55 protein-coding genes (2 of these 55 running past the window's edge) are annotated in these 56,850 nt (G+C 61.9%); 28 read left to right on the top strand and 27 right to left on the bottom strand.

Annotated elements, in window-relative coordinates; genetic code table 11:
* The 3 genes from HNQ39_RS07060 to HNQ39_RS07050 form a co-directional block, all read right to left on the bottom strand.
* Positions 1-718 carry the 5' portion of a metallophosphoesterase gene (locus HNQ39_RS07060; protein ID WP_184193239.1) on the bottom strand. Its footprint begins 155 nt before the window's first position, so 718 of the gene's 873 nt are visible here — the first part of the coding sequence; its start codon is at positions 716-718; its stop codon lies beyond the left edge, outside the window.
* A gap of 63 nt (positions 719-781) precedes the next feature.
* The gene (locus tag HNQ39_RS07055) at positions 782-1,873 is read right to left on the bottom strand and encodes a hypothetical protein (RefSeq protein ID WP_184193238.1); all 1,092 of its coding nucleotides are present in this window, start codon (positions 1,871-1,873) and stop codon (positions 782-784) included.
* A gap of 90 nt (positions 1,874-1,963) precedes the next feature.
* Positions 1,964-2,404: a hypothetical protein gene (locus HNQ39_RS07050; RefSeq protein WP_184193237.1), complete on the bottom strand. Its 441-nt coding sequence runs from the start codon at positions 2,402-2,404 to the stop codon at positions 1,964-1,966.
* Positions 2,405-2,507: 103 nt separating this feature from the next.
* Between HNQ39_RS07050 and HNQ39_RS07045 the strand changes: the two genes are divergently transcribed.
* The 7 genes from HNQ39_RS07045 to HNQ39_RS07015 all read left to right on the top strand — a co-directional run bounded on the left by HNQ39_RS07045 (position 2,508) and on the right by HNQ39_RS07015 (position 10,695).
* On the top strand, positions 2,508-3,395 hold the full coding sequence (locus HNQ39_RS07045) for a S1C family serine protease (RefSeq protein WP_184193236.1): 888 nt from the start codon (positions 2,508-2,510) through the stop codon (positions 3,393-3,395).
* Between the two features lie 9 nt (positions 3,396-3,404).
* Positions 3,405-4,016 carry a LuxR C-terminal-related transcriptional regulator gene (locus HNQ39_RS07040; protein ID WP_184193235.1) on the top strand — a complete coding sequence of 204 codons (612 nt, stop codon included), beginning with the start codon at positions 3,405-3,407 and terminating at the stop codon, positions 4,014-4,016.
* A gap of 119 nt (positions 4,017-4,135) precedes the next feature.
* The gene (locus tag HNQ39_RS07035) at positions 4,136-4,708 is read left to right on the top strand and encodes an RNA polymerase sigma factor (protein ID WP_184193234.1); all 573 of its coding nucleotides are present in this window, start codon (positions 4,136-4,138) and stop codon (positions 4,706-4,708) included.
* Positions 4,709-4,715: 7 nt separating this feature from the next.
* Positions 4,716-6,494, top strand: a complete 1,779-nt coding sequence (locus HNQ39_RS07030; protein WP_184193233.1) for a LolA family protein — start codon at positions 4,716-4,718, stop codon at positions 6,492-6,494.
* Positions 6,495-6,542: 48 nt separating this feature from the next.
* Positions 6,543-7,298, top strand: a complete 756-nt coding sequence (locus HNQ39_RS07025) for a glycosyltransferase family 2 protein (RefSeq protein ID WP_184193232.1) — start codon at positions 6,543-6,545, stop codon at positions 7,296-7,298.
* A gap of 103 nt (positions 7,299-7,401) precedes the next feature.
* A complete protein-coding gene (locus tag HNQ39_RS07020; protein WP_184193231.1) occupies positions 7,402-10,038 on the top strand; it encodes a bifunctional diguanylate cyclase/phosphodiesterase in 2,637 nt (878 codons plus the stop codon).
* Positions 10,039-10,071: 33 nt separating this feature from the next.
* The gene (locus HNQ39_RS07015; protein ID WP_184193230.1) at positions 10,072-10,695 is read left to right on the top strand and encodes a hypothetical protein; all 624 of its coding nucleotides are present in this window, start codon (positions 10,072-10,074) and stop codon (positions 10,693-10,695) included.
* 60 nt (positions 10,696-10,755) lie between these two features.
* On the opposite strand, the gene HNQ39_RS07010 is transcribed toward HNQ39_RS07015, so the two are convergent.
* The 4 genes from HNQ39_RS07010 to lipB form a co-directional block, all read right to left on the bottom strand.
* Positions 10,756-12,303, bottom strand: a complete 1,548-nt coding sequence (locus tag HNQ39_RS07010; RefSeq protein ID WP_184193229.1) for an ammonium transporter — start codon at positions 12,301-12,303, stop codon at positions 10,756-10,758.
* Positions 12,304-12,483: 180 nt separating this feature from the next.
* The gene (locus tag HNQ39_RS07005; protein ID WP_184193531.1) at positions 12,484-12,822 is read right to left on the bottom strand and encodes a P-II family nitrogen regulator; all 339 of its coding nucleotides are present in this window, start codon (positions 12,820-12,822) and stop codon (positions 12,484-12,486) included.
* A gap of 147 nt (positions 12,823-12,969) precedes the next feature.
* Positions 12,970-14,067, bottom strand: a complete 1,098-nt coding sequence (locus tag HNQ39_RS07000) for an outer membrane beta-barrel protein (RefSeq protein WP_184193228.1) — start codon at positions 14,065-14,067, stop codon at positions 12,970-12,972.
* A gap of 147 nt (positions 14,068-14,214) precedes the next feature.
* Positions 14,215-14,862, bottom strand: coding sequence for a lipoyl(octanoyl) transferase LipB (lipB, locus tag HNQ39_RS06995; RefSeq protein ID WP_184193227.1), 648 nt, complete (start codon positions 14,860-14,862; stop codon positions 14,215-14,217).
* Positions 14,863-14,902: 40 nt separating this feature from the next.
* Between lipB and HNQ39_RS06990 the strand changes: the two genes are divergently transcribed.
* The gene (locus tag HNQ39_RS06990) at positions 14,903-15,532 is read left to right on the top strand and encodes a hypothetical protein (RefSeq protein WP_184193226.1); all 630 of its coding nucleotides are present in this window, start codon (positions 14,903-14,905) and stop codon (positions 15,530-15,532) included.
* Positions 15,533-15,734: 202 nt separating this feature from the next.
* Here HNQ39_RS06990 and HNQ39_RS06985 read toward each other — a convergent pair whose 3' ends face one another.
* From HNQ39_RS06985 to HNQ39_RS06975, 3 genes are read right to left on the bottom strand one after another with little or no spacing between them, the layout of a single operon-like run.
* The gene (locus HNQ39_RS06985) at positions 15,735-16,616 is read right to left on the bottom strand and encodes a ParB/RepB/Spo0J family partition protein (RefSeq protein WP_184193225.1); all 882 of its coding nucleotides are present in this window, start codon (positions 16,614-16,616) and stop codon (positions 15,735-15,737) included.
* Positions 16,617-16,652: 36 nt separating this feature from the next.
* Entirely contained in the window at positions 16,653-17,045 is a 393-nt protein-coding gene (locus tag HNQ39_RS06980; RefSeq protein ID WP_184193224.1) for a ribosomal maturation YjgA family protein, read from the bottom strand.
* Positions 17,029-17,592, bottom strand: a complete 564-nt coding sequence (locus HNQ39_RS06975; protein ID WP_184193223.1) for a hypothetical protein — start codon at positions 17,590-17,592, stop codon at positions 17,029-17,031. Before HNQ39_RS06975 ends, HNQ39_RS06980 begins: the two co-directional genes overlap by 17 nt.
* A gap of 36 nt (positions 17,593-17,628) precedes the next feature.
* Between HNQ39_RS06975 and HNQ39_RS06970 the strand changes: the two genes are divergently transcribed.
* Positions 17,629-18,957: an aldehyde dehydrogenase family protein gene (locus HNQ39_RS06970; RefSeq protein ID WP_184193222.1), complete on the top strand. Its 1,329-nt coding sequence runs from the start codon at positions 17,629-17,631 to the stop codon at positions 18,955-18,957.
* Here the strand turns inward: HNQ39_RS06970 and hpt are convergent.
* Positions 18,954-19,511, bottom strand: a complete 558-nt coding sequence (gene hpt / locus HNQ39_RS06965) for a hypoxanthine phosphoribosyltransferase (RefSeq protein ID WP_184193221.1) — start codon at positions 19,509-19,511, stop codon at positions 18,954-18,956. The two genes, HNQ39_RS06970 and hpt, sit on opposite strands and share 4 nt — an antisense overlap.
* Positions 19,512-19,518: 7 nt before the next feature.
* Positions 19,519-20,502, bottom strand: a complete 984-nt coding sequence (locus tag HNQ39_RS06960; RefSeq protein WP_184193220.1) for a TolB-like translocation protein — start codon at positions 20,500-20,502, stop codon at positions 19,519-19,521.
* A 53-nt stretch (positions 20,503-20,555) separates the two neighbouring features.
* Here HNQ39_RS06960 and HNQ39_RS06955 point away from each other — a divergent pair, with 53 nt between their 5' ends.
* The 11 genes from HNQ39_RS06955 to HNQ39_RS06905 all read left to right on the top strand — a co-directional run bounded on the left by HNQ39_RS06955 (position 20,556) and on the right by HNQ39_RS06905 (position 28,020).
* Positions 20,556-21,335, top strand: coding sequence for a phytanoyl-CoA dioxygenase family protein (locus HNQ39_RS06955; RefSeq protein ID WP_184193219.1), 780 nt, complete (start codon positions 20,556-20,558; stop codon positions 21,333-21,335).
* Positions 21,332-21,925, top strand: coding sequence for an imidazoleglycerol-phosphate dehydratase HisB (gene hisB / locus HNQ39_RS06950; protein WP_184193218.1), 594 nt, complete (start codon positions 21,332-21,334; stop codon positions 21,923-21,925). The genes HNQ39_RS06955 and hisB overlap by 4 nt, the downstream gene beginning before the upstream one ends.
* Complete coding sequence (hisH, locus tag HNQ39_RS06945; RefSeq protein ID WP_184193217.1) at positions 21,926-22,531, top strand: imidazole glycerol phosphate synthase subunit HisH; 606 nt, start codon at positions 21,926-21,928, stop codon at positions 22,529-22,531. It begins immediately after the preceding gene.
* Positions 22,532-22,650: 119 nt separating this feature from the next.
* Positions 22,651-23,073, top strand: a complete 423-nt coding sequence (locus HNQ39_RS06940) for a hypothetical protein (protein ID WP_184193216.1) — start codon at positions 22,651-22,653, stop codon at positions 23,071-23,073.
* Positions 23,064-23,795: a 1-(5-phosphoribosyl)-5-[(5-phosphoribosylamino)methylideneamino]imidazole-4-carboxamide isomerase gene (hisA, locus tag HNQ39_RS06935; RefSeq protein WP_184193215.1), complete on the top strand. Its 732-nt coding sequence runs from the start codon at positions 23,064-23,066 to the stop codon at positions 23,793-23,795. Before HNQ39_RS06940 ends, hisA begins: the two co-directional genes overlap by 10 nt.
* Before the next feature lie 4 nt (positions 23,796-23,799).
* Entirely contained in the window at positions 23,800-24,117 is a 318-nt protein-coding gene (locus tag HNQ39_RS06930) for a hypothetical protein (protein ID WP_184193214.1), read from the top strand.
* 1 nt (position 24,118) lies between these two features.
* Positions 24,119-24,445, top strand: a complete 327-nt coding sequence (locus HNQ39_RS06925) for a hypothetical protein (protein WP_184193213.1) — start codon at positions 24,119-24,121, stop codon at positions 24,443-24,445.
* Positions 24,446-24,448: 3 nt separating this feature from the next.
* Entirely contained in the window at positions 24,449-25,285 is an 837-nt protein-coding gene (locus tag HNQ39_RS06920) for a hypothetical protein (RefSeq protein WP_184193212.1), read from the top strand.
* Between the two features lie 4 nt (positions 25,286-25,289).
* The gene (locus tag HNQ39_RS06915) at positions 25,290-26,444 is read left to right on the top strand and encodes an exo-beta-N-acetylmuramidase NamZ family protein (RefSeq protein ID WP_184193211.1); all 1,155 of its coding nucleotides are present in this window, start codon (positions 25,290-25,292) and stop codon (positions 26,442-26,444) included.
* Positions 26,445-26,446: 2 nt separating this feature from the next.
* Positions 26,447-27,289: a vWA domain-containing protein gene (locus HNQ39_RS06910; protein WP_184193210.1), complete on the top strand. Its 843-nt coding sequence runs from the start codon at positions 26,447-26,449 to the stop codon at positions 27,287-27,289.
* Entirely contained in the window at positions 27,283-28,020 is a 738-nt protein-coding gene (locus HNQ39_RS06905) for a PP2C family serine/threonine-protein phosphatase (protein WP_184193209.1), read from the top strand. Before HNQ39_RS06910 ends, HNQ39_RS06905 begins: the two co-directional genes overlap by 7 nt.
* Here HNQ39_RS06905 and HNQ39_RS06900 read toward each other — a convergent pair.
* From HNQ39_RS06900 to HNQ39_RS06880, 5 genes are all read right to left on the bottom strand, one after another.
* Complete coding sequence (locus HNQ39_RS06900; RefSeq protein ID WP_184193208.1) at positions 27,908-28,903, bottom strand: NAD-dependent epimerase/dehydratase family protein; 996 nt, start codon at positions 28,901-28,903, stop codon at positions 27,908-27,910. The two genes, HNQ39_RS06905 and HNQ39_RS06900, sit on opposite strands and share 113 nt — an antisense overlap.
* Positions 28,904-28,961: 58 nt before the next feature.
* Complete coding sequence (locus HNQ39_RS06895) at positions 28,962-31,982, bottom strand: beta propeller repeat protein (protein WP_184193207.1); 3,021 nt, start codon at positions 31,980-31,982, stop codon at positions 28,962-28,964.
* A gap of 227 nt (positions 31,983-32,209) precedes the next feature.
* Positions 32,210-34,168, bottom strand: coding sequence for an outer membrane protein assembly factor BamB family protein (locus HNQ39_RS30510; protein ID WP_184193206.1), 1,959 nt, complete (start codon positions 34,166-34,168; stop codon positions 32,210-32,212).
* A 31-nt stretch (positions 34,169-34,199) separates the two neighbouring features.
* The gene (locus tag HNQ39_RS06885) at positions 34,200-35,894 is read right to left on the bottom strand and encodes a hypothetical protein (protein WP_184193205.1); all 1,695 of its coding nucleotides are present in this window, start codon (positions 35,892-35,894) and stop codon (positions 34,200-34,202) included.
* A 292-nt stretch (positions 35,895-36,186) separates the two neighbouring features.
* A complete protein-coding gene (locus HNQ39_RS06880) occupies positions 36,187-37,347 on the bottom strand; it encodes an acyl-CoA reductase (protein ID WP_184193204.1) in 1,161 nt (386 codons plus the stop codon).
* 24 nt (positions 37,348-37,371) lie between these two features.
* Between HNQ39_RS06880 and HNQ39_RS06875 the strand changes: the two genes are divergently transcribed.
* Positions 37,372-39,075 (top strand): AAA family ATPase, encoded by a 1,704-nt coding sequence (locus HNQ39_RS06875; RefSeq protein ID WP_184193203.1) that lies wholly within the window; start codon positions 37,372-37,374, stop codon positions 39,073-39,075.
* A 167-nt stretch (positions 39,076-39,242) separates the two neighbouring features.
* On the top strand, positions 39,243-39,554 hold the full coding sequence (locus tag HNQ39_RS06870) for a hypothetical protein (protein ID WP_184193202.1): 312 nt from the start codon (positions 39,243-39,245) through the stop codon (positions 39,552-39,554).
* Here HNQ39_RS06870 and HNQ39_RS06865 read toward each other — a convergent pair.
* The 6 genes from HNQ39_RS06865 to HNQ39_RS06840 all read right to left on the bottom strand — a co-directional run bounded on the left by HNQ39_RS06865 (position 39,551) and on the right by HNQ39_RS06840 (position 46,254).
* Positions 39,551-40,648 (bottom strand): phosphotransferase, encoded by a 1,098-nt coding sequence (locus tag HNQ39_RS06865; protein WP_184193201.1) that lies wholly within the window; start codon positions 40,646-40,648, stop codon positions 39,551-39,553. The genes HNQ39_RS06870 and HNQ39_RS06865 overlap by 4 nt on opposite strands.
* Positions 40,645-41,073: a hypothetical protein gene (locus HNQ39_RS06860; protein ID WP_184193200.1), complete on the bottom strand. Its 429-nt coding sequence runs from the start codon at positions 41,071-41,073 to the stop codon at positions 40,645-40,647. Before HNQ39_RS06860 ends, HNQ39_RS06865 begins: the two co-directional genes overlap by 4 nt.
* A 22-nt stretch (positions 41,074-41,095) precedes the next feature.
* Entirely contained in the window at positions 41,096-42,715 is a 1,620-nt protein-coding gene (locus HNQ39_RS06855; RefSeq protein ID WP_184193199.1) for a serine hydrolase, read from the bottom strand.
* Between the two features lie 229 nt (positions 42,716-42,944).
* Positions 42,945-44,018, bottom strand: a complete 1,074-nt coding sequence (locus HNQ39_RS06850) for an RNA polymerase sigma factor (protein WP_184193198.1) — start codon at positions 44,016-44,018, stop codon at positions 42,945-42,947.
* Between the two features lie 89 nt (positions 44,019-44,107).
* Positions 44,108-45,526: a F0F1 ATP synthase subunit beta gene (atpD, locus tag HNQ39_RS06845; protein ID WP_184193197.1), complete on the bottom strand. Its 1,419-nt coding sequence runs from the start codon at positions 45,524-45,526 to the stop codon at positions 44,108-44,110.
* Positions 45,527-45,714: 188 nt separating this feature from the next.
* On the bottom strand, positions 45,715-46,254 hold the full coding sequence (locus HNQ39_RS06840; protein WP_184193196.1) for a hypothetical protein: 540 nt from the start codon (positions 46,252-46,254) through the stop codon (positions 45,715-45,717).
* Between the two features lie 539 nt (positions 46,255-46,793).
* On the opposite strand from HNQ39_RS06840, the gene HNQ39_RS06835 reads away from it, so the two are divergent.
* The 3 genes from HNQ39_RS06835 to HNQ39_RS06825 all read left to right on the top strand — a co-directional run bounded on the left by HNQ39_RS06835 (position 46,794) and on the right by HNQ39_RS06825 (position 52,159).
* On the top strand, positions 46,794-48,164 hold the full coding sequence (locus tag HNQ39_RS06835) for an anaerobic sulfatase maturase (RefSeq protein WP_184193195.1): 1,371 nt from the start codon (positions 46,794-46,796) through the stop codon (positions 48,162-48,164).
* A gap of 141 nt (positions 48,165-48,305) precedes the next feature.
* Entirely contained in the window at positions 48,306-50,660 is a 2,355-nt protein-coding gene (locus HNQ39_RS06830) for a DUF1592 domain-containing protein (protein ID WP_184193194.1), read from the top strand.
* Between the two features lie 131 nt (positions 50,661-50,791).
* Positions 50,792-52,159, top strand: a complete 1,368-nt coding sequence (locus tag HNQ39_RS06825; RefSeq protein WP_184193193.1) for a DUF1552 domain-containing protein — start codon at positions 50,792-50,794, stop codon at positions 52,157-52,159.
* Between the two features lie 51 nt (positions 52,160-52,210).
* Here the strand turns inward: HNQ39_RS06825 and HNQ39_RS06820 are convergent, their stop codons facing one another.
* The 3 genes from HNQ39_RS06820 to nudC form a co-directional block, all read right to left on the bottom strand.
* Entirely contained in the window at positions 52,211-52,645 is a 435-nt protein-coding gene (locus HNQ39_RS06820) for a hypothetical protein (RefSeq protein WP_184193192.1), read from the bottom strand.
* A 226-nt stretch (positions 52,646-52,871) separates the two neighbouring features.
* On the bottom strand, positions 52,872-53,624 hold the full coding sequence (locus HNQ39_RS06815; protein ID WP_184193191.1) for a phytanoyl-CoA dioxygenase family protein: 753 nt from the start codon (positions 53,622-53,624) through the stop codon (positions 52,872-52,874).
* Positions 53,625-54,443, bottom strand: coding sequence for an NAD(+) diphosphatase (nudC, locus tag HNQ39_RS06810; RefSeq protein ID WP_184193190.1), 819 nt, complete (start codon positions 54,441-54,443; stop codon positions 53,625-53,627).
* A gap of 22 nt (positions 54,444-54,465) precedes the next feature.
* Between nudC and HNQ39_RS06805 the strand changes: the two genes are divergently transcribed.
* Genes HNQ39_RS06805 through HNQ39_RS06795 form a run of 3 tightly spaced genes read left to right on the top strand, consistent with a single transcriptional unit; the run spans position 54,466 to position 56,230 of the window.
* Complete coding sequence (locus HNQ39_RS06805) at positions 54,466-55,341, top strand: carboxymuconolactone decarboxylase family protein (RefSeq protein ID WP_184193189.1); 876 nt, start codon at positions 54,466-54,468, stop codon at positions 55,339-55,341.
* 1 nt (position 55,342) lies between these two features.
* Positions 55,343-55,912: a carboxymuconolactone decarboxylase family protein gene (locus HNQ39_RS06800; protein WP_184193188.1), complete on the top strand. Its 570-nt coding sequence runs from the start codon at positions 55,343-55,345 to the stop codon at positions 55,910-55,912.
* Entirely contained in the window at positions 55,913-56,230 is a 318-nt protein-coding gene (locus tag HNQ39_RS06795) for a carboxymuconolactone decarboxylase family protein (RefSeq protein WP_184193187.1), read from the top strand.
* A 179-nt stretch (positions 56,231-56,409) separates the two neighbouring features.
* On the opposite strand, the gene HNQ39_RS06790 is transcribed toward HNQ39_RS06795, so the two are convergent.
* Positions 56,410-56,850, bottom strand: the 3' end of a protein-coding gene (locus HNQ39_RS06790) for a PDZ domain-containing protein (RefSeq protein WP_184193186.1). Its footprint extends 645 nt past the window's final position; 441 of the gene's 1,086 nt are visible here — the last part of the coding sequence; its start codon lies beyond the right edge, outside the window; it ends in the stop codon at positions 56,410-56,412.

Below are 56,850 nucleotides of genomic sequence, written 5' to 3'. Positions count from 1 at the left end.
GGAGGCGCAGCGGACCGACTCCGGGCAGGACGAGCTGGCCGCCGTGGGTGTGCCCGGAGAGCATCAGGGACGCCCCCGCCTCCGCCGCAAACGAGGCGCGGTCGGGCTCGTGCCAGAGGAGAATCCGCGGGGTATCGTCTTGCGGCAGCGCGCCCAGCACGCCTTGGACATTCGTGGGACGGGAGATCACCGAGCGGAGCCCCACCAGCCAGAGAAAGTCGTTCTCCCGTGCAAGTGCCACGCTCTCGTCGAGGAGAGGCGTGATTCCGGCCCTCCGCCAGAGCGCGCGCGGGGGATCGTCGGGCGGGGCGGGAAAGTCGTGGTTGCCAAAGGCGGCAAAGGCTCCCCAGCGAGCGCTTCGTGCCAGCGGCTCTAAGGCTTGAACGCACGCCGCCATATCGGTGGCGTAGTCACCCTCGCGGTCACAGATGTAGTCCCCCACCAGCAGCACGAGGTCGGGCTTTGCGGCCTGGGCGAGCGCCAGAGCCGGGGCGAGCTGGGAGGCGGGAAAGCTCGGGCAGACATGCAGGTCCCCTAAGACCACGGCGCGGAGACCATCGAAGGCGAAGGGGAGGCTTGGGAGGGAGACCGTCACTTCCTCAACGACAGGCTGGAGTGCCTGCGCTCTCCCGTGGGCCGCGACCGCCGCGGTGCTCCCCGCAAGAGTGCTCCCGGTCAGGAGCCAGCGCCGCAGGAGCGCACGTCGGGAGGAAGTCATAGAGACAGTATCGGCAAAAAAGCCCCTCGCCGCCAGGAGCAGCGAGGGGCTTGGTGTGGGAGGCTAGCGCGCGGAGGAAGTGCTAACCTCGGACTTGACGCTCCCATCGCCGGCGAGGGTCAGGGGCATGGGGACGCCGCCGCCACCACCGTAGTAGATCCCCCAGCGGTTGAAGGTCTCGACCGTCCCATCGGCGTAGCGGATGGTCACGTTGCCCTGGCTGTCCCAGGTGATGGTCGCGGGCAAGCCCGCCTCGGGGCCCTTGACCGTCCCCCGGCCACTGCCATCGCTGTTGTGGGTGAAGATCGCCTCGTAGCCATCCGACGTGCTCATGCGGGTGCCGCCCGAGCCATTGCTACGCCACGAGCCCGCGGACTCGTTCCAGACCGCGCCATCGGCAGACTCGCTACGGTTGAACCACGACGAGCCCCCGGTGCCCCAGTTGCTCGCGCCCTTGTCTTTCCAGCCATCGGCGTAGACATTCTCGTACTTCGAGCTCCCGGAGGACCACCCGGCGTTGGTGACGTTCTCCGACGAGCCGTACGCGCCCTTGAGGAAGCCTGCGGTGAAGGTGTAGCTGGACTTCCAGACCTGGGGGAATGTCTCCCAGTCGGTCGGCCAGGTGCTCAGGATCTCCCCGGCGGGCTTGGTGAGCGCCTCGTCCTCAAAGAGGGCCGTCTTGATCTGGCCGTCTTTCTGGGTCACCTTCGCCCAGAGACCTAGGTAGTAGTCGTAGTAGGTGTAGTCCTGCGCCTCGCCCCACCACGGCCACGGTGCCAGTGTCATGCCTGCCGGGTCGCCCTCGGCGCGCGTCACCTTCTTGGCACGCGAGCCGGGGCCGCTCTGCATCATGTTCTTCAAAAACGCCCCTAGCTGCGGTACATCGCCATTGGCATAGCCTGCAGCGCTACTGGGTGGCGGTGCAGAGCCGGCCGCGCTGAGCGCTGCGCTATCCCGCACGGTCCCGACACCATCCACCGCACCAAACATCGTCCCCCCGGAGAAGAGCTTGCGGACCACACTGCCCACACGCTCCTGGGTCGCCCGTGTCACGGTGCCTGTTGTGGAGACGCTTCCGCCCCCCCCACAGCCTGCCATTAAGAGCAGCCCTGCGCCGCCCAGCAAAGAAAACATGCCTCGTCGATTCAGTTTCATACGTATCCTCGCACGTCTAATTTCTAATAGTGAAAGCGTACCCCGCTCCGATACTCTTAGAGTAATTTTATCCGATTTTCCTTCAAAACTTCAGGGCGATTTTAATCCACGGCTGGCGAGCCAGGCGTAGAGCCCAGCAAAGCCTATCAGCCCCGCCGCGATCATCAGCCCCTCCCAAGGAACGCCTCCGTAGCTCCCACTGCCCTGCAGGAGCGAGACGAGAATAAAGCCCCCCATCACCAGGAGCCCAAGTGCGGCAAGGCTATGCAGAATCGCCCCGAGCCGCCGCGCCTGCGCCACGGTAGCGATCCCCCCGCCCAAGCACGACGCCGCGACCAGCCCCAAGTTGAAGATAATCAAGACCCCATCCCGCGGCTCTCCCGGCCTGAGGTTGCCCCGGTTCTGGACAATCGTAAGGATAAAGAGCCCCGCCAGAACCAGGTCTAAAAACACCGCTACCCCTGCCAGGGCATCAAAAGGCGGACGTTGCGGACGTCGTTGTGGGACTGGCTGTTGCTGCTGTTGCGACATGGCTCAGGATACCCGATTCTCCCCGGAGCGAACCAGAGGAGCAGGGCGGGCTCCTACTCCGATGACCGGGGCAGGGACACTTTGAGCGACGTATCCTAAGCCCATGAGCAACGAACTTACCTCTTTTTCGGACTCCCTCGCGGCGCTGGTTCGCACGGCGGGAGCCTCGGTTGTCCGTGTCGACGATGGCACGCGCCTCACCGCAAGCGGCCTGATCTGGGAGCCCGGGGTGATCGTCACCACGAGCCATGGGACCGAGCGCGACGATGAGCTTTTTGTGATTACCCACGATGGCACGCGCCTCCCGGCTCAGCTGATCGGCCGCGACCCTGAGACGGACCTGGCAGCCCTGCGTGTCGGAGCGGAGCTCAGCCCCATCGCCCGCCCCGCCGAGAGCTTTGAGCCACAGCTCGGTCAGCTCGCGCTGGCGGTCTCACGGCCGGGCGACTACGGCTTGGTAGCGACCCTCGGCCTGGTGGCATCGGTGCAGCCCACGCAGACCGCCGGAACTCCTGAGTACATCGTCAGCACGGATGCCGATCTCTATCCGGGAAGCTCGGGCGGGGCGCTTCTTGCCACCGATGGCACGCTGATCGGCCTGCTCAACCGGGGCTTTGGGCGCGGGCTGGGGGTGGCTCTAGGGACCCCACTCGTGGCCCGCGTTGTTGCCTCGCTCCTGCAGCACGGCCGCGTGCCCCGTGGGTACCTAGGTGTCAAGATGCAGCATGTCGCCCTCCCCGACTCGCTCCGGGTGACCCACTCGCTGGCACAGGAGAGCGGCCTGCTGGTGATCCATGTCGAGCCCGGAAGCGCGGCGGAGCAGGCCGGGGTGCTGATGGGCGACACGCTGATTAGCCTCGACGGTGCCCCGCTCGACGATGTCGCAGGAATCCGTGAGCGCCTCGCCGCAGGGCGGGCCTTCACGCTCGATGTGCTCCGTGGCGGGCAGCGCCACACCTTCTCTGGAACCGCCGCCGCCTCCCCGGCGTAGATAAGGCATATGAAGAAAATCTGCACGCTGATTGTTGCGCCGTATGCCCCGGTTCGCGCCGGGCTGGCGGCCTTGCTACGCGAGACCGAGGCGATCTGCGTGCAGGGAGAGCTCCCGAGTAACACCGAGACCCTCGCCCGGATGCTCCCTGGCCTGACGCCCGATGCGATCCTCTACGACGGCGATGGCTTAGAGGCGCTCTTGGCGACCATCGAGCGCATGCCCGAGCCTCCTGCGCTGGTTGTCTTAGGCGAGCAGCCGAACCGCGACCTGCCGCTCCTCCAGGCGGCAGAGGCGCTCCCCGGCTGGGGCTACCTGAGCCGCGACTCCGAGGCCCACACCCTGATGCTCGCCCTCCAGTCGGCGGCGGCGGGCCTCGTGGTGCAAGAGGCACAGGCCCACACAACGCCCGCTCCGGTCGACGATGTCCTGACCCACCGTGAGCTGGAGGTGCTGGCGCTCATGGCCCAAGGGCTCCCCAATAAGCTGATCGCCCATAAGCTAGGGGTGACCCTCCACACCGCCAAGTTCCATGTCGCGCAGATCCTCGCCAAGCTGGGAGCCGCCAGCCGCACCGAGGCCGTCACCCTCGGAGCCCGCCGCGGCCTGATTGCACTCTAGCCCTGCCTGCGTCGCGCAGAAAAAAAAGTCTATCCCCCCCGATAGTTTTCCACGTCATCGGCGTAATTTGTGAGTGAGGACGTCCCCAATCCCACACGCAGCAGGTTACGATGATTACGATGACACTTTGGCGCAAGCCCCCCGCAGAGACGCTTTCCACGAGCCGCACACAGCCGTGGACCGCGGATGCCCTGCACGAGCGCTACCTTGAGGATGTCTTTGGCTATATCTCCCGGCGGCTCCCGATCCGCGCCGAGGCCGAGGACATCACGGCGGAGACCTTCGCAGCAGCGTTTTCGTCGCTGCACACCCTCCGTCCCCACACCGATCCCTTTCCCTGGCTCCTGGGAATCGCACGGCGCAAGCTGATCGACCGAGCCCGCAAGCAAAAGCGCCAGCCCGCTCTGAGCTCTCTGGACATTGAAGACGGCGACTGGGCCGAGGAGGGGGCCGACCCCGCGGAGAAGCTCCTGGCGGCCGAGCGACGACAGGCGGTCTGGAGCCTGGTCGATGGCCTCAAGCCCGAGCAAAAAGAGGTGCTCCTGCTCCAGCACCTCGAGGGCCTGAGTATCGCCCAGATCGCCACCGTGCTGGGAAAGTCCCCCGCAGCCATCAACTCTCTCTTGCAGCGTGCCCGAGCCACCTTGCTCACCCGTGGCGCTGCCTACTTTCTTTTCCTTGAGGCGGAGTAATACGACCATGAACGAAAACACGAAGACCACCCCCAACGCCCTCACCGAGTCCTACCCCGCCCAGCGCGTCTCCGACGATCTCCGCCTGCGGGTCAAGCGCCTCGCCGCCCAGCACGACGACAAGGCTGGCCTGCGGGCACAGAGCCAGCGCAAGCGCCGCTTGATCCTTAGCTACGGCGGGGCAGTCGCCGCCGTGGGAGCGGGCCTCTTTCTCCAGCCCAAGTTCGCCGCCGCTGCGGTCCTTGGCCGGATCGAGCACGCTCTCGACGGTGTCCGCACGTTCCATGAAGTGGCCTGGGAGCAAGGCAGCAACACCGAGCGCTGGTGGAAAGTGGGAGAGGTCTCCCGCACCGAGACCCCAAGCTCGACTGTAGTGATTCGCGATGGCAAGCACTACCAGTGGCTCCGCGAGAGCAACAAGGTGATCGTCCAGCCGGCGAAGCCTCTCAACAACTCGCTCAGCCGAAGCGGGTTCACCATCACCTCCCTGATCCACGACCTCAAGCGTAGCGGCTGGACGGGTAGCCTAGAGACTCTCAGCGATACCACAGAGAACGGCAAGACCTTCCAGCGCTTCCAGGTGACCATGAAGAGCTGGGAAGGCACGATGCGGGTCGTCTTGGTGGTCGATCCGGCCACGCAGCTCCCCAAGCGCTACGAAGGGTTTGTCCAGCGCGACGGAGACTGGGAGCCTTTCAATCGGATCGAGCTAGAGTACAACCAGCCCGAGAGCCCCACACTCTTCTCCGGCGAGTTCCCCGGAGCACGTGTCCTCGACCTGGAGAAAGAGAAGGTACTCTGGCAAGAGAAGCTGGAGCACACGATCGCGGAGGTGAAGCTCGGGGAGCGCACGATCCAGGTGCGCGATATCCGGGTCAACCCACAGGGTGCTGTCTTTGTTCTCTACACCGCCGGGAAGACCTTTAAGGACTACGCCTGGAAGCCGTCGGGGGCCTGGGGAACCGCCGAGCTCCCCCGAGACTGGCAGGTTCAGCTTGTCGGGGGGGGCTACAAGTGCCAGGACATCTACAACCGCCAGCTCCTCACCAAAGAGTGGAGCCTCAAGAACCTGGGAGCGCAGCCCGTTCTTCGCAGTGGTGAGGTACTCCAGGGCACGTGGTTCATTCCCACTGCCGCCCGGCCCACTGCCTCCAAGAGTGTCACGCTACGCTTTGCCGCCGCTCCCACCAACCTGCACGGGCCTGCCCTGGAGCGCGAGGGGCGGCGGGTGATGCTGGCACAGGAGACCCTCCTCCCGGACTACCGCCAGGCCAGCGTCACCCTCACGCCTACCCCACAGAGCGACTTTGTCCCGGACTACTGGCCCATCCTGGTCAAGATGCCCCTCAGCGCCGACTTCGAGGGTAAGGAGCTGCGCCAGCGCTTCGAGAGTGCACGCTCCACCGAGCTCATGCGCCACCGAGCCACCCTGCCCGAGGCGCTAGAAGCCATTCAGGCCGAAGAGGCAGCGACCCGCACACCAGACCATAACTTCTTGCTCAAGAAAACCCAGGTTCTTGGGCTCCTGGGACGGCGCGCCGAGGCGGAGAAAGCGCTGCAACAAGCCCTGACCGCCCACGCCGATCAGAGCCGCCACTTCCCCAAGCAGTATGAGGGGGACTACTTCTTCTGGGAGCAGGTCTGCACCGCCTGGTACGCAATCGGGGACGAAGCCAAGGCCGTTGAGGCGCGGGAGAAGGCACTCGCTCTCGCCCGCCCCTCGTTCCCAGGCCGTGTTACCTGGCACCAAGAGCATCCCAATGACCTGAGACCGAAGCTGGACTAGGCTAGCCCTTGGGAACAAAATGAGCCGGGGAGCGGTATCCTAGGTACAATGGTCACCGATGCCCTGGCTCCCACTCTTCCGACGGAGCGCTCACGCCCTGTGAGCGCTCCGACGTACTTGCTCTCGGTCGCGATTCCGGTCTACAACGAGAAGAACACGCTCCTGCAGATCCTGGAGCGCATCCGCGCTGTCCCGGTGCCGATGGAGATTCTTCTGGTCGATGACGGTAGCACCGATGGCACCCGTGAGCTCCTGAAAAATGAGGTCGAGGGGGTCTGGGACAATGTCCGCGTCCTTTACCACCCTCAAAACCGAGGCAAGGGCGCGGCGATTGTCACGGCGATCGGGGCGGCGGCGGGAGACTACCTCGTGGTCCAGGACGCCGACCTGGAGTACAACCCAGAAGACTACCCACGCCTGCTGGCTCCCCTGCTCTCCGGCGAGGCGCAAGTGGTCTATGGCTCGCGCTTCGCAGGGAAGGTCGAGAACATGCAGCCCGCCAACCGCCTCGCCAACTTCCTGCTGACCACCACCGCCAATCTCCTCTTTCCCCGTGCCCGTCTCACCGATGAGGCGACCTGCTACAAGATGTTTCGGATGGATGTCCTGCGGCAGTTTACGCTCCACTCCCAGCGCTTTGACTTCTGCCCCGAGGTCACCGCCAAGGTCCTCAAGCGTGGCATCAAGATCCACGAGCTCCCGATTGCGTACCGGGCACGCACCCTCGCCCAGGGAAAGAAGATCCGCCCCACAGACTTCCTTCAAGCAATGTTAACCCTGCTAAAATACCGGTTCTTCGAATAAAGTTTAAAGAGCCGGGCGTGTCCTTCCGAAAATCAAGAAGAGGATGCGTTCGTTACAAACTAAAGTTGCGTTACTACTAGGAATCTGTTTTCTTTGTTGCTTTTTGGGTCTCTATTCCTGGCAGGCACAACAACAGCACGATCTTGAACGCGCCACACAGATCCTAAAGTCTGAGGAGCGTCACCGCGCTCAGGGGCTCCTCCAGCTCATGGACAACTCGCTCAAAAACTTTAGCGAGAAGGAGAGCCTCCAGACCGAGCTGGTCACTTACCTCAAACACCCCACCGCGACCATGGGGGATAGCCTGCTGGGGACGGCCTTTGAAAAAACGGACCTGGATGCGGTCTGGGCCTTTGATGACCAAGGACAGGTTATCTACCAGCGTGTCAAGTACAGCCAGACCGCAACGTCTCCCCTGACCCCCACACAGCTCCGTGCCCGGCTCAGCATGACCCGCCTCGCGCACTTCTTTGTCGAGACCCCTGAGGGTGTCCTCGAGCTGCGGGGGGCAACAATCCACCCCACCGACGATGTGATCCGTGCCAGCCCGATTGGAGGGTTTCTTCTCGTCGGGCGCCTCTGGAATGAGGCGACCTGCCAGCAGTTTGCGAAGCTCACGGGTGCAGAGGTGAGCCTCTCTCCCACAGAGCACCCACCCCTCCCCGGTCTAGACAAGGGCAAGGCCAACCTCGAGATCCCGCTTCGTAGCGACGATGAGATTGTCGCGCATCTCCACTTGAAGTTTCCCATGCCTCTGCTCACGATGCAGCAAGAGGCACTCCGGGCAACCCCTCTCTGGCTCTTTGGCTTCAGCTCCGCGCTCATCTTAGTCCTCACTATCGCCCTCTACCACTGGGTCAGTGCGCCGCTGAAGCTCTTAACCAGCTGTCTTCGTGCCGATACCAGCTCCCCCATTGAGAGCTTTCAGCCCGATACCCAGGAGGTCTATGAGCTGGCGGGGATGGTGCGGGAGTTCTTCTGGCAGCGGCAGATCATCCAGCAAGACCGTGACCTCCTGGAGCGGCGAGTGGGAGAGCGCACTGTCGAGCTCCACAGTGCCATGAGCTCCATGTCGGAGATGCAGGCACGGCTACAGGCTGTCCTTGCCAACCTCCCGGTGGTGGTCTTCGCCCTCGATGAGAAAGCCAACGTGACCTTCTTTGAAGGGCGCGGGATGCAGAGTATCGGTATTAAGTCCAGCAAGGTTGTCGGGCGCTCGGTCTTTCGGCGCTTCCACTTCCGCGAGGAATCGGAGCACGGACGCCGCCTGCTCGATGTCCTCTCGGGAGAGGAGCGCGCCTGGACCATGCCCATTGGGCCGCGGTACTTCGATGTCCAGTGTAGCCCCCTGCGCGATTCGGAACAAAATATCCTAGGCGTTATTGGAGTTGCCCTGGATGTCACAGACCGAGTGCGCTTCGAAGACCGCCTGCTCCACCAAGCACAGCACGATGCCCTCACTGGCCTGCCCAACCGCCGGCTCTTTCAGGACCGCCTGGAGCAAGCCCTCGCCCGTGGCCGCCGCGATGGTCGCCAAGTCGCCGTGTTGTTCCTGGATCTAGATAACTTTAAGCTGGTCAACGATACCCTGGGCCACGAAGCGGGCGATATCCTACTCAAGCAGATCACCAAGCGCATTACAGGGGTTCTCGGGCCTCATCGCCTGCTCGCCCGCCTTGGAGGCGATGAGTTCACGATCCTTGTGGAGCACTTCTCCACTCCTCAGGTCGTCGAGCAGCTCGCCGAGCGCATCCGTGTGGAGATGGAGGAGAGCTTCCAGCTAGAGGGCCAGGAGGTCTTTGGACGTGCCAGTATCGGTGTGGTCTACAGCACTCCCAACTCGTCGGTGGGTGAGATGCTCCGCAAGGCCGATATCGCCATGTACCGCTCCAAAGAAGAGGGCAAGGGGCGCCACACGACCTTTGACGAGAGCATGAACCAGCATATCCAAGAGCGCCTCGCCCTGGAGTCCGACCTGCGCCATGCCCTCAGCAACGACGAGCTCACGCTCTGCTATCAGCCCATTGTCTCGCTGGTGGATGGCCGGCTGGTGGGAGTCGAGGCCCTGGCACGCTGGCACCACCCCCGCCTTGGGCCGATCGCGCCGACACGCTTTGTCAATATCGCCGAGGAGGCAGGACTCTCTATCAGCCTCGACTACTGGGTCCTGCGTACCGCCAGCAAGCAGATGGGCATCTGGAACCAGCAGCTCGCCACCCCCTTGAGCGTCAGTGTCAATATCTCCACCCGCCAGTTCCAGCGCACCGACCTCGATAAAGCCGTCCAGATGATCCTCTCGGAGAGCCAGCTGAGTGCCAAGCACCTCACCCTGGAGATCACGGAGGGTGTGATGATGCAGGACCCCCACGGCGCAGCCAGCATCCTCCAGCGCCTGAAGGCCCTCGGCGTGCAGATCGCGGTCGATGACTTTGGAACCGGGTACTCGTCGATGGCCTACCTGAGTAACCTCCCCTTGGATACCTTGAAGATCGACCGCTCGTTTATCTCCCACATGATCGAGCATAAAGAGAATGCTGCGATTGTCGAGGCCATTATCCACCTGGCCCGCGCCCTCTCGTTGAAGGTGACCAGTGAGGGAGTTGAGACCGCGGAGCAGGCCGCCGCGCTGCGCGACTTGAACTGCCAGCAGGCACAAGGCTACCTCTTTGCGCGCCCGCTCACCGTGCTTCAGATGGAGCAGCTCTTCCAGCAGCAAGCGAGCCACAGACGGGCAGCGTAGGCTAGTATTCTCCCAGTCATGCTACAATGCGGCATGAATGCACTGTTTTTTGCCCTCTGCCTGCTGGCTCCTCAGCAGGCCCCTGCGGTGCCAACCGATACCGCCAAGAAAGCCCTTGCCGTCCAAGAGCATATCGCGGATCTGAGCCTGCTCCAGTCGCTGACACCGCTCAAGCTCACCGCGCCGCAGATCGAGAAGCTCCTCCCGATCCTGAAGAAGGCACGCGAGCGCGCGGTCGAGCTCAACCGGCAGGACGACGAAGCACTGGTGGGACTTACCGGTGAGGTGGCCAAGGCTCGTGCGCAGGCGATTGCCGAGGGCACCTTCCCCGAGACGATTGAGAAGCGTATCGGGGAGACCCAGCGCCTCGCGGCCTCCCGGCGCCTTGAGACCACCCGTAAGACAGTCGCCGAGGTTCTGGAGTCGCTCCGTGAGATCCTCACTCCGACCCAAAAAGACGAGATTGAGCAGCAGAGTGAGAAGTTCTTTGGGGGCAAGCGCGTTCCCAAGGAGTACGGCAAAGAGCCCAGCAAGGCTCCCAAGTCGGTGGTTCAGGACCTGGCCATCTCCGCCTACATCGAGCGCGTGCTCCTCTTCGACCGCTCGATCACCTTGCTGGAGCTGATCAAGGCTGCCGCCAGCAAGTCGGCAAACTAAGCGGGCATAAAAAAATCGGGGCCAGGAGCTCAGTAGCTCCCGGCCCCGATTTTTTGTTGTCTAGTGGGTCGACTCTGCGGGGTGCAGAGAAGAAGCCATGGTCGGTGCGCCATGGCCACCGGAGAAGGTCACTTCCGCGCCGCCGTTCCCGTGGACATAGCCCGTCTCCCCGTGCTGGGTGAGGTCCAGGCCCGCTTCCTCTTCGTTGGCGCTAACCGCGATCCCCTTGAAGATGGCCTTCAGGATCAGGGTAATCACCACCGTCCCCACGACACCGAGCAGGATCGCCATGCCAATACTCGCAAACTGAGCCTTCATCAGCGCCCCACGGTCGTCGGGCACCAGGGAGTTGACGGCCTTATCGGCGAAGATACCGGTCGCGACCGCTCCCCACACACCGCCCATTCCATGAACCGCAAAGACATCCAGGGTATCGTCGTAGGCCTTCAGCTTGTTCTTGAGCTGGATCATGCCATAGGAGATAAAGGGGACAACCGCGCCGATAATGAGCGCCGATGTCGGAGAGACAAAGCCCGAGGCGGGGGTGATCGCAACCAGGCCCGCAACCGCCCCCGAGGCAAAGCCCAAGGCGGTGGGCTGCTTGACGTGCACCCACTCCAGCAGAACCCAGACAAGCCCGGCGGTGGCGGCGGCGATATGGGTCACCATGAAGGCGCTTCCCGCAAGGCCATTGGCAGCGCCCGCGGAGCCCGCGTTGAAGCCAAACCAGCCAAACCAGAGGATACCGGTGCCGATCAGGGTCATGGGCAGGTTGTGGGGACGGGTGTCCTCGTGCGACGAGAGCCGGCGTTTGCCCAGCAGGAATACCAGAACAAGAGCGGAGAACCCGGAGGTCATGTGGATGACGGTTCCTCCGGCGAAGTCCAGTGCCCCCATCTTAAAGAGCATACCGCCCGCTCCCCAGACCATGTGGGCCATCGGGGCGTAGACCAGCAGGCTCCAGACCGCGATAAAGACGCAGTAGGCGGAGAACTTCATGCGCTCGACAATCGCGCCAGAGATGAGGGCTGGGGTGATCACCGCAAACATCATCTGGAACGCCATGAAGACCTGGTGCGGGATCGTCATCGCGGTCCCGTTCCAGGTGAAGGTTGTCTGTCCGACTCCCTTGAGCATGACGAAGTCCGGGCCACCGAGGAATCCTGCGGTCGCTCCACTTCCGGGTGCAAAGGCCAGCGAGTAGCCCACCACCACCCAGACCACGGTGACGATCGCCATGGCGATAAAGCTCTGCATCAGGACATTGAGGACGTTCTTCGCCCGTGCCATCCCTGCGTAGAAGAGAGCAAGACCCGGTGTCATAAAGAGCACGAGGGCGGAGGCTCCCAGCACCCAAGCAGTATCTCCCGCAGAAAGATCAGGGGCTTTCTCATTGAGAACCTTCCCTTTGTCGTCCTTCATGCTCCCATCGTACTTGGTGATAAAGTCCGGGTTGGTAATTCCATTGGGATCACCAGTAACGGTCGCTGCTGCCGGAGCAGGCGCGGGTGTCGCTTCTTGGGCATGCACCACAGCCCCGAGGGGAAGCAGTGCAAGACATGCGCCCAGGAGGACTGCCAGTCTCTTGATTGGAGGGATTAACCGCATAGAGCTATCCTTTACTGCCGCAGGGAGTAGGACCCAAGGTCCAGCGGCTATCGGGTAAGTAAATACACGGTCATTTTAAGAAAACAATGTTTCAATAGTGTTTCTAAAACTTTAGGGCTCAAAACACAAACAGCCGCGCAGGATCTGCGCGGCTGTTTGTTCAGCAGGAGACGTGAGGGATCAGACGGCCTCGCCGCCACGCTCTCCTGTACGAATTCGGATGGCATCCAGTACCGGTGAGAGGAAGATCTTCCCATCGCCGATCTCACCCGTTCGTGCTGCGGTCGCGATGGCCTCGACAATGCGATCCACGTCGGCCTCCGCCACCACGATCTCCAGTTTCAGCTTCTGGATCAGGTTGACGGTGTACTCTGCACCACGGTAGTGCTGTGTGTAGCCCTTCTGCTTGCCCGCACCGCGCACCTCGGTGACGGTCATTCCGGTCACGCCGAAATCATCTAGAGCGGCTTTGACTTCATCCAGCCGCTGAGGCCGAATTACTGCTTCGATTCTTACCAGTCCTGCCACGATCGGTAGCTCCTGTTACTCTTTGGGTTTACAAATGACAGAGCGGCCGGGGCTGACGCAGAGTCTGCACAGACCCGACCGCTACTTCATGTGTATTCTACGGTCGAAATTGTTTCTGTCGTGTTTCCACCACAGAGACTATAGCTTGAAGACCTGTGCGAAGGTGACGCTGGTCTGGTCCTTCTTGATGGTTCCTGCCTTCTCCCCAGGGAAGAACGCCGCTCCCGCGTTGTCCGCACGGAACTCAAGAACCGTCCGTGCCCCCGGGAACGCTCCCTTGAGCTCGTAGGACGCCGTGATCGAGGTCATGGTCGGCTTACGGGTTGGGTCGGTGACGTAGCTAGGCAGGATGCCGGAGGTGGCATTGTTCTGCGTCAGGTACTCCGCACGGATCCCAAGGACGTTGGCGTTGCTCATGGTCTTGGTCAGGTAGCCCGTGATGCCCGTGGCGTTGTAGGTGCGGTTTGCCGCATCCTTGCCCGAGCGCAGGGTCGCGTCCACCACGATCGAGGTGCTCTCGCTCAGGGTGTTGGTATAGACCAAGTTGGCCACGTTGGTTGCCCGGTTGATCGGAGTGGCCGCCGTACCCAGGTTCTCACGAGCGAACATGGTGTTGAGCGAGAGGCTGGAGGACTTACCAGAGCGCTTGATCTGGAACCCGGCCGCCAGGTCGCGGCTCGCACCGGCCTTGACACCGTCAAAGCGATTGGCAATAACCCCGGTCAGCGAGGTGGTCTCGCCCATCGGAACCGTCGCGCGAAGCCCCGCATTGACGAAGGGCTGGAGGTACTGGTACTGGAAGGACTTGGAGAAGAAGTTATTGCTCCCCATGTCCGGGGTCTCGTAGCCCACATGGGAGAGGAACTGGCCGTAGTCCAGCGTCATGGCCTTGCTGCCGATGTTGCGCTTGGTGGTACCGTAGGCCTCTAGGATATTGTCCGTACCGTAGGCGGCGTTAAACGCCTCCTGGACACGCCCGGTAATCAGGCGAAGGACAAAGCCCGCCTTGTCATCGGCCGCAGCACGCGAGATGCTGAGCTCACCCAGGTTGACCGTAAACTGGCCGTCGGTGCTGTTAAAAAGATACGTGTTGTTGCGTGTGTTAGGCTTGTTGAAGTTGTACGTGTAGTTCGCCTCCAACTGCCCACCTACTGTCACACCATCTGCTGCAAGAGCCGAGGGTGCAAGTGCTGCGACGCCAAAAGCGGCGAGCGCAAACTGCAAACGAGTTCGCATGAGAAACGAAGCCTCCATAATTGTCTGAATGGTTCCCTCAGTGCCACAGTACGCCCCCTCCTAAGGGTCGGCGTACCAGCGCCATTGCGGACCACCCTGTTAGAGTTCGAAAACCCGCATAAGGGTACATGAATTTTAGGCGTTTTGTCAAACGAACTTTAGGTACTGGCACAAATACCGTGAAACCGCTTCCCCAACTTCCTCAAGCGAGAGCTCCGTCCCTGCCAGCTCGCTCAGGCTCACCACCCGCTTACCGGCCTGCCCACAAGGCACAATGGTCTCAAATCCCGCCTGAACACGGCTGTCCACATTGAGCCCAAAGCCATGGTGGGTCACCCAGCGCTGCACCCGAACCCCAATCGCCGCCAGGTACCCCGTGCCATCTTCCGTCCAGACCCCCGCGTGAAAGTCCACCCGCCCAACAGCCACCCCAAAGTCCGCTGCCGCGCGAATGATCGCCTCCTCGAGAGTCCAGACATACTTGTGGAGATCACGCCTCCCCTCCCCCAGATGGACAATCGGATAGCCCGTGAGCTGCCCCGGCCCGTGGTAGGTGACGTCCCCGCCGCGGTCGGTCGCCACCAGCTCGATCCCCCGCGCGGCGTACTCTGCCTCACTCAGCAGACGGAACTCCGGTTTGGCGGTCTTGCCGTAGGTGACCACGGAGGCGTGCTCCACCAAGAGAAGCCCATCTGGTACCTCGTCGGCGATCCGCATCGCCACCCGCGCCCGCTGCCGCTCCCAGCCCTCGTGGTAGCCGATTAAGCCCTCGGAAAGTAAATTGATTATCTCCAAAACTAGCCTCTTGGGGTAGTGTACTCGTCGGAGCAAGAAAATGCCGCGACGAAAAAGGCCATCGCCGATCTATCTGGCCTGGGAAAAGATTGTCTTTGGGGAAGACAAGTACTCCCCCAAATCCCAACAGGCTTGGGCTGCGCTCTGGCAGCAACATGCTGAAGGGGATGTACTTGCCGAAACCGCCATCGCCGATGTGGAGCGGCTCGCCTCCCTGGGCTATGATCTGGCCGCCAAGCAGGGGGACTGGCAGGTTGCAAAAGAGCGGATTGAGCGCTACTTCCAACATCCGAACTGGCAGAACGACGAGCCAATCGGTCAGCTCAATGCCCAAACATACCTATCGCGCGCACTCTGGGAGTGCCACGAGGAAAACTCAGCACTACAGCTCTGGGTAAGATTGATACGGCAACCAGGGAAAGATCAGAAGCTTGCTTGCTTGCTAGTGCTTCAGCAACTGTTGGGAATCTGCCAAAGCCATCCCAGCACAACCCCTACCCGAACTTTATTTAGTGCCGTGGTTCGTGAGGTATTTGAGAAACTGACCGAGACAAAGCTACCCCCTGTAGAGATTCCTAAAGAGGGTATTTGGGCAGGATTCACCTACGGCGAGCTGGCCGCCCTGCTGGACAGGGCACGGACGGCCAGAACAAACACGGAATCGCACTAGCCCACACCCAGCCCGGCACGGGCTTTGCGGCCGAAGGCCATTGCAGACGCCGGTTTATGTATGTTGCGAATTTAATCCGTGAGTGCGTTCAGAGGCATTTCTGACAGGCAGCCGCCCTCAGAATTCCTCGACAAAAAGAGGGCAGTCAACTCACCTTCGAAACTGACGGATTAATTACGCAACATACATCAACCGGCGGCAACTAGCGCTGGGCCGCCTTGACCTCGGCGAGTTTTTCGTCGATGGCCTTGCGCGCTGCGGTGAGCTTCTCCTCGATAAAGGGCAGGTCCGCCGCCGAGGCACGCTCCAGCTTGAGTTCTTCCAGCATCGCGGGAATCTTCTCCACAATCTTGGCCATGCCGCGCCCCGCGCTAAACGTGGTCTCATCGCGCTTGCCCAGCAGGCTCGGGAGCTCCAGAACCGGCGCGGCCAGGATCTCATCGGCGAGAGCGGGGCTCTCCCGGATCGCCTTGGTCAGCTTACCGGTATCGTCGGCGGAGAGCTTCTCGCCCTTGATCTTCTCGACCAAGTGGGCCTGCAAATCCGGCTGGTCGTTGAGCTGGCGCAGGAACCGCCCGTGCTTCTCGGTGAGGTTGCCGTCGGCGGGGCGGTTGGGCGAGGCGACGATCTGCTCGGAGATGGCCTCAGGGAGCTCCAGAAGGTCCAGCAGGTAGCCCACGGTCCGCTCGGAGATTCCCAGGCGCTGCCCGAGCTCTTTATGGGTCGCCCCCAGGGTGTCTTTGAGCTGGGTCAGGGCCTTGGCCTTGTCCAGCGGCGTCAAGTCCTCGCGCTGGAGGTTCTCCACCAGCTGCTCGGCCATCTTCTCGGGGGTCTCATCGGCGAGGCTCCGCACGATACACGCTAGCTCCGTGAGCCCCGCCTGCCGCGATGCCCGCCAGCGGCGCTCTCCCGTGACAATCCGGTAGGCATCGACTCCCTCCAGCGCCACCACGGTGATCGGGTTCAGGAGCCCATGCTGGCGGATCGAGTCGGCGAGCCCCGCCAGCGCTGCCTCGTCCAGCACCTTTCGAGGCTGGTCGGGGTCTTCAATAATCTTCTCAATCGAAACAAACTTCAGTTCCACGTGTCTTCTCTCCGGCAATCAGATGTTCGCCTGGCATTATACCCGATGCTTGAGCCACCGATCGAGCAGACAGCCCCCCGCAATCCCCGCCGCGTAGCAGCCCAAGTCACCAAACGAAAAGCTCCCCCCGATCGCCAGCGCCCCGAGCGTGCTGTGCCGAAGCGCCTCCAGCCACGGCGTGTGCCAGAGCTGGCTCACCTCCACCAAGACCGCGATCCCCAGCGCCAACGCCGCCCGCCGTGCCAGAGGCCAGCGGGGAAAGGCCACGCCCACCAGCGCCAAGACCAGCAAGGCCCAGAGCGCATCGCCCAAGGCCGAGCCAAGTGCTTCGTCGTGGCGCTTGAGCGGCCGGGTCGCCAGCCCCAGAGGGACACAGGCCAGCGCCAGCGTCCCCCAGCGTGCCCGTGCCGTGCTAGAAGCGGAGCCCAACACCCAGCTCCAGCCCGGAGAGGTTCAGCCCATGCAGCGCACCCACCGAGCGCCAGCGCGCCTCGGCAAAGGCCCCCATCCCCACCGCGGTTCCGATATAGACACTGCCGTAGGGCGCGACGCTCCCCGTGTTAAGCCCATCTGCCTCACTGCGCAGGTTGGCGTAGGCCCCGCCCAGGCTCACACCCGCGTAGGGCATGAAGGTCGGCAGGCGGAGCTTCTCTCCCTCAACGGGCTTGAGGGAGTAGAGCGGCCACTGGTACTGCGCCCCCAGCAAGGCCATGAACGCACGGTTGTTGAACGCCCCGACCTGCTTGGCCTGGGTCATCAAGGTGGTGTCAGACATCAGCATCGGGATCGGCGGGGGGATGACTGGCCCCAGCCCCGGCGAGAAGCTAAACCAGTTGCCCCCAAAGCGCGTACGCACCGCCGCACTGGCAGGCAGGTAGGTGCCCGCATTGAGGCCGTACATCGGGACATGAGGGAGCTTCGGTCGAGGCTCTTCTGTCTGCGCCAGAGCCAGAAGCGCAAGGATTAAAGTCGGCATGGCCTACTATAAGCCACAAAATGATATTCTGAGGGCATGAAATTCACCACACTGGCCGAGGCCGACGCTGCTCTCACGGCCGCAGTTGCTTGCTTTGACCAGACCCGCAAGCTCTCGTCCGCCGAGCGCCACGCCATCCTTACGGCGATCTCCGCGGGCCTGCAAGACCAGCGCGAGGCCTTTGCCCAGCTCCTCTGCGCCGAGGCAAAGAAGCCGATCCGCGATGCCCGTGTCGAGGTGGACCGCGCCGCGCTGACCTTCTCGCTGGCCGCCGACGAAGCCCGGCGCTTTGGGGGCGAGCTTCTTCCCCTCGATCTGAGCGCGGCGGCAGTCGGGCGCATGGGGCTGGTGCGTCGGTTCCCGCTCGGCCCCATCGCTGCTGTCACGCCGTTCAATTTCCCGCTCAACCTCGTCGCCCATAAAGTCGCCCCAGCGATTGCGGTCGGAGCGCCCGTGGTTCTCAAACCTGCAGAGAAGACTCCCCAGACCGCCCTCAAGCTCCAGGAGCTGGTCCATGCCTGCGGCTGGCCCGAGGCCGCCTTTGCCGTGCTCACGCCCGAGACGCCCCAGGAGATCGGGCACTTGCTCGCCGACGATCCCCGGCTCCCGGTCTTCTCCTTTACGGGCTCGGACACGGTTGGGTGGGCGCTCAAGCAGCGCGCCACTAAAAAACGGGTGATCCTGGAGCTGGGAGGCAACGCCGCGGTTCTGGTCGATCACGCCTCCAAGGTCGAGCATGCCGTGGGCCGCTGTGTCGTGGGCGGCTTTGCCTACTCGGGGCAGGTCTGTATCTCAGTGCAGCGCATTTTTGTGGTCGAGAACTACTTTGAGGCCTTCTGTGCAGACCTCGTGGCGCGCGTCCGTGCCCTCAAGCTGGGCGATCCCGCCGACGAGACCACGGACTTGGGGCCGATGATCACCGAAGACGCCGCGATCCGGGTGGAGCAGTGGGTGGAGCAGGCGAAGGCGGCGGGAGCTCGGGTACTCCTCCAGGGGCCGCGTGATGGGGCGCTCCTGGCCCCCAGCATCCTCACCGCTGTCCCGACAGACCAGCCCTTGGTGCGCGATGAGGTCTTCGGCCCGGTGGTGATTGTCGAGCCTGTCGCCAGCTTCGATGAGGGAATCGCACGCATCAACGCCAGCCGCTTCGGCCTGCAAGCGGGGGTATTCACCTACGACATGCGCCGCGTCCTCCAAGCCCACCAGGAGCTAGAAGTCGGCGGCGTGATTATCAACGATGTGCCTACGTTCCGCAGCGACGCCATGCCCTATGGCGGCGAGGGCGACTCGGGAGTCGGGCGTGAGGGCATTCGCTGGACCATGGACGAGTACACCAGCCCGCGGGTGCTGGTGCTCTCGGCCTAGCCGCCGCCGTAGATCACGGGCTTGAGCGTGCCGATGTAGGGAAGCGAGCGGTAGCGGCCCAGATAGTCCATCCCGTAGCCGACCACGTACTCCTCCTCCACCGCAAAGCCGCAGTAGTCGGGCTCCAGGTTGATCCCCAGCGCACGGCGGCGCACGGGCTTATCCAGGAGGGTGCAGACCCGCAGCGACGCGCACTTTCGGGCGCTGAGCATGTCCAGCAAGTACGAGAGGCGGCGCGACATGGCGGGATTCAAGACATCCTCGACCACCACCACATGGCGGCTCTCCACGGGCTCATCGAGGTCCTTGAGGATCTTCACCACGCCGCTCGCCTTGCTCCCCGTGCCGTAGGTGCTCACGGAGACAAAATCAAAAGCGAGGGGGATATTGATCCGCCGCACAAGGTCGGCCATGAACAGGGTCGAGCCCGTCAGCACTCCCACCAGCAAGAGGTCCTTGCCCTCATAGTCGCGCGCGAGCTGTGCGCCCAGGGTGCTCACCCGTGCCGCGATCTCTTCTTCGGTAATCCGAATGGTCTCAATGTCTGGATGCATGTCTTCCTCAGTCCGCTACAAGGTCAAACCAGTCCACATCGCTCAGCACCACCTTGGGGGTCGTGCTCCCGACAGGAAGCTCGTAGAGGTCGTACGCCGTCTTATCGGCAGTCGTGGGGCGGGGCGAGAGGAACAAGACCGTCTTGTTGTCCTCACTAAACCGGGGGCGGGCGACCTCGCCGCTCACCAAGCGCCGGGTCTGCAGGCCCGGCCCCTCCGCCAGCCAGAGGCCACGGGGCAGGGAGGCAAAGACCACTTTCTTGCCATCGGGTGAGAGCGCGGGCCAGAGCGCGGCCCCATAGACCGGTGTCCCGCCGAGCGGTGGCACGGGGGTCCAGGCAGTGCCCACCGCAAGATTGCAGACTACCAGCGGTGCCGAGCCCGCCTCGCGCCCTAGCGAGACCGCCGCCAGATAGGTCGAGCGCGCATCCGGCTGGGTCACCGCCGCCAGTGACTTCCAGCGCCCGTCGGCATCCACCAGAGCCGTCCCCGCCTGCGCATCCACCGAGAGCGTCGTCACCCCCGGAGCAGCCCCCACGCGCGTGCACCCCAGATAGAGCGTCCGACCATCCGCACTCCAGGAGAGCGAGACCAGGCTCCAGTCATTGAGGGTGGTCGCCTCGCCGCCTGCGACACTCGCGCCGATCTCGGTGATCCCGCGCCCTTGACGGTCTTTCAGGGAATCGGTGCTAAAGAGCTTCTTCTGCCGTCGCCCGGTGATATCGCTTAAAAAAACGGTGACGGGCCGGGTCGCGAGGTTCCCCTCCGTCTCGGTGCTGGAGGTCTTGGTCCAGACAATCCGGCGCCCGTCGGGCGAGGCCGCCCAGAGTGTCCCGGTGGCTCCGCCGAGCTCAAGCACCTTCCGCGACTCTTTCCCATCACGGCTGGCGCTGTAGAGTGCCCCGCCCCGCTGGAAAATAAACCGCTCGGCATGCGCCGCGCCGGTCAGCACAAGCGCCAGACCCATGGCAACCAGACTTTGCACCTTCATTTCGCCCCCCAGTGTACCGTATTTTGGCCCCCAATAAAGGTATAATTTCGCCTATGATGCTCACCGACGACCAGCTTGCCGCCTTCCACGACCAGGGTTTTCTGATCCTCCCCAGCTTCTTCAACGACGACGAGATGGCGGGCTACAAGGCGGACATGGACCAGATCCAGGCCCTGCGCGAGGCCAAAGAGCCCGTGCCCTACCTCTGCCAGCTCCCTCACCTCGGTCCCCTGATTGTCCACCCTAAGACCCTCGCGATGGTCGAGCAGGTGATGGGGCCCGGCTTTGCCTTCCACCACCTGCACGCCAGCCGCCAAGGCCCCGGCACCCCCGGCGCGAACTGGCACCAGGACTACGAGCAGGAGCCCCAGGTCAACCGGAGCCACATCATGGTCCATGTGTTCTACTACTTCAACGGCCTCAACGGCGAGGTTGGGGACCTGGTGGTGCTGCCGCGGACCCAGAACACGGTGATCGCCAACGGAGCGCTGGGGCACCTGGGCCAGCAAGTGCTCCCCGGCGAGGTGGTTGTCGATGATCTTCCGCCCGGCTCGGCGGTGCTTGTCTACTCCGCGCTCTGGCACGCCCGCCGCGCCAAGCCCGGCGGCGAGGACCGCGTCCGCTACTTCGCCGATGCGTCGTACTGCCAAGCGGGAGTGAAGTGGCCGTCGTATCACAATGCCCAGTGGCGCGAGATCCTCGCCGCCGCCCGGGAGAACCTGGGCCACGAGACACTCTTCGCCGACGACCACTTCTTCGATGTGCGGGCCGGCAAGGCGGCGTGGCGCGAGCGGCAGGGCAGTTTAGTGCTTGATATACTGCCTACTGTATGAGTGCTCCACGAACCGCCTCCCTCTCCCGCCAGACCTCCGAGACCGATATCACGCTCTCGCTCGACCTCGACGGCGATGGCTCCAGCCAGCTCGCCACGGGAGTGGGATTCTTTGACCACATGCTCACCCATGTCGCGCGGCATGGGCTGCTCAATCTGCAGATCACAGCAAAGGGCGACTACCATATCGACGACCACCACACGGTCGAGGATGTCGGAATCTGCCTAGGCCAGGCGCTGAAGGCAGCCGTCGGCGATAAGAAGGGCATGACCCGCTACGGCGATGCGACCGTCCCCATGGACGAGTCCCTGGTGCTGTGCGCGCTCGACTTCTCCGGGCGCGGCGGCGCACATATCGCCCTCGAGTTCCCCGACACCCGTATCGGCACCTTCGCGGTCGAGCTGGTCGAGGAGTTCTTCCACGCCGTCGCCCGTGAGGCGGGGCTAAATCTTCACATCCGGCTGATTGTCGGCAAGAACGCCCACCATATCGCCGAGGCTACGTTTAAGGCCTTCGGGCGGGCGCTGCGCCAAGCGGTCGCGCTGGATAGCCGTGTCACTGGCATTCCCTCGACCAAGGGCGTGCTCTAGATGATCGCGCTGATCGACTACGGTGTGGGCAACCTGCGCTCGGTGGAGAAGGCGTTCGAGTCGCTCGGCCACGCCATCAAGGTCACCAGCGATCCCGCCGAGATCGCCGCCGCCGACAAAGTGATCTTGCCCGGTGTGGGTGCGTTTGGTGCGGCGGAGAAGACCCTGCGTGCACGTGGCCTGGAGCAAGTCGCCCTCGATGCCGCGCACTCGGGCAAGCCCTTTCTGGGAATCTGTGTCGGGATGCAGCTCCTCTTCGACACCAGCGAGGAGATGGGCGAGCACCCCGGCCTCGGCCTCATCCCTGGCCGCGTCCAGCGCTTCCCGGACTCTCCCGGCATCAAGATCCCACAGATCGGCTGGAACGCGCTGAGCTTTCCCAAGGCGAGCCCGCTCATGGCCGGCCTAGAGCCCGGCGCGATGGTCTACTTTGTCCACAGCTTCTACTGCGCCCCCGAAGACCCAAGCGTCGTTGCCGCCCAGACCGAGTTCACGCTGACCTACTGCTCTGCGGTCTCCGTCGGCAATATCTTCGGTGTCCAGTTCCACCCCGAGAAGTCCGGCAAGGTGGGACTGCAAATTCTCGACAACTTCGCGCGGCTTTAAATCCGCCGCTGGGTGCGGGCTGAGGAACAGATTCAGTAGCCCGGCATGGGCTTTGCGGCGGAGGAACGACGCCATTGCAGACGCCGGTTTCAACCGGCGGTCTTGAGAGGAGGTTTGAGATGCAATTACAGCAAGCGGAGAGGTCGTTGCCAGAGACGACTCTGAAGCGTTTCTTTTGGCTCGCGCTGTTTATTTTCGCTCAGGCTCTCCTCCTCGCCTCGTTCTTTTCTCCTCTTCAACAGTCCGCACGGATACTGGCTTGCGATATGGTCAACATTGTGGTGGGAATTCTGATGTACTGGCTAACCCCAAAGTGGAAGCTGCATTATAGGATTTTTGCCTATGTCGGAGTGATGACGCTCCTGTTTCTACTCATGGAACGTTTCATAGCAGCGGGGAACTTCGTGCCGGGAATGGGGCGCATGTCGGCTAGATTCTTGCTGCCCTTGCTGATGGTGATTATTATCTGGCCGCTGGCATCACTGCGGGACAAGAACTCACAGCGGGATAAAAAATGCGACAAGGAAATCGAATGGGACTAGAGATAATTCCCGCCATTGATCTATTTGGCGGGCAGGCGGTTCGTCTGCGAAAAGGCGATTTTGGGACGAGCGAGAAAGTGGCCGACGATCCTATCGCGACCGCGCGGGGGTTTGAGCAAGCCGGCGCGACACGGCTACATATCGTCGATCTAGACGGTGCCAAGACCGGGGAGGCGACCAACCATCCGGTGATTAAGGCGATTCTAGCGGCGGTGAGCATCCCCGTGCAGGTGGGCGGGGGGCTGCGGACGCCGGAGAAAGTTGGGGCGATGCTGGCGCTTGGGGCGAGCCGGGCGATTGTCGGGACGAGCGCGGCGGGCAACCCAGAGGCGATCGCGGCGATCCTGGCGCAGTACGGCGAGCAGGTGATTGTCGGGGCCGATGCCAGCGACGGTTTTGTCGCGACCCATGGCTGGAAAGAGACCAGCGGCGAGCGCGTCGAAGACTTCTGCAAGCGCATGGCGGCGCTGGGCGGGCGGCGCTTTCTCTTCACCGATATCGCCCGCGATGGCATGCTCGAAGGGGTCAATGTCGAGGCAACCGCAGCCCTCGCTGAGGCAGTCGGGCTACCCGTGATCGCATCGGGCGGTGTGGCCGGAATCGCCGATATTGAGAAGCTCACTGCCGTGCAACAAAGCGGCGTAGAAGCTGTCATAGTCGGCAAAGCGCTCTACGCGGGACGGCTATCGCTCGCCGATGCCCTGCGGGTAGCACGAGGATAGACCTATGGGACCAGGCGAGACATTTGCGTTTATTTTTTTCACCATCTTCGGCTTTGCAGGATTCAATGCCATGCTCAAGCACCGCCTAAAGATGGCGGAGATAAAGATGCGTGGCATCCAGTCAAACGATGCCTCAACCCAGGCTGCAATTGAAGAGCTCCGCAACGAGGTGCGCCAGCTCCGCGACACGACCATGCGCTACGACATGTCCTTCGACGCCGCCCTCACCCGTATGGAGGAGCGTGTCGACCGCATCGAGACACGCACCTACACCACCACCGCCGCCAACGACCCGCTGGCACGCCTGAGAACGGAGCAGTAGCATGGAAGCCTTCATGATCCTGGGGGTCATCTTCGTGGGGCTTGTCTCCATTATTGGGGTCCTTGCCTGGCACAAGCAGGAGCTGGAGAAGATCCGTGCGCGCAAGGGGGGCGAGGGTACGGTGCAGCTCAGCGATGAGCTCCGCGCGGAGCTCAATGCGCTCAAGGAGCAGGTTCTGGCCCTCCGTGACACGACCACGAAGTTCGATCTCTCCTTCGATGCCGCGCTAGACAGCATGGAGGCGCGGGTCAAGCGGGTCGAGGAGCGCCAGCTCACGCAAGGCTATCAGACAAGCGACGATGCCCAGAAGCTGACCGTGGGGCGCTAGGCCATGCAGGAAACCAAACCCCTCCCCAAGCGCAAGTGGGTTCCCAGCGGTCTGATTCGCAGTAAAGAGCTGAGCGAGCTCAGTGGCTTGGCGGCGAGCCGCCGCTACCCCGGCATCTTCTGGGGCCACAACGACAGTGGCGACTCGTCGCGCTTCTTCGCCCTCCGCGCCGATGGCTCTGTGGTAGCGGAGATCGAGGTGCGCGATGCCAAGAACCACGACTGGGAAGATATCGCCCTTGATGGCAAGACACTCTATATCGCCGATATGGGCAACAACGACAACAAGCGCGATAACCTCTGTGTCTACAAGCTCGACGAGCCCAATCCCAGCAGAGGCGACCAGAAAGTCGATGCCACCAAGCTGCGTGTCGCCTACCCCGACCAGAGCGAGTTCCCCCCCAAGAAAGAGGCCTGGCGCTTCGACTGCGAGGCCGCCTTTGTCTTTCGAGGCAAGCTCCATGTCCTGACCAAGCAGCGTGCCGCAGGGATGCGCTTTCTCCCGCTCGATAACACCACGCTCTACCGCCTCGACCAGGAGGACACAGAGAAGGTGAATGTCCTCACCAAGCTGGATAGCCGCACCCAGCTCGGGGGCTGGGTAACCGCCGCCGATCTCTCGCCCGATGGCAAGACCCTCGCTGTCCTCACGCACCTAGTGGCATCGGTCTGGCTCTTTGATGTCCGCGGTGCGACCGACAAGCTCCTGACCAAGCCGCTCCAGCGGATCCTCCTCGACGATGCCAAGCAGTGCGAGGCGCTGTGCTTCAGCGACAACCAGACCTTGCTCCTGGGCAACGAGCAGCGCGAGCTGTTCTCGCTCTCGCTTGCGGTACGATAGGGGCATGAAGACCGGACTCGATGTACTGGCAGCGGAGGGATTCGCGCGGCTGAAGGGCAAGAAAGTTGGGCTGGTGACCCACCCACCCGCCGCGCTCGCCGATGGAACACCCGCGATTGAGGCGCTCCGTGCGGGCGGTGTCAAAGTGGCGGCGCTCTTCGGCCCCGAGCATGGTGTCCGCGGTGATGTCCCCGCGGGCAAGTGGATCGCCTCCTACACCGACTCCAAGACGGGTCTGCCGGTCTACTCCCTCTACGGCAAGACCAAGGTCCCCACCCCCGAGATGCTGAAAGGGCTAGAGCTCCTGGTCTTTGAGCTACAGGATATCGGCTGCCGGAGCTACACCTACCTCTCGACCCTGGGCTGTGTCCTCGAAGGCGCGGCCAAAGTCGGGCTCCCGGTGCTGGTGCTAGACCGCCCCAACCCGCTTGGCTTGGCACGAGTCGAGGGCGGCCCCGTCCAAAAGGGGTTCACGTCGTTTGTGAGCAAGTACCCCCTTGCCTACCGACACGGCATGACCCTCGGTGAGGTAGGGAAGATGCTCATCGGCAAGGGCTGGCTTGCAGGTGGTGCCCAACCCACGCTCAGCGTGCTTGCCTGCCAAGGCCTCAGCCGCACGGATTCTGGCTGGGACGCGCGCCGCTGGATCCCGACATCGCCCAATATCCCGACGCTCCGTGCTGCCCGGCTCTACGCCGCCACGGGGATTCTCGGGGAGCTAGACTGTATCGCGATCGGGGTGGGCACCGACGATCCCTTTGGCTATGTTGGCAGTCCCACTCTCAGCGCAACCAAGCTCGCCAAGGCGCTGGAGAAACATGCGGTGGCGGGTTTTGCGTACACCGCGGCGAGCTTTACACCGTCACGCGGGCTTTTCACCGGCCAGAAGTGCCAAGGAGTGCGCCTGATCCCCCAAAAAGGCCCCGAGAGCGAGTGGACACGCCCCAACTTCGCCCTCCTCGCCGCCCTCCGCGATGCGGGAGTCGTCCGGCCATTCTCGCCGGGGGAACCCACCCAGATGTTCGACTACTCCTGCGGCACCGATGCCGTGCGACGTGCATTTAACCGTGGTGCCGGTTCCGCCGAGCTCTGGGCGGAGTTTCAGCAAGGTGCCGTGAACTTTGAGAAGGAAAGAGCCCCCTTTTTGGTGTATACCTAGTCATGAGCCGCTACACGAACTCTGATATAACCCGCTACACGCCCTCGTGTTTTTGCTTCATCCTTGACCAGTCCTCATCGATGGCCGAGCCCTTTGGGGAGCGCGATGGCCAAGCGCCTGTCACAAAAGCCGAGGCAGTCGCGATGGCACTCAACAACCTGCTCCGCAACCTCATTCTCTCCTGCTCCAAGTCCGATGGGGTACGCAACTACTTTGAGATCGCCGTGATCGGCTACGGCGAGGAGGTCGCTCCCGCCTGGCAAGGTGCGCTCCGCGGCCGTGAGCTCGTCCCTATTGCCGAGGTCGCCCAGCATGTTCTTCGCCTGGAGGAGCGCGTGGTCGCCATGGCAGGGGGCAATGCTGAGACTATCAAGGCCCCTATCTGGCTCACACCGCAGGCCAAGGGCTCGACCACGATGTGTGCCGCCCTGCACTACGCCCACGAGGTTCTCTCCTACTGGGTTGGGCGTAATCCCGCATCGCATCCCCCGGTTATCGTCCACATCACCGATGGAGAGGCAACCGATGGAGAACCTGGCCCCTACCTCGACGCGCTGGCAAACCTGGGCACTGGCAATGGCCGCGCGACGCTCTTTAATGTCCATCTCTCCAGCCGCCGGGTAGCGCAGCCGCTCTCCTTCCCCGACAAGCCCACCGAGCTCCCCGACCGCTATGCCCGCCTCCTCTTCGACAAGGCGAGCTACCTGACCCCGTACATGCGCACGGTCGCCTGGGAGAATGGCCTGCCCCTCACCGACGATGCACGCGCCTTTGTTCTCAACGCCGATCCGAGCCTGCTCGTCCTAGCGTTGGAGATTGGCACACGCCCCGGTAAGCTGTGGTAAGAGCCTTTACGCTCGCCAAGGACCCGCTTGCCCCTGAGGCCAATGAGGATGCACTACTCTGGGCCGAGGGGCGGCTCGCTCTCGCGGATGGTGCCTCGTCGGATGCGTTCTCGGGGCTCTGGGCACAGGCGTTGTGCCAGGCGTTTCTCACCGACGGTACCCTGGAGCGCGATGTAGCGGCGACTGCCTGGAGAGCCATGATTCCCAGCCCAGTCCCGTGGTTCCTCGCCGACAAGCTTCGCCACGCTACCCATTCCAGCTTTCTAGGTCTTGAGTGGGATCCCACAACTCTCCGAGTGCAAGTGATTGGGGATGCCTGTGTCTTTGTGATCCGGGACGATCTCTTGGTCTTTGCGTTCCCCTACACACGCGCCGAGGACTTTTCGACCTACCCCGCGCTCCTGCCTACCCAAGGGCCACTGCCCGAGCTTTGTCACACAGAGTTTGCTCTCCAGTCAGGCGATACCATCCTCGCCGCCACAGATGCCCTTGCCGCCTGGCTGCTGCACGAGCGGGAGCATCAGCCCTGGGGCTCTCTCCTCGCCCTCCAGAACGCTGGCGACTTCCAGCGGTTTATCATGGCACTCCGCACCGCCCGGCGGCTCGCCCTGGACGACACTACCCTTGCCGTAGTTGCTCCAAGTACCAGGGAATCGTCAGGCGCAGTCCCTCATGAAGCGAGCGGGGAGAGTAGTGCGGCATCAGCTCCCGAAGACGCTCTAGACGGTTAAACTGCGAGCCCGGCTCGAAGACTCCCACCACTCCCGGCTGCACCTCGGGGGGCGGCCCAACGATACCAAAGTCCTCCGCAAGCACCTGCTGAACCGTCTGGATCACCGAGGCCGCAGCATGGCGATGCGGCGAGCCAATGTTAAAGGCAACCCGCGCCAGCTTGCCATCGATACGCTGAAGAGGAGCATTGCCGCGGCTCTGTGCGTCTGCGGCAAGGGCTAGCAAGCCCGCAAGAGCATCGTCGAGGAAGACATACTCTCGTAGCGACTCCCCTGCTTTGCCGGCCGTGATCCGCGGAGCCACCCCCTCCACCGTCCGACGGATCGTCCCAGGGACAATGCGGCTCCAGTGCAGGTCACCGGGGCCATAGACATTTGCCAGGCGTGCCACACGGATCGCAGGAGTCTCGTAGAGCCCCGCATAGAGACGAGCAACCTGATCCTGCTGTGCTTTCGAGAGCTCATAGAGGCCCCCATTGGCGAAAGCCGTCGAGTCTTCGTCGTCGTAGGGAGGCACCGCCAGTGCGCCGTACTGCTTATCCGACGATGCCACAACAACCTGGGGAATCTCCAGGCGTCGGCTTGCCTCCAAGAGATTCCAGGTGCCCGCGACATTCGCCTCCAACATTCCCCGTGCCCCCTCAGGTCCCCCCGCGTGTTGTAGGACGGAGACAGCAGCGAGGTGGAAGATCTGCTCGGGCAGCTCTCTCTCAAGCAGGGCCAGTGTGCTGGAAAAGTCGGTGAGATCAAGCGTGGCGTAGGGGATGCCTGCGTGGCGGGGCGCAGAGCGAGCGACTCCGAGGACGGCGTACCCCTGTTCAAGGAGACGCTCCGCGAGGGCGTGGGCTAGAAATCCGGAGACTCCGGTAATGAGTATCTTCATAGGAATCAAGAAAAAAGCCCCCCACGGGAATCTCCCGTGGGGGGCCACCACACAACGACTAGGGCAGACGAACTGTCACATCGTTGACGGCGTTTACCGTGCTACTGGCAAGCTGGTAGCGGAAGGTAAAGCGCAGCGTCCCGAGGGTGCCAGAGCGTCCCGTCGTATTCGCAAACAGAACCGTCCCCCTGCCCTCTTGTAGTAGGGAGAGCTGGTTGGGTGTCAGGTTCACAGGCAGGGCGCTTGTCGTATTGGAGAGTGTCCCGGTACTCGGGATAAACTGTGCTCCGACAATGGACACGCCACTGAGCTGTCGCTGATTGAGGTTCTGAACACGGATCGTACAGCTGATCGAGGCTCCACGGGTCAGGTTCGGGGTCACCTTGAAGGGTGAGGGAACCGCCTGGTCGAAGACATTGATCGGCATGCGCCACATTCCACGACCGTAGGTAGCGATATTGAGGAAGCCGGTTCCCCGGATCGCACGCATCGCATTGACAGGTACAACGGGCAGACCAAGGTTGGTTCCCGCGTTGAACCAGGTAGAACCACCATCACGCGTGATAAACACACCGATATCGTTTCCGACAAAGAACGTGTTAGACGGATCGTTCGGGTGGAACTCGATACAGCGCGGCGGCAGGGTTGTCAGCGCAGTCGGGGTTCCCTGAATACCAGAGACCGGGATGAACTGCGGCAGGATCTGCGGATTGGACCAGACGTTGTTGGTGTTACGGCAGCGCCATAGGCGGACACCGTTGTTAGCAGCAACCGGAGAGTTATCCGTCGTTCCCACAAGGATATCGTAGGGGTTAGACGGGTTCACCTTCACCGTGGAGATACGAATCTGTCCATCCGCTACATTCTGGAAGATAGCTCCCGGCGGGAAGCTCCGCACATCGCCTGTGCCCGGATTGTAGATGTCCAGACGCTTCCACTGGGCATTGGCGGGGTCACGGTAGCCCCGGCCCGTGGCCCTGAACTTCAGCATCCAAAGCTTGCCCAGAAGCCGTGGCGTCGCGAAGTCGATACCTGCGGTTGACACGTAGACAATGCTCGGATCGCTCGGAGAGGGCGCAATGCCGGTAATGGTCTCAAAGCCCTGACCTGAGTCGGGGCAGAGATTGGTGCCTCCCAGGCGTGGATCCCAAGCCGTGTTCGGATCCCAGGTAGGATCGTTCCATCTGCCCGCAGCCTTGTCCGAGTCGAAGCGCCAGAGGTTATTTGTCGCAACGTACAAGTAGTTTGGAGCCGCGGGGCTCAGCGCCATACGGGAGATAAACGGAAGCTCATCTGCTCCCCAGTCGGGCGAGATGCCTGTACGGCTAGCCCAGCTATCACCGGTTCCGATGATATTATCGAACTGGGACGAGGTGTACTGAATCGCGGTGTTCACCGGGTTGATCGCGGAACCAAAGCCATCGCCGGCTCCCACGTTGTCCCAGTGCTGGACATCCCCTAGTGCCGCAGGTGAGGAGTTGTCCTGCGTTCCACCAAGCATCCAATCAGGATTGCTTGGGTGCCAGTCAGCATCGTAGAACTGTGAGACACCAAGCGTTCGGTTGAGTGCATAGCCACCTACAAACGTCCAAGTGCCTACATTCGGGTCAAAAGTGAGCCCGTAGACCCCTCCGTCGTTGGTGATCAGGCTCTTGAGCGGATTGGCGGGATTGAACGCCATTCCGTGCTGGTCGCTGTGAGTCTGCACCGCCGCAGGAGATACATACGACTGCCCAACATCGGTCCAGTTACTCCCTCCGAGGGTCGCCGCGAGGGTGATTCCTCCTAGGAAGAGCTGGTCGATATCCTGTCCGGGAACCGGAATGGTTCCACAGTCCAAGTGCCGGTCATAGAAGAACTGGCTGTAGTTGTACCCCGGCTGCCCTACCTCAGCGCCGTCGGGGAAGTTCCCCGTGACGTCCACCCAGGTATTGGCTGCACCTGCCTGATTGCTCTTAAGGATACGTCCATCCGTCTGGCCCGTGCTTGCATCGACGTAGTAGACCACATTGGGATCGTTGGGCGATGCCGCAACCTCAACCTCGGAGTTAAAGGAGTTCTGTCCCGGAATTCCCAGAGTCAGGTTGGTCCAGGTTGCCCCACGATCTGAGCTACGGAAGACCGAGGTCCCTGCCGTCAGATCGGCTGCACGCGAGACATAGAGGAAACGGGTTCCCGTCCCTGGGTCCGGAGCGGCAATAGAGATCTTGGTAAAGTCCCCCGTCGCAATGGGCGGATTTAGCTTTGCCCAGTTTATTCCAGAATCGGTAGACTTATAAACACCGGTTCGGGCCGCAGTCCCCCCACCGGTTGTCATGTAGACAACATTAGGCAGGTCGGGATCACACAATATCTGGCTGACATAGGTTCCTTGAATCGCAGCTGCCACACGCACCCAAGTCGCGCCACCATCGGTGGAGCGCATCACACCACGGCTTGCGGCATCACCACCAGGGTAGTCTCCCAAGCCAACCAGAACAACTCCGGTGGCTGTCACCGCAATTCCTGAGGTTTGGAGCTGGTCAAAAGTGGAGTCCGAGAGCTGCTGCCAGTCCTGTCCACCATTGGTCGTCTTCCAGACACCACCACCCGCGGAGGCGATGTAGGCGGTGTTACCTGTAGGGTCGGTCGGATCGTAGGCGACATCGTTCACACGCCCCGAGGCACGTGACTGGGCAGGTCCAAAGTAGATCAGCTGAGGAGCAGGCTTAAGATCACGTGGTCCCACAAACTCCCACTGAGTTAGCTGTGCAGGCACACCCGGCCAAGCGCTTCCCATCGCGGTAATGTTACCGCCGGACGCAGGCGCAGAGCCCTTGCCACTGCCACCGAAGCTATTTGGACGCGTTCCACCGCCACCGGAGCCACCCGTGGATCCCCAGGACGACATCTTCCGCATCTGGTCCAGAGCATTGTTTAGACGGGCAAAGTTCCCCTCGGGAGTCCCCGTTCCGTACAAGCGCTCACGCCACAGCTTACTCTCCAGGAACTCAGGCCCCTCACCCACATTAGGGTTGGTTCCGACACGCTCCTTGTTCTCACGCAGTTTCTCTTCGGTCAGCTCAATGCTCCGCTGCATCGCCACGGTATTGGCAAAAGGCCGCCCCCCTGACTTTGCGAAGTCGCGTCCCAGACTTCCGTATAGTCCCTGCCTGGCCCCTGCATAGACAAAAACGCCTCCCCCGATTAGGAAAGTCGTCGCTAAAAGGCCAGTTAGAAAAGGACGGCTACTAGATTCATATGATGCCATTTTTAAGTCCCTTTCAGGGCTGGCTCTCTTCCAAGAAGCCAGCCCTAAACATCTCTCTACCGAATCGCAAACACGAGACCGTTGTGATTACCAATATAGACCGTACCATCTTTACCAATTGCAGGTGAAGACTCGATCATTCCGGTCGTATCAAAGCTCCAGCGCAGTGATCCTGTGGAGGTGAGGGCAAGCACATCGCCTCCCCAGGTCCCCACAAACACTGTCCCATCCCGTCCAATGGATGGCGAGGAGGACATGGGCTCTAGGCCAGGATCTCCAACTGCAGGGTACTGCCAGTTAATCGCCCCCGTTGCCGGGTTGAGCGCATAGACACGGCTGTTATCTGCCCCCGATGAGAAGTCACAGGTGGAGACATAGAGCTGTGTCGCCGCGCCACCAGCATCACTTGCCAGCGCCAGCGTGGAGAAGATCGGCACGGCAAAGTCACGTGGAGCCCACCGCTGCACACCCGCAGAGGTAAAGGCAAACACCCTCCCTGCGGTCGAAGCGATGTAGACATTCCCTGCTGTATCCACAACGGGAGAGGAAGCAAAAATATCCGATCCCAGTGTCACCGGCCAGCCGGGAATAGCAGTTCCAGTGGTGGCGTTACGAGCGTAGATTCTTCCGTCCTGGCAGCCAAAGTAAACCCGGGAGTTATCCGGAGAGAAGGCAGCACAGTTGACGATTCCATCGGGCGCTACAAAGCTCCACTTGACAGCTAGCGTACGTGAGTCAAGACAGTAGAATGTCTTACCCGGTAGGCTCTCCCCAACATAGATAGAGCCATCCGGCCCAATTGTCGGTGAGGACGAGATCGGCCCACCAAAAGCCGCACTAGAGGCAAGAAGCGTCCCCGTCTCTGCATCCAGCGCATAGACCTTACGATCATCGGAGCCGACATAGAGGACACCATCGTTTGTCAGAGCAGGCGACGAGTCGACGGGCCCGTTTGTCTCATAGCGCCAGACCTCATTTCCCGTCTTGCCATCGATACCATAGACCGTGCTGTCCTGGCTTCCTGCAAAGACCATGAAGTCCCCGGTTGTCGCATCAACCTCAGAGATCGCAGGTGAGGTAAGTAGGATCTTATTGCCCGTGAGGAAGCCCCACTTCACCTGCCCCTGGTTTGCAACACCCGTCGCCCACGTTCCCACTTGTCCCGTGTTCTGAAGGTCCCCATGGAACTTACCCCAGCCCGCCGCCAGAAGCGTCGAGTCCGAGACGCGCACAATCGAAGGCCGCCCCACGCTGGTAATCCCCGACTCCGTCTCCGTCGCCGAGATACGTGTGGTTCCAAAAGCCGCAGCAGTGACGACAATCGACTGCCCCGTTGTCGAGGAGAGAGTCGCGACACTGCTGTCAGTCGTTACCCACTGGATCTTCCCTGGTGTCGTCAAGACCACCAGGTCGTTAGCGTCGTATGCCGTCGCGGTCAGGGTCCGGGTTCGCCCAATTCGTAGCGGGAACCCAATCTCCGGTGTCGTCTCCAGACGAACAATAGTACTGTCCATCGTAAAGCCAACGGACTGGGAGGTGTGGTCCTGAGCAGGGTTGGTCGGGTTCAGCCAGAGGCTAGCAAAACCCGTTCCTCGTGCCTGGGGCACGTCCGCCGGATTGGCATCGCCTGTGGTATTGGGATAGGCAACCGCGGTAATCGTGTACTGCTCCGCTGCTGCCGCAGAGCGCCCCACCTCGAGATCTCCCGCCGTGACCGTTGCCACGGCGGTAGTTCCAGAGCCGGAGATATCCGCAGGCCGCACTAAGACCTTGGGGAAGCCAGCGACACTGACCCCTGCAGCGTTCTTAATATCCACCACGATACTGTTGGAGGCATCGGGGATAAGACGAGTCGGCTTTCGTGCGGGCCAAGCAACCGTGATCTGAAGACGTCCCACATTACTGACGGGAAGAGCACTGACCCCTCCGCCAAAAGGACGTCCCAGTCCGCCGCCACAGCCTGTCAAGGGAGCCACTACGCCCAGCGCAAGGAGAGTAGCAAGTGCCCCTGGCACTATTCTGTTTCTAACAAATCGTGTCATGGCTTTAGTCAATCTTAATGTCCAACGAACCGGCAACGATCTCGATATTGATCACCTTTGTCGCGCTGGGGTCGTAGTTGCTGGTCGCAATAATCCGTGCCCGGCCCGTCCCCGGCTTGGAGGCCGGTGCCGTGTAGCGTGCTGTTGTCGTGCTGGTGCTGACGATGTCACCGTAGATGCCACCCGTGTTGGGCTCTCCCGCCGGTCCTGTCAGAGTCCACGTGACGGAGCCATCTCGCCCGGGGGCGATATTGGTCACGTTCACCGCAAAGTTCTGCACCTTGCCAACGGAGATACGGAACGGGTCCGCCAGCGGGCTTGGGTTGGTCACCACAACCGAGACTTTGGACTTCACTGTGATGGTCACAACCCCAATCACGGTGGTGTCGTAGTTGCTGATCGCACGCACCGTGATAGTCGCATCGCGCTTTGGTGCAGTGTAGGTCGCCTTATTGGCATTCGTCGTGTCCACCACCAGCGAGCCAACCGGGTTGGTGCCGTCCTTGACGAGCTCCCACTTAACCTCGCGGCGGGAATCCGCAGCGGGGATCAGGGACGAGAGGTTGTTCACCACCGCTGTCAGGGAGACCGACTCTTCCCAGGAAAGGCTCACCGGCGAAGGAGTGATCACCACATCGGTGGTTGCACTCACCTTGATAGGGATGGTGAAGGTCTTGCTCGTGTCGTACTTGCTGGTCGCAATCAGGGTGATGTTGCGCACTTCTTTCGCGACCACCTTAGGAGCAAGGTAGCGCACCGTGGTTCCCGTAATGTTCGTCAGGGTTCCGTTCTGCGTGCCCGCTCCCCCCTGGATCGACCAGGTGACATCGCTATCCCCAACAGGCGCGTTGGTCACCACTGCGGTGAGATCAAGCGGTGCTTCCGAGCCTAGGTCACCCGAGATCGGGGTCACGGCAACAGAGGCGTTGGAGGTAACACGTACAACGGTCGCGGGACTGGTCGCACCATCGATGCTCGCCGTGACGGTAGCCTGGACAGGGCGAACTCCCTTGACCGACGAGCCCCCATTGACCACGGCGAGGTTCCCCGCATCGGCATCCGCCACCACGGCAAAGAAGACCGAGCCACGGGTCACGGCAACGATATTGCCATCACTGTTCTTCGCCTGGAAGGCAAGATCCAGGGTATCCCCCACCGCAACCGACTGCCCGGCGATGATCTCGACACTCTGGACTCCCGTGTACGTCGAGATGGTCACCGAGAGCGAGCCATCCGCAAGAACGGTGGCCGAGGCTTGGGCGAACCCAACCTTGCTCGTCTCCGGAGTCGCATCGGCGTTGGTGTAGAAGTCCACCCTCAGGATGAAGTTACCGATCTTGGCTTTACGCGGTGCGTCGTAGCTCTGGAGAACTGCCGATGTCCCCGCCGGGCGATTCACAACCCAGGAGATGTCACCACCGGCCGGATCGCCGTTTACCAGCGTTATCCGGGCCGAAAGAGCCGAGGAGAGACCCACGACGCGGCTACGCGCGCCCCAATCGATCTTAACCTTGAAAGCTGCGGTGCCCGCTGGTGTTGGCGTCGGTGTCGCCCCAACCGGTGTGGGTGTGGGTGTTGTGGGAATCGTATCCCCTCCACTTCCACCACAGCCAGAAGGCAGGAGCGCAAGCAGGCCTGTCACCAGCACCGCTGCCGCCGCCGCCAACCAGGAGGATCGCATCCCGGTGCGAATCTGCATGCTGTAAAACCTCTCTTCTCGGTCGTCAGCAGGGATTATTCCCTGTCCTAAGTGGCCGAAAACCTACGCTCGCACTATTCGCGCTCGCGCAGACAATTTCCTTCTTTATTACGAAATTTCCGAAGGGCATCATTGTCCCCCCGCAGGACTGCCCCATTCGATCAGAAAATCGTCGCTATTGTTCCGCAAAGCTACCGGTTTTGTCAAGCCGCATGCCTGCGCTCGTTGGGAAAAGGAACCCTCAGCGACCCGAAAAAATACAGATTGATCCTAGAGAGTTGCCATGAAGAAGTCATGAAGCCAGCGATTCTACGAGCCATGCCCGCAAGTCCACTCCCCCATTTTTCCAATCCAGTGGCGGCGTCTGCATCTCCCCCGCCCGGCAAATCCGCGAGACGCCCACAGCTTCAAGTGCCATACCCAGTTCTTGAGACATATCACCCGCAACTCCGACCGAGGACACTTTCCCTTGAAGAGAACCCAAGATAAAAGGAAGGTGTCGCATAAAACGATGGTAAGTTGGAACGATACGAACGATGCCATGACCAGTTCCATGTGAGAGAATCTTAGGTTGTGTCCCGTAGATGACTGTCCATCTCAAGTGAGAATCTTGAATCACATAGTCCGTCGGAGTGAAACGAGCTATATCGGCTACCTCTCTCACCTCTCGGGCAATCGCAAGATCAGTGACTGGTGGGACTTTCAAATCGTCAACCACCTTTGCCAATTCACCCGCAAGCAATTGTCCAGCGGAAATAGCTCCATGATTGCCCCAATCAACAAAAATGGTTTGTGGCGATAGACAACCTTGTTGATCGTACATCAAAACATCACGTGCAAACCCTTCGCCCCCCTCACGATACTGACTTGAACCATCACACCAAAACCCAATGCTCGTGGCATGACCAAACGGCAAAAATGGTTTCCAATAAAGATGGGGCCAAAGAGCCTCTAGTGTTTCGTCCGAACCATAGGCAATCGTCGCATCTGCTATCGTCAAGAGGCTTAGCATACGCTCATCCACCATTCCAGGGAAGAGATCAAGGTGGAGTAAGGCAGCCACTTCGGCGTCTATCTCGGTGAGGGTCTCGACAAAGTGGCGCGTCCAGACTGTCTCATCGCGGCTCTGTTTGATGAAGACGGGAATTCCCAGCAGGACGCAGTAGTGCAGCGTGGGCCAGGCGAGTAGCGGGGTGTTTCCGGCGAGGATCAGCGCCAGGACACCGGGCTTCCCGAGCTCGACGGGCTCCGAGCAGTGCGGCGCGGAGGCGGCGAGGGCGGCGATCCCTCGGCGGACTTGTGCCCAGGGAAATGCGCCCGTCTCCGGCGGCGGGGCGAGAGGGACTTTTTGCCAGAATGCCCCCAGGGCAGCGAGGCGGCGCTCCACGGGAATCGGGGGAAGTTCCCGGAGTTTTGCCAGGGTCTCCCTGACCGTTTGGGGGGTGGTTTCCATACGCCTGAAAGGTATAATACCCGCATGGCACGACGAGATAACCGCCGGGGAGATTCGCAGGAGAGTGATGAGCTGCAGCTGCGCGCTGTGGGTCTAGTAGATGAGCTGCTGGCAATGACCGCGCCGTCGGACCCAAAGTACCAGTACTTGCTACTGCTACGTCACCAGCTAGAGACCGATGAGCGCCAGATGCGCGATGCCCAAGAAGTTCTGGAGCAGTTTGAAGAGGCCTACGCCAAGCTGACCGAGACCGCCAGCAAGATCGGGATGTATCTTGGGCCGCTGGAGAATAGCAAGAAGGTCTTCCTTGCCGTCGGCGATGGCGAGTATGTCGGCAATGTCGACCCCAAGCTCGATGCACAAGACATGACTATCGGGGACCGGGTGATCCTCAACGATGCCTTTGCGGTGGTTCAAGTGCTTCCCCCCCATGTCGCCGGGCCGCTGGTGAAGGTGGGCGAGGTGCTCGACGATACCCGGCTGCGGGTTGGGGGCGATGTCCAGGGGCTCAACTCCCGGATTGTCGGGCGGGGCGAGGCGCTGCTCTTTGCGGAGCTCAAGCCGGGCGACGAGGTCCGCATGGACCCCACCGGTAAGCTCGCGATGGAGCACTTCCCCAAGACCGAGAGCAAGGACTTCTTCCTGGAAGAGGTGCCGCAGGTGCCCTGGGACAAAGTGGGCGGCCAAGACGAGGTCATCGAGATTATCCGCGATGCGATCGAGAAGCCCCTTCTCTACCCCGAGCTCTACGAGCGCTTTGGGAAGCGCCCGCTCAAGGGTATCCTGCTCTACGGCCCTCCCGGCTGTGGCAAGACCCTGATCGGAAAGGCGACCGCCTACAACCTGACCAAGGAGTACAACCAGCAGACCGGCCAGAACCTCAAAGAGTACTTCATGTACATCAATGGCCCCAAGATCCTCAACATGTGGCTGGGAGAGTCCGAGCGCCAGGTGCGCGAGATCTTTGCAACTGCCCGTGAGAAGGCAAAAGAGGGCCACCTGGTCTTCATCTTTATCGATGAGGCCGAGTCGATCCTCCGCACCCGAAACTCGGGCCGCTGGACCAATATCTCCAACACGGTCGTGCCGCAGTTCTGCGCCGAGATGGACGGCCTGGTCTCCAGCGCCAATGTCGTGGTGATGCTCACGAGCAACCGCCCGGACTACATCGACCCCGCGATCCTCCGCCCCGAGCGTATCGACCGCCGCGTCCGTGTCAAGCGCCCCGACCGCAAGGCCGCCAAAGATATTCTCTCGATCTACCTCAACGAGAATGTCCCGATCGACTGCGCGCTGATCGAGAAGCACAACGGCGACAAGCGCGCCGCCGCCGCCGAGCTGGTGGACAACACCGTGGCGCATCTCTGGCGCAAGGACGCCGAGACGGAGTTTCTGGATGTCTTCAACCGCAACGGCGGGACGGAGCGCCTCTACTGGAAGGACCTGGTCTCCGGAGCACTCCTGAGCTCCCTGGTGGAGCGGGCCAAGGACTTCGCCATCAAGCGGGCGATTGCCAGCGGCAACCACACCGAAGGCCTAACCCAAGAGGACCTCTACAAGGCGCTCGCGCTGGAGTTCAAGGAAAACGAGATCTTCCCCAAGAGCGATGCGGTCGAGGACTGGCTGATGCTGCTCGACCAAGCCCCGGAGAATGTCGCCGATGTCAAGCCCATCCGCCAAGATACGCGCGGCAAGGGCACGGCGAAAAAACCGAGCGGCGTGATCTAGGGTCGGACAAAGAACGAGCTGAAGCTCCCTCTATCCAGGCGTTGGGTGGAGGGAGCTTTTTCTTGTGAGGTGAAGGTTTGAAACGCAAGCTGAGGAAGATTGTGGTAGGTGGGGAGACCTATCTCTGGAAAGTAGGATCAGGCCACATACCACGTCCTGATGGAATAATGGGCTATGGCGCGAAATTTTATGTCTCGCACCAGGACCATCCCCGCACTTTCTTTCAGCTTGATTTCCCTTGGCACTCCCCCCTGGGTGGGAGTGAGTATGTCTGGCGACGTGGTGTTGTGGTCTTTGACGACAGACCAGAGCACATCATCAATCTAAACCTCCCACGTGTTGCCGCAAAACTCATCACCTCTGCGCTTGAGTACGGGTGGTCGCCCAAGACACAGATCAAAGCACTCTTGATCTCTGATGGGTTTCACTGGCTACGGGAAAATAATCTTGATCTAGGCGAGCCCTATCCCTCTCCCTAGACAAACGCCGCCACTTTTTGGAGAAAGAGGGTGAGCATGATCCCAAGCTCGTGCTGGACACAGGGCTCGGTGGCATCGCGGATGTGGCGGTAGCTGACGGCGTGGTGGAGGGCGATCAGCGGGGCGATCTCGTTCCAGGGCGGGAGGGGCGTGCTCCAAGCAGCGAGGAGCTCTTGGGTCTTATCCACATTCTCGGGCCAGAAGGGCAGGAGGATGTCCATCCACGGGAGCGCGACACAGGCATCGGTCCAGTCGAAGTAGAGCAGGCCGTCGGGGCCTGTAGCGACATTTCCGGTGTGTAGGTCGCCGTGGACGAGGCCACAGGGGGCATCGGCAAAGGCAGCGATTCGGGCCTGCCAGTCCACGGAGAGCAGCTTCTCGCGCTGGTCGTAGGTGAGCGTGTCCAGCGCGGCTTGGTCGGTGAGGAGGCGGGCGACTTCGCGGGCGAGGTGGGCGGGGCGACGGTCCACACACCCCATCGCAAGCAGCTCGGTCTCCTGCCCTAGTGTCTGTTGCTGGAGCCGGGAGTAGTCGGTGAGGGCAAGCGCTGTGGCGTCGTCACCGTGACTGGTGCGGAGCTCGTCGCCAAAGTCCGCAAGAAGCATCCAGCCGCGCTCGGGGTCGGTCGCGAGGGGTGTCGGGATGCGGCCGGGGAAGCGCTGGGCAAGGTTTTGGGTGATACGCGGCTCATTGGCAAAGAGAGGGCGCTGGTTGGTGGCCTTGAAGTAGACCACGCCACGGCCGGTCTCCGCGCGGATCACGCACGAGAGGCTCCAGGACTTGAGCTCTTTCCACGCGTGTAGCCCCGCAGCGTGAGCCGCGATCCAGGCGAGCGCGCTCTCCAGCCAGCCCGGATAGCCCCAGGGAACGCGTAGAGGATGCGGCTCGTGTGCCTCGGGAGGAAGCGCGTCGGTATCCACCCAGACCGCCTCCGCAGGCCGTGCCCCCTCTGCGATCAGAGTTGCCGTGGCTTCGTCACGCTGGGGCATGAAGCGATAGTGCAGAGGCAGCGCACGGAGTGCCTTGGCATCATCACCAGTCAGCTTCCACCAGCGCTGGCTCGTAGGGTCTTGCCCGAAGCACGTCAGGGTCACGGAGCGATACGGAAGCGTAGGAGGGCCAGCCCCCCAATAATCCCCGAGAGGAAGAGCGCGATACTGCTCGTGCGGACAACTCCCTTGACCACCGTGGTAGCCTCGATCCCCGAGTGCTCGCTCGCGGTCAGCTTTGCCTCGCCCTCGACCAGCTGTTGCTTCCAGAGCTCCGGGTTATTGGTCTTGTTCTTCGGATCCAGCCGCTGACGCGCCTCACGAACCTGCCGCCAAGCCGGGGCACTGGCGGAGCGCTTGGCATCCGCGATCCCGATGAGCGTCCCGAAGAACACACTCACCAGTACCACCAGTGCGATCGGTCGCAGTACACGGCGCACCACCGACGGCGAGGCGGGGCGGGGCTTTCCCAGCCGAGCAGCGGCGAAGAGGGCTCCCACACAGAAACTCAGTGCAAAGAAAAGTATCACGGAGAGATTATATCGCTCCTTTTTATTCCCCCGCCGGGCGGGGGCGAGGGGGCGAGGAGGCCAGCCAGGCATCGCGGAGTTCGTTGGCAAACTTCCAGCAGAGATCGCGGCTGGTGAAGACCACGAGGCCATCACCGGTCTTGGGATCGGCCCAGCACTGGCAGTAGTAGCCCTTGGCATTGCCTCCGCGGAAAAGGATGGCTCGCCCCCCAAAGTCCTCCATCCCAAAGGCACTCTTCTGTGTCCCCGGCTTGAGCTCCGTGAAGAACTCCGCGTACTTCGCGTCGAGAAACCTACTCTTCCCCGAGGCGATCTTGAGGATCTCCCCAAAGGCAAACGCGAACTCAGCGGGGTCGGCCCAGAGCCCGGAGGCGGCCAGCTCGGGGTAGGCACGCCCCCCACCCGGCCACGGCTTGCCGTCTTCGTCGTGGCCCACAGCAATTATCTCGCCCTGGGGAAAGGCCTCGTAGCGGCTACGAATCTCGGGGCCGAAGACGCTTGCCACGACCGTCTGCCAGGGCTGCCCGGTGACATCCTCAACCAGCTTCTGTAAGACCAGTAGCTCTTCCGCGGAGTTGCCAAACTTACTCCCGGGCAAGAAGTGGACGGTGGTTGGTGGGGTCAGGGCGGGAGCCTCGCCACGCAGGACTTGCTCAAGAGTCGGAAGCGCGGCACCCGCGGGGTAGCCGAGATACTTCTCCCAGGTAAAGCCACTGGTCCCCGAGAGCAGGTGTCGCAGGGTGACGGGCTGCTGCTGGGTAAACGCGTTCTCTGGGACTTTCCAGCTCTTGAGATACGTGTTGATGTCGGTGTCGAGCGCCAGCCGCCCCTCTTGCACAAGCCGCAGGGCTACCAGCGCAGCGATAGGCCGCCCCTGCGCTCCCGCCGGAAAGAGCGTCTTTGCGGTCGCGGTGCCGTAGTGCTCCACCGATGCAACCTCAAAGTTTTTTAGCCGCACGACTGTCGCCGCAGGGACTTTATGAAACGCCATGCGCTCCGCAACCGGCTCGGTCTTAGGCTTTGGCTCAGGAGCCTTGGGGGTGGGGTTCTTGGGCGCGATCCCCACCAGGGAGACACCGATCTCGACCGTGTCGGGAGCAAGGAGCGGCGAGAGCCCCGGCGCCACATCAAAGTCCGAGCGCTTGATCGCAAACCTCGTCTTCACCACCATCAGATCGCCCTCCGTACGGCCGTCGCGCTCTTTCGAGAGCCCTGGCAAGTAGCGCACGTCCAAGGGAATTGTCAGCGCCTTCGTGATCCCTTTGACCGTAAAATCCACCGCGACAGTCCCCTTAAAGCGCCCTTTCTCCACTTCTTTCCCGCTGACGATCTTCTTGAGCTTGCAGGTCAGAGTCGGGAATTTCTTGCCCTCCAGTGCATAGCCCTTTACCGAGTTGGCGTAGCCGGGGTTGCCGAACTGAATGCTCTCCACCGCCACACGAATCTCACCCGTGGTCTTCTCCGGGTGAGCCGGGTCAAAGCTCGCACTCCCGGTAATCCCACCCGCGATCCCCGTGACCGGCTCGATCGGGGCATCGACAGCAATCGTGACGGTGTTAGTTCCCTTGGGGTCGGCGAAGTCGAACGTGCGAACACCGGGGACGGTGAGGAGTGTCGTCGCGGCAAGAAGTAGTGGCATCATGGATCAAAATCCCTTTCTGCCCTCTACTGGCATACCGCGCGGTAAATCTTTCGCAGGTTTTGAAATATTTTTCCGTTTTTTATCGCCCCCGTTGGAGGGGGGCGTCTTACTATCCTCGTGCCTCGGACGCAAAGGCCTCCGGCCATATGGGCGCGTAGCGCCCTTCGTGTCGGAGCCTGCGACGACAGCAAGACGCCCCGGTTCATCGGGGCGGTCTACACAGGAGCGATCACTTCAGACGGGTGAGATCATCGGCGGCGTAGATGGCTTCCAGGCGTGCGGTGCTGCTACGGGACTCGAAGCGCACGAGGACCGCATCGCGGCCCTGGAAGCACAGACGCTCCTGCCCGGCAAAGCGAAGCCGCGCCTGCTCGCTCCAAAACCGCTGGCCTTCGTCGCTGTGCATCAGCAAGCCCGCCACGGCCACGAAGAAGGTCTGCCGGCACTGTGCACACTGCGACACAAAGCCCGGCGAGCCGCCCGGCCAGCCCCGCAGGACACTCGCCTGTGTGCCGCAGTGCACACAGAGTGCCACCCCACGCCGTAGCCCTTCGCTCAGATACGCCTGCCACCAGCCATTCACCCGGCGCAGCCCCACACGAAAGCCACTCGCGCCCGCCAAGACGCGCTCGGCGGGGAGCGGGGCGACCGTCGTTGCAAGCCCCGCCAGCGATAGCCGCGTCTTGTCACACTCGGGGCAGCGCAGGACAAAACGATCTCTCCTAAGGCACCCCTCCATCTTGTGGTTGCCACAGCGCAGGCAGTAGATCAAGGTCGGCTGCCAGCCCTCCGCAGCTTTTGGGGAGATCAGCCCATGCACCAGCGCCGCCTCGGGGAGCTCCCGCACCAACACACTCTCCAGAGCCTCACGCGCCCGCATCAGCCGCAGCGACGCCGCGTTCTCGGTGAGCCCTTCTTCCTCTGCCAGCGCCCACACCGGCTTCTCGTCCACGTAGCGTGCAGTAAGCAGCGTGCGGGTGGGAGTATCGAGCTGCGCAAATGCCGCCTCCAGCACACTCCCCCGCTCTCGAGAGAGCAGCTCGGTAAGCGGGTCGTCGCCGATCCCCATAAGGAGCTCGTCGTCGAGAGGGAGGCTCTGGCGCTGACGAACCCCGTTTTTACAGAGCATCCGGGCGATCCCAAAGACATAGGCTGCGGGGTCTTTGGTCTCGGGCTTGCGGAGCGCGATCAGAAGCGCTTCTTGGACGATATCCTCGGCCTGATCCGCACTTCCCAGCAAGCGCGTGCAGAAGCGAAGGAGCGGCGGGCGGAGCTCAGCAAGAGCGCGGTCGGAGAGTTGCAAGGCACCAGAAAAAACAAAAGCCCCGTGGGAAAGTTCCCACGGGGCAGTACCTTGCCGTTCCCCCGCGTGTGGGGGTCAGGGGGCCACTCTTACAGCGTGCGAGCCTTCTCGATCGCTTCTTCGATGGTTCCGACCATGTAGAAGGCCTGCTCGGGCAGGTCGTCGTGCTTGCCGGCCAGGATGGCGTCGAAGGAGCGCACGGCGTCCTCGCGGCTGACGTACTTTCCGGCGATTCCGGTGAAGGCCTCGCCGACGAAGAAGGGCTGGGCGAGGAACTTCTGGATCTTACGGGCACGAGCCACGGTGAGCTTGTCCTCGTCGGAGAGCTCGTCGATTCCGAGGATGGCGATGATGTCCTGGAGCTCTTTGTAGCGCTGCAGGATCGACTGGACACCACGGGCGACGCGGTAGTGCTCGGCTCCCACGATGGCAGGAGTCAGGGCGCGGCTGGTGGAGGCAAGCGGGTCCACGGCGGGGAAGATTCCCTGCGCGGCCAGGTTGCGCTCCAGAACCGTGGTCGCATCGAGGTGCGAGAACGCGGTGGCCGGAGCGGGGTCGGTGAGGTCGTCGGCGGGAACATAGATCGCCTGCACCGAGGTCACCGAGCCCTTGCGGGTGGAGGTAATGCGCTCTTGCAGGGCCCCCATCTCCTGGGCCAGGGTGGGCTGGTATCCCACAGCGGAGGGCATGCGTCCCAGAAGCGCGGACACTTCGGAGCCAGCCTGGGTGAAGCGGAAGATATTGTCCACGAAGAGGAGCACGTCGGCACCGTCGACATCGCGGAAGTACTCTGCCATGGTCAGCCCGGAGAGCGCGACACGGAGGCGTGCGCCCGGCGGCTCGTTCATCTGGCCGAACACCATCGCGGTCTTGTCGATAACGTGGGCCTTCTTGCCACTCGCATCGGTGAACTCGGCCTCGGACATCTCCAGCCAGAGGTCGTTTCCTTCACGAGTGCGCTCGCCAACTCCCGCAAACACCGACACGCCCGAGTGCTGGACGGCGATGTTTCGGATCAGCTCCTGCATGGTGACGGTCTTGCCAACCCCGGCTCCTCCGAAGAGGCCGATCTTTCCTCCCTTGAGGTAGGGGCAGAGCAGGTCCACAACCTTGATCCCGGTCTCGAGGATCTCGGGCGCGGTGGCCAGGTCCTCGAACGCGGGAGCGTTGCGGTGGATGGGCCAGTGCTCGGTGGCATTGGCCGGGCCACGCTCATCGATTGGGCGCCCCAGAAGATTGAAAACGCGTCCCAGAGTAGCCGGCCCCACGGGGACCGCGATGGCCTGACCAGTGTCGATTGCTTCCTGGCCGCGGACGAGCCCGTCGGTGGAGTCCATCGCCACTGCACGAACCACGTCGTTACCCAGATGCTGTGCCACTTCGACGATCAAATCCTCGGAGTTTTTGATCGGGATGCGGATTGCATTGAGAATTGAGGGAAGCTGGCCCGGTTCAAACGCGACGTCTACCACGGGGCCCTGGACCTGGACGATCTTGCCTGTTGCCATCGTATACCTTTATGTCTTGAGCGAAAAAATTTGAGTTTGTGAAAACCGGTACAGTTTACCCGCATCCCCCAAATGTTTCAAGCCCTGTGTCGTGGTTTACAGAAAACGCGGGCTCCACCGTACGGGGAAATCCGCATTGCCTACACCCTTAAGTTGCCCGTCCCGCGAGAGTCTCCCCTCCCTGCTCCTTACCAAGTCGATGTTTCTATCTTCTCTCCGTTTAGGATTCGCTCCAGTTTATCGGCCGTCTTGAGGGCGTAGGCACGGTTTTTCTCGCCAATATTTTCCTGTGCTGCCATCTGACGAATATCAGCGAGTGCTTCTCTATCTCGAAACGATGCCGTCACACGAACCGCCTCGGAGACAACTTTTTCATCGCTGACATAGGGAGCCATCATTGCTTTTAGTTTTGCGCGCTGCTCCGGTGTCACCTTTTTTTTGCCCACAAACGCCGCCGTCATCATTAGGGCCTTCCGTTTTTGATGTATCTCACTCTCAACAGGCGACTTCTTTTTTACAATGCCCACGGCCGTATCCACATCCGAGTCGGTAAGTGGAATTTGCTTCTTCATCTTACCCTCGATAGTCTGAACAAAAGCCATGTCTTTGGCATCCATAATGCCCGAATCAACATAGTCATCTGCAACAGTCACGTTCTTTTTTGCGCAACCAGTCAATGAGATCAAAACGAGGAGAGCCACAAATAGCTTATAGTTAATAACATTCATAAAAATCGATCTTCCTAATCAAAAACTCCCTCTCGTCAATAAGCTAACGAAAGGGAGTCATAGTAAGAGAATCTATTCTCAGTCTAATGTACAAGTACAGGTACTTGTCTTCAAGTGACAAACAGTATCACAGGTACTTTGCTCACAGGAGCGTGTGCTAGCGCTATACTTGCATGAACCTGTGATAATACAGGTAGGATCGTCAATACCAGCGGCACGGGCCGTTTTAAGCCCTACTTGAAACCAGACACCAACCGCAGTCAAGCTCAGAAGTACTATCGCAGTACGTCGTACAACACTATTCATAGTTTCACCTTGCAACCACTGCTGATTAGCTCGCCAATTGAACCGTGCCAAACATTCTCCCACTCCAAAGTGTGCCCTGCGGGCACGGAAACGTTATGGGGAGCTACATCTTCCCGAGGCTCAGCTTTAGTAATTTGGGAAGACTAGCCCTATTTTAGGTGTCCTCTTAGGTTTTGTCAAGGTGATGTAAAGAGCCCTCTCTGACCCGAGACAAGCAGGTACAATGAGGCACTATGCCCTCTACCCCTCTGCTGACCGGTGTCGGTCACCGTCCGGCGTTCCATGTGATGACCAAGCCTATCGGCCCCATCTGCAACCTAGACTGCCGCTACTGTTTTTATCTGGAAAAAGAGGACCTCTACCAGAGCGAGCGCAAGCAGCGGCCATCGTGGGCGATGCCCGAGGAAGTGCTGGAGAGCTACATCCAGCAGTACATCGCGAGCCAGAGTGTCCCCGAGATTAACTTCGCCTGGCAGGGCGGCGAGCCGACTCTCCTGGGCGTGCGGTTCTTTGAGCGGGTGGTCGAGCTACAGAAAAAATACGCCGACGGCAAGACCATCCACAATGCCTTCCAGACCAATGGGACCCTGCTCAACGATGCCTGGGGTGAGTTTCTGGCAAAAAATAACTTCCTGATCGGGCTCTCGGTGGACGGCCCGGCGCACCTGCACGATGCCTACCGGGTGGACAAGCAAGGCCGCCCAACCTTTGATCGGGTGATGGCGGGGATGGCGGTGCTCAAGAAACACGGGGTGGAGTTCAACACGCTCACCGTGGTCAACCGCAAGAACTCCCAGGAGCCACTGGCGGTCTATAAGTTCCTGCGCGAGGTCGGCTCGGGGTTTATCCAGTTTATTCCCCTGGTCGAGCGCAACCCGGTCGCGCCGATTGAGACGGAAAACGGCCTGATCCAGCTCTCGCTCGCCACCCCCGCGCAGCCCGGCCAGCCACGCTCGCCTGTGACCGACTGGTCGGTGCGCTCCGAGGACTACGGGACCTTCCTGAGCGTCATCTTCGACGAGTGGGTGCGCCGTGATATCGGCAAGACCTTTGTCCAGATGTTCGATGTGGCGCTGGGAAACTGGGCGGGAGCGGGCCCCAGCCTGTGTGTCTTTGCGGAGACCTGTGGCGCGGCGCTGGCGCTGGAGCACAACGGCGATCTCTATGCCTGCGATCACTATGTCTATCCCGACTACAAGCTTGGGAACTTAATGGAGACGCCGCTCGCTGATCTAGTCAACAGCGAGACGATGGTCAAGTTCGGCAACGACAAGCGGGATCTGCTGCCCAAGTACTGCCGGGAGTGCGATGTGCGCTTTGCCTGCCACGGGGAGTGCCCCAAGCACCGTTTTCTGAAAGCGCCCGATGGCGAGTGGGGCCTGAACTACCTCTGCGCGGGGTACCTGAAGTTCTTCCACCATGTCGATCCGTACATGAAGACCATGACCGCCCTGCTCCGGTCGGGCCGCGCCCCCGCCGAGCTGATGGGAATGCTGCTCCAGCGCGAGACCGCGGCGGCGGCGAAGAAGACACCGGGCAGGAACGACGCCTGCCCCTGTGGAAGCGGTAAAAAGTATAAAGTGTGCTGCCTGCACAAAAAATAAAACGAATTAAGCTTGGACGGTAAACGTCCGGCTCTTGGGCCTTCGGCCGCCTCCTCGTGCCTCGTCGGTAAAATCTGAGCGAAGCGAACGGCGGAGGCACGACGCCCCATAGAGGGACGTTTACCGTCCAGACATAAAAACATGAACCGAAAAAATCACATCGTGCTGGCTGCCTTGCCCTTAGCCGCCCTAGTCGGACTAGGCGCGGCGGCGCGTCCGCAACAAAAGACAACGAAGGCCACACAAAGCACCGCTGGATTTGAGCGCGATGTCGCCCCGCTGGTGGCAAAATACTGCGTCCCCTGCCATAAGGCCCCCAACGGCACGGCGGGTGTTAGCTTGAACCTAGAGAAGACCTTCCAAGCGGCGCTGAAGAACCGTGCGGTCTGGGACAAAGTCGGGCCGGCTGTCTTGGAGAACCGGATGCCGCCTGCTGACATGCCCCAGCCCACGGCGGCGGAGCGCGAGCGGATTGGGCACACGCTAGAGAGCCTGTTCTCGCAGGTGGACTGCCAGCTCAACGACCCGGGGCGCGTGACGATGCGCCGCCTGAATCGGGCCGAGTACAACAACACGATCCGCGACCTGCTCGGGGTGACCCTACGGCCCGCCGATGAGTTCCCCAACGACGATGTGGGCTATGGCTTCGACAATATCGGCGATGTGCTCTCGATCTCCCCTCTCTTGATGGAGAAGTACCTCAGCGCCGCGGAGAAAGTCGCGGAGGAGGCGGTTGTCCCACCCGGCGCGGGTGCCAAGCCCATCCGTGTGACCGCACGCCAGCTCGCAGGCCTTGGGGGTGGCGGGGGTGGCTCCAGCGAGGGCTTCGAGCTGGGGCGGACGGGCGACACGGCCACCGCGAGCTTTGATTTTCCGGTCGCCGGCACCTACACGCTCCGTATCGAGGCCTACGAGCAGCACGCCGAGCCCCGCGCGACCCTGATGGGTGTGGCACTCGATGGCAAGCAAGTTCAAGTCATTGAGGTTCCCGCGACCGTGCAGAAGCCGCAGCTCTCCGCCTTTACACTCACGATTGACCAGCCGGGCAAGCACAAAATCTCCGCGACCTTCCTCAACAACAACGATCGCGACCCGCAGGACCTGCCGTTTCGCCGCAAGCAGCAAGACCGCAACCTCTACATCAACTACATCGAGCTCCAGCCGCCGGCCAGTGTCAAGCGGGGCCTGAGCTTCGCCCTCCCGACCAACGACACCGATGCCGCCTGGGACGCCGCCGCGCACGCTGTGCTCGATCCTCTGGCCAAGCGCGCGTTCCGCCGCCCGCCCACCCTGCAAGAGAAGAACAAGCTGGTCGCGCTGACCCACCTAGCGCGGGAGGCGAAAAAGCGCGACGAGTTCCCCGAGGGCATCCAGCTCGCGGTCCGCGCGATCTTATCGTCGCCGAGCTTCCTCTTCCGCCCGGAGCCGGATGCCAAGCCCGACGATCCCACGGCCCGTCGGCTCCTCAACGACTACGAGCTGGCGACACGGCTCTCCTATTTTCTCTGGTCGAGCATGCCCGACGATGAGCTGCTGCGGGTCGCCGACTCCGGCAAGCTCAAAGACCCCGCGGTGCTCGTGGCCCAGGCCCGGCGCATGATGCGCGATCCCAAGGCCGCCGCGCTCGCCGAGAACTTCGCGGGCCAGTGGCTCCAGCTACGCAAGCTCGCCGCCGCCCAGCCCGGCGACCCCGCCTTCAGCCCCGCTCTACGCAACGCCATGGAGACCGAGACCCTGCGCTTCTTTACCGGAGTCGTGCAGGAAGATAGGAGCGTCCTGGAGTTCCTCGACGCCGACTACTCCTATGTCAACGCGCCGCTCGCCAAGTTCTACGGCCTCCCCGAGATTACGGGCGAGGGCTTCCAGCGCGTGAAGCTCCCTGCCGGCCAGCGGGGCGGCATCCTCTCGATGGCCTCGGTGCTGACCCTGACCAGCAACCCCAGCCGGACCTCGCCGGTCAAGCGTGGCAAGTGGGTACTGGACAACCTGCTAGGCACACCGCCGCCACCGCCGCCGCCCAATGTCCCGCTCCTGGAGGCACAGAAAGGCGCGATCACGGCTGAGACTCTCCGCAAGCGCTTGGAGATCCACCGCACCAACCCCGCCTGCGCCAACTGCCACACGCAGATGGACGCGATTGGCCTCGCGCTGGAGAACTACGACCTCGTGGGCCGCTGGCGCACCGACGATGGCGGCAAGCCGATCGACACCGCAGGAGTCCTCCCCGATGGCAGCAAGTTCAGCGGGCCGTCGGAGCTCAAGAAAGTGCTCCTGAAGAAGAAGACCCAGTTCACCCACACTTTAACGGATCGCCTCCTCACCTACGCCCTCGGGCGCGGCGTGGAGCGCACCGACAAGTGCAACCTTGACAGCATGACAAAATCGGTAGAGAATAAAGGCTACAAGTTCTCCGCGATAGTCGAAGCCGTCGTGACCAGTGTCCCCTTCCGTGAGCGGCGCGGGGACGAGTCCGGCAAGAAGAGTGCTGGGCATTGAAATACCCAGCTGGCACTCTTGTGGAGCGTCCCGAGGACGCGAGCAAGTAGGCCCCTGAAACTCGAGGCGTCCCCGGGACGCGATTGGTTTGGAGACGGGTATTTCAATGCCCGGCGAAAGGCGAAACCGTTATGAGTAACGATGCATTGATCTCGCGACGACTGCTCCTGCGGGGGGCGGGCACAGCCATGGCGCTGCCCTTTCTGGAGGCGATGCTCCCTCAGAGTGCGCTGGCACAGAGCGGCAAGGGAAGTGCGCCGGTGCGCATGGCGTTTCTCTTCGTGCCCAATGGCATCAACATGAAGCACTGGACTCCCGAGTACGAGGGCGCGCTCACGGCACTTCCCTCGACCCTGGAGCCGCTGGCGGCCTTTAAAAACTCGATCAATGTGCTCACGGGCCTCTCGCAGTACGGTGCCGAGGCGCAACTCGATGGCGCGGGCGACCATGCACGCTCCGCGGCGGCGTGGCTGACCGGCTGCCACCCGCGCAAGACCGATGGAGCCAATATCAAAGCGGGTATCTCCGCCGACCAGCTCGCGGCCCTCAAGCGCGGCCACCAGACCCTCTTCCCGAGCCTGGAGCTCGGCTGTGAGCGCGGCTCGATGGCGGGCAACTGCGACTCGGGCTACTCCTGCGCCTACTCCCACACGATCTCCTGGCGCTCCGACACCACACCCGTTGCCAAAGAAGATAGCCCGCGCTTGGTCTTCGAGCGGCTCTTTAAAGTCGAGAATGTCAATGAGTCTGCGGCGGCGCGGGCCAAGCGCCAGCGCTACAACCAGAGCATCTTGGACTTTGTCAAGGACGATGCGACGAGCCTGCAGAAAAAGCTCGGGGCGCACGACCGGCAGAAGCTCGACGAGTACTTTACCGGGATTCGTGAGATCGAGCGCCGGATTGAGTTCTTGGAGAAGGCCAGCAAGGCCACGGGCGCGACCGCAGAGAACTTCCAGCAGCGCTTCCCCACGCCAGGCCAGGGCGCTCTAGACTACCCCCAGCAGATTCAGCTCCTGGGCGACATGATGGTACTGGCGTTCCAGGCCGATATCACCCGCATCTCGACCTTCATGCTCGCCGACGAGGGCTCGGGGCGAGCGTACCGCAATATCGGGATCAACGAGGGCCACCACGACCTCTCGCACCACGGCCGCGACTCGGACAAGCTGGAGAAGCTCCGCAAGATCAACCAGTACCACACCGAGCAGCTGGCCTACATCCTCAATAAAATGCAGAGCATCAAAGAGGGCGATAAGACGCTTCTGGACAACACGATGCTTCTCTACGGCGCGGGGATCAGCGACGGTGACCGGCACAACCACAACGATCTCCCGCTCCTGCTCTGTGGCAAGGGTGGCGGGGCGATCAAGACCGGCCGCCACGTCCGCTACGCCGACAAGACCCCGATGAGCAACCTGCTGATCACGATGCTGGATCGCTTCGGAGTCCCCGGCGAGACCCTCGGCGACTCCACCGGAAAGCTACAGCAGCTCTTCTAAAAACAAAAAAACCGCGGTCCGGAGCGCTCCGGACCGCGGTTTTTTTACGGCCTACAGCTTGGCGTCGATCAGGCCGGTGATCCCCACTCCTGCGACACGCTTCAGGGAGTCTAGGTTCTTGACCTCGCGGCTCTCAATGGGAATGAGGCCCTTGACACGGATCTGCAGCCCAAGGCGCGCATCCCCCTCGATCTGGGCGATGGCGCGGACTTTATCCACCTGGGCCTTGGGACCGGTGATCTGCGCCGCTCCGGCGTAGGTGCCCTTGCCCAGCGAGAGGATCGGCACCACACGGGTCTCCGCTGTCCGAGGCGGGTTGCCCACGAGCTTGTCCACAAAGTTGTTGATATCGCCGCCGAATTTGTCGATCGCGACAATGATCGCCCCCCCCTTGAGCAGGCTGTCGAGCTGTGCGCTCGCGCTCCGGGCAACCACCAAGCCACTCAGCATCCCCACGGCAAAGACCGCAGCAGTAACACGTTTCATCTTTCTTTCTCCTTCATCCAAGCATTTGAAATGCCACTCTCTATTCTAACGTCAAAAACGAGAAAGGCGCGACGGGATACCCGCCGCGCCTTGTCCCCATCTGCTCCGTACTCTTCGTTGAGAGCCGTAGGACCTCCCAGTAAACAGCCGCCCGCTTCGGAGGCTGACCCAGGGTCACTACGTGATGGACTCAGTCATTATACCTCGGCATTTACAAATTTGTTCCTTAGTGGGATTTTCCACAAACGACACGATCTCGGGCAATGGGCAGCAGATTCGGGATCGGCTCCCCCGTCCGCAGACTCACCAGCCCTGCCTTCGCAAGCTGGACAATGTAGGCTTTCCGTGGCCCCGACGAGACATTCACCCCGCTCTTGTGCATCAGCAGCGACCAGAAGGCGACAATGGAGCCCGCGGGCACGGGCACCGGAATTCCCTGGTCGGGGTGGTCGAGCGCGTGGCAAGCGAGGCCAATCGGGGTCTGCTTGTGGGGAACCAGGCCGTTTTTGTGCGAGCCGGGCCGCACCCAGACACAGCCATTCTCCACCGTGGCATCGTTGAGTGCGATCCAGAGCGTGAGATAGGGCGACGGGCTAACGGGGGTGTAGCCATCGTCCTGGTGCCACGGAAACTGCTTCTCCCCTTCAGGCAGCTTAAAGACCGCCTGGTTCCAGTAGAGATCGACGTCACGGCCAAGAAATGTCGTTCCCAGTGCGACAATCGCCGGGTGGCGGCAGAAGGCCAGAAGCTCCGGATCGTTCTCTGCCAGGTGCGACGTAAAAGTGATCTCGCTTGCGCGGGAGATGCCCTCGACTCCCCCCTTGGCCGCAATCGCCGCCTCATGCCGCTTTTGGTAGCTCTCGATACGCTCCGTCACGCTCGCCAGAAGCTCCGGCGGAAAGACCTCCTCAAAGACCAGAAAGCCTTCGTTGTGCATCGGTACACTCTGCTCCAAATCCAAGCTCCATGACTCCATCATTTATTTTCCTTGCTGGGCAACCCAGCGGTCGATGAGCTGGCGGGAGAGGGCATACGAAGGCGGGAGCTCGGGGAGGGCGGTGTGGTGGAACCAGGCGGCGTGGGAGAGCTCGGTGGGGTCGGGGGTGATGGTGCCGGACTCGTAGCGGCAGACAAAGCCGACCATGAGCTGGTGGGGGAACGGCCAAGGCTGGCTGCCGTCGTAGGTGCACTCCCCCACCGTGACCTGCACTTCCTCGACCGTCTCGCGGCGGCAGCAGTCCTCCAGCGACTCGCCGGGCTCGACAAAGCCCGCGAGTATGGAGTAGCGCTTGCCCCAGCCCTCTTTCTGGGCCAGCAGGATATTGCCCGCGCCGTCGTGGACCAGGATCAGCACCGCGGGGGTCGCAGGCGGGTAGTGGGAGAAGCCGCAGGCAGCGCACTTCTGGTTCCAGCCATCGTCGTTGTGGGTCGGGCCGCCGCACGCCGGGCAAAAGCGGGCGTTTTTCTGCCAGCGGATCAGCTGCGATGCATAGCCCGCAACCGTCACTTCGTCGTCGCTCATGTGCCCAAAGAGCGAGCGCAGACCCAGCCGCTTGATGTCTTCTGGCTCCACGGCATCGTCATCGGCGGTGGATGGCTGCGTGTAGGCGAGGCAGGGCAAACCGTCGAGCGTGCCGACAAAGAGCGCCCCCTCGGGAGCGGTCTCAGCACGGAGCAGGCGCGCCCCGTGGCGGTCATGGTGGACCAGCAGCTCACCGTCGGCGACAAACGGAAGCAAGAGAGAGGGACCCGAAGGGGGAGAGGCGGGCTTGCCGCCGGGATAGGCGCGGACGAACATAGGCTATGGTACCATTGAGAGCATGAGTAAAGCCGCTTCTGCCGACGACTTGCCTGCCCCCCTCGGAGCCGAGCAGGCCACGATCTATCTCTTCTTTCGCCCGGATAGCTCCATGGAGCGTAGCTTCTTCACCGACCTGCAGAAGCTCACGACCGGCCACCCGGTGACCCTTCGGGGAGTCGAGGTCAAGAGCACCGACGAGCCCCTGGCCAAGAAATTTGCCGTGACCGAGACCCCCTTGGCGCTGGTCTACGACCGCCGGGGCCGCCAGACCGGCAAGGCGACCAATACCGATGAGATCGTCAAGCTGGCGATGCAGGCGAGCGATGTGGGCCGGATCGACTGGGCCATGCCGGGATCGCCGCAGGCCGATGAGATCCAGAAGCGCATGGGCCTCAGCGATGTGCGCCGCCTCCCGGGGATCATGCGAGCCATGAGCTTCCGCCCCGAGGCGATGCTAGGGATGATCAGCATGGCCAACCTCATGCACTTCAAAGACGGCGAGCTCAAGGTGCGGACCAAGGAGATGATCGCCACCTATGTCTCGTCGCTCAACCAGTGTAAGTTCTGTCTGAGTAGCCACGCGGGCTTTCTCTCCAAGGCCGGCCAGGACGGCAAGGATATCGATGCGCTCTGGCTCCGTGATCCCAAGAAGGCGATCGGGCTGGCTCCCAAGGATGTCGCCCTGCTGGAGTATGTCAAGCGCCTGACCGAGGAGCCCTGGAAGATCACCGACAGCGATATCGAGAGCCTCCGTAAAGCCGGCTGGACCGACCCCGAGCTCTACGAGGCGACCTTCGATGCCGCCCTCTTCGCCTTCTTCAACCGCATGGCCAACGCCTACGGCCTCGACTACGCCGCCAGCGGCTGGCCGCGCCCCGCAGGAGCAAAGTACTAAGATGCAACCGCCTGTCTCTCCCGTCTCCACCGGAGCCGAGATTGTCTTCACGAACCATCTGGTCCCTGAGCAACCGACGGTCTTTTTCTTCTACCGCCCCGGGAGCATGATGGAGCAGCAGCTCTTCGACGGCGTCAGGGCCCAGCTCAAAGACAGCGCCATCGGGCTCAAGGCCATTCACCTGACCACGGGCGACGAGCCTATCGCCAAGAAGAACGAGATCACGACCACCCCCAGCGCCCTGATCTACGACCGCCGTGGCCGGCTGACCGGCAAGGCGACCGGGCCGCAGGAGCTGATGGCACTCATCAATAAGGCCAACAGTGTCGCCCGGATCGACTGGGTCATGGAGGACACCGACCCGCGCTTTGTGGCGCTTCAGAAGCTGATGCCCTTTAAGACTGTCCGGCAGATTCCGGGGATCATGCGGACGATGAGCCCCAAGCCGGAGGCGATGGCCTTGGTGCAGGAGCTCGTGGGCATGATGCACTTCAGCGACGGTGCCCTTACCCGGCGCCAGAAAGAGCTGGTCGCGACCTACGTGTCTGGGCTGAACCGGTGTAAGTACTGAGTGTCCAGCCATGGTGGATTCCTGCGGTCGCAGGGACAAGAGCTCAGTGATGTAGATGCGGTCGGTATGGCCGAGCCCGAGAAAGCCAAGGGGCTGGCGCCCAAGGAGCGCGAGCTGCTCAAGTTTGTCAAGCGCCTGACCCTGGAGCCTGCCAAGGTCAGCGATCCCGATGTGGAAGCGCTCCGCAAGGCAGGCTGGAACGACGATCAGATCTTCGAGGCGGCCTTCGACACGGCGCTATTTGCCTTCTTCAACCGCATGGCCGATGCCTTCGGCCTCGGCTACGATCCCCGCGGCTGGGTGCCACCGACGAAGTAGATTGCTTGCCATCTCTCCGCCTCGCTAGGGCTCGCCACCTCTCTTCCCCTGTTGCTCGTACCTCGCAGGAAGAGAGGCTGGCCTATCATGGTAGGCTTTCCGGGTGCCCCTCTTCCCAGTGAGGAACGAACGGCGAGGGGAAGAGGGGAAGCGCTCTAAGGCGCGGGGAGATGGCCCTCTCAACCATCCAGCGCCAAACAGGGCAGAGCGATCAAGAGGCGTTTGCCGTCGCGGAGGACGGTGAGGGTGACGCTCTGCCCGACCTCTTTGTTCATGCGGAGCCAGGTGTGGAACTGCGAGGCGCTCATTTGTGGGAGTGTTTTGTTGTCCACGGCGACAATGATATCCCCCACTCTTAGGTCGCCTTGCGAGGCGCGCCAGCGCTCGCCGGTGAAAAGAAACGTGACCTTGAGCGCGAGGGTCTTGCTACCAGAGGCGGGCTCTTCCCAGAAGCCAAAGAGCGGCGGCACTAAGCCCTGCGACGGGCGGGAGGAGATGTCGTAGGTGCGCCAGTTCTTGGGGAGCGTGAGACGCTTGCCATTGAGCGAGAGCGTGCGGGTGGCGGCGGGCAGGGCATCTAGCGCGTAGGAGAGATCGGCGGCGCTGTAGAGACTTTTATC

The organism is Armatimonas rosea (assembly GCF_014202505.1).
GTDB lineage: Bacteria > Armatimonadota > Armatimonadia > Armatimonadales > Armatimonadaceae > Armatimonas > Armatimonas rosea.
The sequence above is the reverse complement of the archived record's forward strand: the minus strand, read 5'-3'. Positions and strand labels throughout refer to the sequence as shown.

Coding starts and splice junctions, on each gene's coding strand:
- HNQ39_RS07055 (WP_184193238.1), bottom strand. CDS start 1,873: ATGAAACTGAATCGACGAGGCATGTTTTCTTTGCTGGGCGGCGCAGGG.
- HNQ39_RS07050 (WP_184193237.1), bottom strand. CDS start 2,404: ATGTCGCAACAGCAGCAACAGCCAGTCCCACAACGACGTCCGCAACGT.
- HNQ39_RS07045 (WP_184193236.1), top strand. CDS start 2,508: ATGAGCAACGAACTTACCTCTTTTTCGGACTCCCTCGCGGCGCTGGTT.
- HNQ39_RS07040 (WP_184193235.1), top strand. CDS start 3,405: ATGAAGAAAATCTGCACGCTGATTGTTGCGCCGTATGCCCCGGTTCGC.
- HNQ39_RS07035 (WP_184193234.1), top strand. CDS start 4,136: ATGACACTTTGGCGCAAGCCCCCCGCAGAGACGCTTTCCACGAGCCGC.
- HNQ39_RS07030 (WP_184193233.1), top strand. CDS start 4,716: ATGAACGAAAACACGAAGACCACCCCCAACGCCCTCACCGAGTCCTAC.
- HNQ39_RS07025 (WP_184193232.1), top strand. CDS start 6,543: ATGGTCACCGATGCCCTGGCTCCCACTCTTCCGACGGAGCGCTCACGC.
- HNQ39_RS07015 (WP_184193230.1), top strand. CDS start 10,072: ATGAATGCACTGTTTTTTGCCCTCTGCCTGCTGGCTCCTCAGCAGGCC.
- HNQ39_RS07010 (WP_184193229.1), bottom strand. CDS start 12,303: ATGCGGTTAATCCCTCCAATCAAGAGACTGGCAGTCCTCCTGGGCGCA.
- HNQ39_RS07000 (WP_184193228.1), bottom strand. CDS start 14,067: ATGCGAACTCGTTTGCAGTTTGCGCTCGCCGCTTTTGGCGTCGCAGCA.
- HNQ39_RS06990 (WP_184193226.1), top strand. CDS start 14,903: ATGCCGCGACGAAAAAGGCCATCGCCGATCTATCTGGCCTGGGAAAAG.
- HNQ39_RS06975 (WP_184193223.1), bottom strand. CDS start 17,592: ATGCCGACTTTAATCCTTGCGCTTCTGGCTCTGGCGCAGACAGAAGAG.
- HNQ39_RS06970 (WP_184193222.1), top strand. CDS start 17,629: ATGAAATTCACCACACTGGCCGAGGCCGACGCTGCTCTCACGGCCGCA.
- hpt (WP_184193221.1), bottom strand. CDS start 19,511: ATGCATCCAGACATTGAGACCATTCGGATTACCGAAGAAGAGATCGCG.
- HNQ39_RS06960 (WP_184193220.1), bottom strand. CDS start 20,502: ATGAAGGTGCAAAGTCTGGTTGCCATGGGTCTGGCGCTTGTGCTGACC.
- HNQ39_RS06955 (WP_184193219.1), top strand. CDS start 20,556: ATGATGCTCACCGACGACCAGCTTGCCGCCTTCCACGACCAGGGTTTT.
- hisB (WP_184193218.1), top strand. CDS start 21,332: ATGAGTGCTCCACGAACCGCCTCCCTCTCCCGCCAGACCTCCGAGACC.
- hisH (WP_184193217.1), top strand. CDS start 21,926: ATGATCGCGCTGATCGACTACGGTGTGGGCAACCTGCGCTCGGTGGAG.
- HNQ39_RS06940 (WP_184193216.1), top strand. CDS start 22,651: ATGCAATTACAGCAAGCGGAGAGGTCGTTGCCAGAGACGACTCTGAAG.
- hisA (WP_184193215.1), top strand. CDS start 23,064: ATGGGACTAGAGATAATTCCCGCCATTGATCTATTTGGCGGGCAGGCG.
- HNQ39_RS06930 (WP_184193214.1), top strand. CDS start 23,800: ATGGGACCAGGCGAGACATTTGCGTTTATTTTTTTCACCATCTTCGGC.
- HNQ39_RS06925 (WP_184193213.1), top strand. CDS start 24,119: ATGGAAGCCTTCATGATCCTGGGGGTCATCTTCGTGGGGCTTGTCTCC.
- HNQ39_RS06920 (WP_184193212.1), top strand. CDS start 24,449: ATGCAGGAAACCAAACCCCTCCCCAAGCGCAAGTGGGTTCCCAGCGGT.
- HNQ39_RS06915 (WP_184193211.1), top strand. CDS start 25,290: ATGAAGACCGGACTCGATGTACTGGCAGCGGAGGGATTCGCGCGGCTG.
- HNQ39_RS06910 (WP_184193210.1), top strand. CDS start 26,447: ATGAGCCGCTACACGAACTCTGATATAACCCGCTACACGCCCTCGTGT.
- HNQ39_RS06900 (WP_184193208.1), bottom strand. CDS start 28,903: ATGAAGATACTCATTACCGGAGTCTCCGGATTTCTAGCCCACGCCCTC.
- HNQ39_RS06895 (WP_184193207.1), bottom strand. CDS start 31,982: ATGCAGCGGAGCATTGAGCTGACCGAAGAGAAACTGCGTGAGAACAAG.
- HNQ39_RS06885 (WP_184193205.1), bottom strand. CDS start 35,894: ATGCAGATTCGCACCGGGATGCGATCCTCCTGGTTGGCGGCGGCGGCA.
- HNQ39_RS06880 (WP_184193204.1), bottom strand. CDS start 37,347: ATGGAAACCACCCCCCAAACGGTCAGGGAGACCCTGGCAAAACTCCGG.
- HNQ39_RS06875 (WP_184193203.1), top strand. CDS start 37,372: ATGGCACGACGAGATAACCGCCGGGGAGATTCGCAGGAGAGTGATGAG.
- HNQ39_RS06870 (WP_184193202.1), top strand. CDS start 39,243: ATGGGCTATGGCGCGAAATTTTATGTCTCGCACCAGGACCATCCCCGC.
- HNQ39_RS06855 (WP_184193199.1), bottom strand. CDS start 42,715: ATGATGCCACTACTTCTTGCCGCGACGACACTCCTCACCGTCCCCGGT.
- atpD (WP_184193197.1), bottom strand. CDS start 45,526: ATGGCAACAGGCAAGATCGTCCAGGTCCAGGGCCCCGTGGTAGACGTC.
- HNQ39_RS06840 (WP_184193196.1), bottom strand. CDS start 46,254: ATGAATGTTATTAACTATAAGCTATTTGTGGCTCTCCTCGTTTTGATC.
- HNQ39_RS06835 (WP_184193195.1), top strand. CDS start 46,794: ATGCCCTCTACCCCTCTGCTGACCGGTGTCGGTCACCGTCCGGCGTTC.
- HNQ39_RS06830 (WP_184193194.1), top strand. CDS start 48,306: ATGAACCGAAAAAATCACATCGTGCTGGCTGCCTTGCCCTTAGCCGCC.
- HNQ39_RS06825 (WP_184193193.1), top strand. CDS start 50,792: ATGAGTAACGATGCATTGATCTCGCGACGACTGCTCCTGCGGGGGGCG.
- HNQ39_RS06820 (WP_184193192.1), bottom strand. CDS start 52,645: ATGAAACGTGTTACTGCTGCGGTCTTTGCCGTGGGGATGCTGAGTGGC.
- HNQ39_RS06815 (WP_184193191.1), bottom strand. CDS start 53,624: ATGATGGAGTCATGGAGCTTGGATTTGGAGCAGAGTGTACCGATGCAC.
- nudC (WP_184193190.1), bottom strand. CDS start 54,443: ATGTTCGTCCGCGCCTATCCCGGCGGCAAGCCCGCCTCTCCCCCTTCG.
- HNQ39_RS06805 (WP_184193189.1), top strand. CDS start 54,466: ATGAGTAAAGCCGCTTCTGCCGACGACTTGCCTGCCCCCCTCGGAGCC.
- HNQ39_RS06800 (WP_184193188.1), top strand. CDS start 55,343: ATGCAACCGCCTGTCTCTCCCGTCTCCACCGGAGCCGAGATTGTCTTC.